This is a genomic window from Bacteroides zhangwenhongii (assembly GCF_009193325.2).
GTDB lineage: Bacteria > Bacteroidota > Bacteroidia > Bacteroidales > Bacteroidaceae > Bacteroides > Bacteroides zhangwenhongii.
This window is the reverse complement of record NZ_CP059857.1, coordinates 1-53,565: the sequence shown is the minus strand read 5'-3', so window position 1 is coordinate 53,565 and position 53,565 is coordinate 1. Positions and strand designations below refer to the sequence as shown.

66 protein-coding genes and 2 pseudogenes (1 of these 68 only partly in view) are annotated in these 53,565 nt (G+C 44.3%); 26 read left to right on the top strand and 42 right to left on the bottom strand.

Annotated elements, in window-relative coordinates; translation table 11 throughout:
- Positions 1–30 carry the 3' end of a hypothetical protein gene (locus tag GD630_RS21075; protein WP_224263218.1) on the top strand. Its footprint begins 279 nt before the window's first position, so only the last 30 of its 309 coding nucleotides appear in the window; its start codon lies beyond the left edge, outside the window; it ends in the stop codon at positions 28–30.
- Positions 31–242: 212 nt separating this feature from the next.
- Here the strand turns inward: GD630_RS21075 and GD630_RS21070 are convergent, their stop codons facing one another.
- Entirely contained in the window at positions 243–443 is a 201-nt protein-coding gene (locus GD630_RS21070; RefSeq protein ID WP_008782408.1) for a hypothetical protein, read from the bottom strand.
- A gap of 398 nt (positions 444–841) precedes the next feature.
- Between GD630_RS21070 and GD630_RS21065 the strand changes: the two genes are divergently transcribed.
- Positions 842–1,408 carry a phosphoribosyltransferase gene (locus GD630_RS21065; RefSeq protein WP_005868760.1) on the top strand — a complete coding sequence of 189 codons (567 nt, stop codon included), beginning with the start codon at positions 842–844 and terminating at the stop codon, positions 1,406–1,408.
- A gap of 1 nt (position 1,409) precedes the next feature.
- Positions 1,410–2,024, top strand: a complete 615-nt coding sequence (locus GD630_RS21060) for an SLOG family protein (protein WP_005868759.1) — start codon at positions 1,410–1,412, stop codon at positions 2,022–2,024.
- A 193-nt stretch (positions 2,025–2,217) separates the two neighbouring features.
- Here GD630_RS21060 and GD630_RS21055 read toward each other — a convergent pair whose 3' ends face one another.
- Positions 2,218–3,381, bottom strand: coding sequence for an IS4 family transposase (locus tag GD630_RS21055; RefSeq protein ID WP_005868407.1), 1,164 nt, complete (start codon positions 3,379–3,381; stop codon positions 2,218–2,220).
- 261 nt (positions 3,382–3,642) lie between these two features.
- Here GD630_RS21055 and GD630_RS21050 point away from each other — a divergent pair, with 261 nt between their 5' ends.
- From GD630_RS21050 to GD630_RS21040, 3 genes are read left to right on the top strand one after another with little or no spacing between them, the layout of a single operon-like run.
- On the top strand, positions 3,643–3,804 hold the full coding sequence (locus GD630_RS21050) for a hypothetical protein (protein WP_007564662.1): 162 nt from the start codon (positions 3,643–3,645) through the stop codon (positions 3,802–3,804).
- 13 nt (positions 3,805–3,817) lie between these two features.
- A complete protein-coding gene (locus GD630_RS21045; protein WP_005868755.1) occupies positions 3,818–4,267 on the top strand; it encodes a DUF3791 domain-containing protein in 450 nt (149 codons plus the stop codon).
- Positions 4,264–4,746: a DUF3990 domain-containing protein gene (locus GD630_RS21040; RefSeq protein WP_005868753.1), complete on the top strand. Its 483-nt coding sequence runs from the start codon at positions 4,264–4,266 to the stop codon at positions 4,744–4,746. Before GD630_RS21045 ends, GD630_RS21040 begins: the two co-directional genes overlap by 4 nt.
- Before the next feature lie 344 nt (positions 4,747–5,090).
- Here GD630_RS21040 and GD630_RS21035 read toward each other — a convergent pair whose 3' ends face one another.
- The gene (locus GD630_RS21035) at positions 5,091–5,288 is read right to left on the bottom strand and encodes a hypothetical protein (RefSeq protein WP_007564664.1); all 198 of its coding nucleotides are present in this window, start codon (positions 5,286–5,288) and stop codon (positions 5,091–5,093) included.
- 331 nt (positions 5,289–5,619) lie between these two features.
- Here GD630_RS21035 and GD630_RS21030 point away from each other — a divergent pair, with 331 nt between their 5' ends.
- The 3 genes from GD630_RS21030 (at position 5,620) to GD630_RS21020 (ending at position 7,737) form a co-directional block, all read left to right on the top strand.
- Entirely contained in the window at positions 5,620–5,955 is a 336-nt protein-coding gene (locus GD630_RS21030) for a single-stranded DNA-binding protein (RefSeq protein ID WP_005868751.1), read from the top strand.
- A gap of 169 nt (positions 5,956–6,124) precedes the next feature.
- Positions 6,125–6,463 (top strand): helix-turn-helix domain-containing protein, encoded by a 339-nt coding sequence (locus GD630_RS21025; protein WP_005868750.1) that lies wholly within the window; start codon positions 6,125–6,127, stop codon positions 6,461–6,463.
- Positions 6,460–7,737, top strand: coding sequence for a type II toxin-antitoxin system HipA family toxin (locus GD630_RS21020; RefSeq protein WP_005868749.1), 1,278 nt, complete (start codon positions 6,460–6,462; stop codon positions 7,735–7,737). The genes GD630_RS21025 and GD630_RS21020 overlap by 4 nt, the downstream gene beginning before the upstream one ends.
- Before the next feature lie 157 nt (positions 7,738–7,894).
- On the opposite strand, the gene GD630_RS21015 is transcribed toward GD630_RS21020, so the two are convergent.
- Together GD630_RS21015 and GD630_RS21010 are read right to left on the bottom strand one after the other, a co-directional pair.
- Positions 7,895–8,056 (bottom strand): hypothetical protein, encoded by a 162-nt coding sequence (locus GD630_RS21015; RefSeq protein ID WP_005868748.1) that lies wholly within the window; start codon positions 8,054–8,056, stop codon positions 7,895–7,897.
- 218 nt (positions 8,057–8,274) lie between these two features.
- Positions 8,275–8,472 carry a hypothetical protein gene (locus GD630_RS21010; RefSeq protein WP_007564676.1) on the bottom strand — a complete coding sequence of 66 codons (198 nt, stop codon included), beginning with the start codon at positions 8,470–8,472 and terminating at the stop codon, positions 8,275–8,277.
- Positions 8,473–8,803: 331 nt separating this feature from the next.
- Here GD630_RS21010 and GD630_RS21005 point away from each other — a divergent pair, with 331 nt between their 5' ends.
- The 4 genes from GD630_RS21005 (at position 8,804) to GD630_RS20990 (ending at position 11,804) form a co-directional block, all read left to right on the top strand.
- Positions 8,804–9,202, top strand: a complete 399-nt coding sequence (locus GD630_RS21005; protein ID WP_005868746.1) for a single-stranded DNA-binding protein — start codon at positions 8,804–8,806, stop codon at positions 9,200–9,202.
- 92 nt (positions 9,203–9,294) lie between these two features.
- The gene (locus GD630_RS21000; protein ID WP_165852472.1) at positions 9,295–9,606 is read left to right on the top strand and encodes a hypothetical protein; all 312 of its coding nucleotides are present in this window, start codon (positions 9,295–9,297) and stop codon (positions 9,604–9,606) included.
- Positions 9,607–10,144: 538 nt separating this feature from the next.
- The gene (locus GD630_RS20995) at positions 10,145–10,555 is read left to right on the top strand and encodes a PcfK-like family protein (RefSeq protein WP_005868911.1); all 411 of its coding nucleotides are present in this window, start codon (positions 10,145–10,147) and stop codon (positions 10,553–10,555) included.
- A 1-nt stretch (position 10,556) separates the two neighbouring features.
- Complete coding sequence (locus tag GD630_RS20990) at positions 10,557–11,804, top strand: PcfJ domain-containing protein (RefSeq protein ID WP_005868910.1); 1,248 nt, start codon at positions 10,557–10,559, stop codon at positions 11,802–11,804.
- A gap of 99 nt (positions 11,805–11,903) precedes the next feature.
- On the opposite strand, the gene GD630_RS20985 is transcribed toward GD630_RS20990, so the two are convergent.
- The 25 genes from GD630_RS20985 to GD630_RS20865 all read right to left on the bottom strand — a co-directional run bounded on the left by GD630_RS20985 (position 11,904) and on the right by GD630_RS20865 (position 32,989).
- Entirely contained in the window at positions 11,904–12,389 is a 486-nt protein-coding gene (locus GD630_RS20985) for a hypothetical protein (RefSeq protein WP_005868909.1), read from the bottom strand.
- A 53-nt stretch (positions 12,390–12,442) separates the two neighbouring features.
- Complete coding sequence (locus GD630_RS20980) at positions 12,443–13,468, bottom strand: toprim domain-containing protein (RefSeq protein ID WP_005868908.1); 1,026 nt, start codon at positions 13,466–13,468, stop codon at positions 12,443–12,445.
- Between the two features lie 135 nt (positions 13,469–13,603).
- Positions 13,604–14,023, bottom strand: coding sequence for a hypothetical protein (locus GD630_RS20975; protein ID WP_005868906.1), 420 nt, complete (start codon positions 14,021–14,023; stop codon positions 13,604–13,606).
- A 22-nt stretch (positions 14,024–14,045) separates the two neighbouring features.
- Positions 14,046–15,992 carry a type IV secretory system conjugative DNA transfer family protein gene (locus GD630_RS20970; protein WP_005868904.1) on the bottom strand — a complete coding sequence of 649 codons (1,947 nt, stop codon included), beginning with the start codon at positions 15,990–15,992 and terminating at the stop codon, positions 14,046–14,048.
- Positions 15,993–16,003: 11 nt separating this feature from the next.
- Positions 16,004–16,387, bottom strand: a complete 384-nt coding sequence (locus GD630_RS20965; RefSeq protein WP_007564694.1) for a single-stranded DNA-binding protein — start codon at positions 16,385–16,387, stop codon at positions 16,004–16,006.
- The gene (locus GD630_RS20960; protein ID WP_049703625.1) at positions 16,365–17,558 is read right to left on the bottom strand and encodes an ArdC family protein; all 1,194 of its coding nucleotides are present in this window, start codon (positions 17,556–17,558) and stop codon (positions 16,365–16,367) included. Before GD630_RS20960 ends, GD630_RS20965 begins: the two co-directional genes overlap by 23 nt.
- A gap of 3 nt (positions 17,559–17,561) precedes the next feature.
- Positions 17,562–17,747 carry a hypothetical protein gene (locus GD630_RS20955; protein ID WP_005868897.1) on the bottom strand — a complete coding sequence of 62 codons (186 nt, stop codon included), beginning with the start codon at positions 17,745–17,747 and terminating at the stop codon, positions 17,562–17,564.
- Positions 17,748–17,765: 18 nt separating this feature from the next.
- A complete protein-coding gene (locus GD630_RS20950; protein WP_049703626.1) occupies positions 17,766–19,238 on the bottom strand; it encodes a DUF3945 domain-containing protein in 1,473 nt (490 codons plus the stop codon).
- A complete protein-coding gene (locus tag GD630_RS20945; RefSeq protein ID WP_005868893.1) occupies positions 19,235–20,347 on the bottom strand; it encodes a DUF4138 domain-containing protein in 1,113 nt (370 codons plus the stop codon). Before GD630_RS20945 ends, GD630_RS20950 begins: the two co-directional genes overlap by 4 nt.
- 12 nt (positions 20,348–20,359) lie before the next feature.
- A complete protein-coding gene (locus GD630_RS20940) occupies positions 20,360–20,545 on the bottom strand; it encodes a hypothetical protein (RefSeq protein WP_007564699.1) in 186 nt (61 codons plus the stop codon).
- On the bottom strand, positions 20,542–21,825 hold the full coding sequence (gene traM / locus GD630_RS20935; protein ID WP_005868892.1) for a conjugative transposon protein TraM: 1,284 nt from the start codon (positions 21,823–21,825) through the stop codon (positions 20,542–20,544). The genes GD630_RS20940 and traM overlap by 4 nt, the downstream gene beginning before the upstream one ends.
- Positions 21,812–22,510 carry a hypothetical protein gene (locus GD630_RS20930; RefSeq protein ID WP_005868891.1) on the bottom strand — a complete coding sequence of 233 codons (699 nt, stop codon included), beginning with the start codon at positions 22,508–22,510 and terminating at the stop codon, positions 21,812–21,814. The genes traM and GD630_RS20930 overlap by 14 nt, the downstream gene beginning before the upstream one ends.
- 4 nt (positions 22,511–22,514) lie before the next feature.
- Positions 22,515–23,570 (bottom strand): hypothetical protein, encoded by a 1,056-nt coding sequence (locus GD630_RS20925; RefSeq protein WP_005868890.1) that lies wholly within the window; start codon positions 23,568–23,570, stop codon positions 22,515–22,517.
- 6 nt (positions 23,571–23,576) lie between these two features.
- The gene (locus tag GD630_RS20920; protein ID WP_005868889.1) at positions 23,577–24,173 is read right to left on the bottom strand and encodes a hypothetical protein; all 597 of its coding nucleotides are present in this window, start codon (positions 24,171–24,173) and stop codon (positions 23,577–23,579) included.
- 5 nt (positions 24,174–24,178) lie between these two features.
- Complete coding sequence (locus tag GD630_RS20915; RefSeq protein ID WP_005868888.1) at positions 24,179–24,400, bottom strand: hypothetical protein; 222 nt, start codon at positions 24,398–24,400, stop codon at positions 24,179–24,181.
- On the bottom strand, positions 24,393–26,999 hold the full coding sequence (locus tag GD630_RS20910) for a TraG family conjugative transposon ATPase (RefSeq protein ID WP_005868887.1): 2,607 nt from the start codon (positions 26,997–26,999) through the stop codon (positions 24,393–24,395). Before GD630_RS20910 ends, GD630_RS20915 begins: the two co-directional genes overlap by 8 nt.
- Positions 26,996–27,307 (bottom strand): hypothetical protein, encoded by a 312-nt coding sequence (locus GD630_RS20905; protein WP_005868885.1) that lies wholly within the window; start codon positions 27,305–27,307, stop codon positions 26,996–26,998. The genes GD630_RS20910 and GD630_RS20905 overlap by 4 nt, the downstream gene beginning before the upstream one ends.
- A gap of 12 nt (positions 27,308–27,319) precedes the next feature.
- The gene (locus GD630_RS20900) at positions 27,320–27,664 is read right to left on the bottom strand and encodes a hypothetical protein (protein WP_005868883.1); all 345 of its coding nucleotides are present in this window, start codon (positions 27,662–27,664) and stop codon (positions 27,320–27,322) included.
- An 18-nt stretch (positions 27,665–27,682) separates the two neighbouring features.
- Positions 27,683–28,027 carry a hypothetical protein gene (locus GD630_RS20895; protein WP_005868881.1) on the bottom strand — a complete coding sequence of 115 codons (345 nt, stop codon included), beginning with the start codon at positions 28,025–28,027 and terminating at the stop codon, positions 27,683–27,685.
- A complete protein-coding gene (locus GD630_RS20890) occupies positions 28,024–28,236 on the bottom strand; it encodes a hypothetical protein (protein WP_005868879.1) in 213 nt (70 codons plus the stop codon). The genes GD630_RS20895 and GD630_RS20890 overlap by 4 nt, the downstream gene beginning before the upstream one ends.
- Positions 28,237–28,254: 18 nt before the next feature.
- Positions 28,255–28,833 (bottom strand): conjugal transfer protein TraO, encoded by a 579-nt coding sequence (locus GD630_RS20885; protein WP_005868877.1) that lies wholly within the window; start codon positions 28,831–28,833, stop codon positions 28,255–28,257.
- Positions 28,834–29,142: 309 nt separating this feature from the next.
- Positions 29,143–29,736, bottom strand: coding sequence for a Crp/Fnr family transcriptional regulator (locus tag GD630_RS20880; RefSeq protein WP_005868875.1), 594 nt, complete (start codon positions 29,734–29,736; stop codon positions 29,143–29,145).
- A 244-nt stretch (positions 29,737–29,980) separates the two neighbouring features.
- A complete protein-coding gene (locus tag GD630_RS20875; protein ID WP_005868874.1) occupies positions 29,981–31,111 on the bottom strand; it encodes a hypothetical protein in 1,131 nt (376 codons plus the stop codon).
- A gap of 692 nt (positions 31,112–31,803) precedes the next feature.
- Positions 31,804–32,286, bottom strand: coding sequence for a DUF3408 domain-containing protein (locus GD630_RS20870; protein ID WP_005868873.1), 483 nt, complete (start codon positions 32,284–32,286; stop codon positions 31,804–31,806).
- 4 nt (positions 32,287–32,290) lie between these two features.
- Positions 32,291–32,989: a ParA family protein gene (locus GD630_RS20865; RefSeq protein WP_005868872.1), complete on the bottom strand. Its 699-nt coding sequence runs from the start codon at positions 32,987–32,989 to the stop codon at positions 32,291–32,293.
- A 403-nt stretch (positions 32,990–33,392) separates the two neighbouring features.
- On the opposite strand from GD630_RS20865, the gene GD630_RS20860 reads away from it, so the two are divergent.
- Genes GD630_RS20860 through GD630_RS20850 form a run of 3 tightly spaced genes read left to right on the top strand, consistent with a single transcriptional unit; the run spans position 33,393 to position 36,139 of the window.
- Positions 33,393–33,731, top strand: coding sequence for a plasmid mobilization protein (locus GD630_RS20860; RefSeq protein ID WP_008770294.1), 339 nt, complete (start codon positions 33,393–33,395; stop codon positions 33,729–33,731).
- Entirely contained in the window at positions 33,728–35,128 is a 1,401-nt protein-coding gene (locus GD630_RS20855; RefSeq protein WP_005868870.1) for a relaxase/mobilization nuclease domain-containing protein, read from the top strand. The genes GD630_RS20860 and GD630_RS20855 overlap by 4 nt, the downstream gene beginning before the upstream one ends.
- A 27-nt stretch (positions 35,129–35,155) precedes the next feature.
- Positions 35,156–36,139 carry a hypothetical protein gene (locus GD630_RS20850; RefSeq protein WP_005868869.1) on the top strand — a complete coding sequence of 328 codons (984 nt, stop codon included), beginning with the start codon at positions 35,156–35,158 and terminating at the stop codon, positions 36,137–36,139.
- Positions 36,140–36,183: 44 nt separating this feature from the next.
- Here GD630_RS20850 and tnpB read toward each other — a convergent pair whose 3' ends face one another.
- The 3 genes from tnpB to GD630_RS20835 all read right to left on the bottom strand — a co-directional run bounded on the left by tnpB (position 36,184) and on the right by GD630_RS20835 (position 37,287).
- Positions 36,184–36,486, bottom strand: a complete 303-nt coding sequence (gene tnpB, locus GD630_RS21430) for an IS66 family insertion sequence element accessory protein TnpB (protein ID WP_083444256.1) — start codon at positions 36,484–36,486, stop codon at positions 36,184–36,186.
- A 3-nt stretch (positions 36,487–36,489) separates the two neighbouring features.
- A complete protein-coding gene (tnpA, locus tag GD630_RS20840; protein WP_004319780.1) occupies positions 36,490–36,846 on the bottom strand; it encodes an IS66 family insertion sequence element accessory protein TnpA in 357 nt (118 codons plus the stop codon).
- Positions 36,847–37,092: 246 nt separating this feature from the next.
- Positions 37,093–37,287 carry a hypothetical protein gene (locus tag GD630_RS20835; protein ID WP_227191566.1) on the bottom strand — a complete coding sequence of 65 codons (195 nt, stop codon included), beginning with the start codon at positions 37,285–37,287 and terminating at the stop codon, positions 37,093–37,095.
- Positions 37,288–37,494: 207 nt separating this feature from the next.
- Between GD630_RS20835 and GD630_RS20830 the strand changes: the two genes are divergently transcribed.
- From GD630_RS20830 to GD630_RS20810, 5 genes are all read left to right on the top strand, one after another.
- Positions 37,495–37,806, top strand: a complete 312-nt coding sequence (locus GD630_RS20830; protein WP_005868826.1) for a DUF2958 domain-containing protein — start codon at positions 37,495–37,497, stop codon at positions 37,804–37,806.
- A gap of 73 nt (positions 37,807–37,879) precedes the next feature.
- Positions 37,880–38,116, top strand: a complete 237-nt coding sequence (locus tag GD630_RS20825) for a hypothetical protein (RefSeq protein WP_005868824.1) — start codon at positions 37,880–37,882, stop codon at positions 38,114–38,116.
- Between the two features lie 13 nt (positions 38,117–38,129).
- Complete coding sequence (locus GD630_RS20820; protein WP_005868823.1) at positions 38,130–38,378, top strand: hypothetical protein; 249 nt, start codon at positions 38,130–38,132, stop codon at positions 38,376–38,378.
- 43 nt (positions 38,379–38,421) lie between these two features.
- Entirely contained in the window at positions 38,422–38,859 is a 438-nt protein-coding gene (locus tag GD630_RS20815; RefSeq protein ID WP_005868821.1) for a hypothetical protein, read from the top strand.
- A gap of 267 nt (positions 38,860–39,126) precedes the next feature.
- The gene (locus tag GD630_RS20810; protein ID WP_007569216.1) at positions 39,127–39,636 is read left to right on the top strand and encodes a hypothetical protein; all 510 of its coding nucleotides are present in this window, start codon (positions 39,127–39,129) and stop codon (positions 39,634–39,636) included.
- 15 nt (positions 39,637–39,651) lie between these two features.
- Here the strand turns inward: GD630_RS20810 and GD630_RS20805 are convergent, their stop codons facing one another.
- The 5 genes from GD630_RS20805 to GD630_RS20785 form a co-directional block, all read right to left on the bottom strand.
- Positions 39,652–39,939, bottom strand: coding sequence for a hypothetical protein (locus GD630_RS20805; protein WP_007569214.1), 288 nt, complete (start codon positions 39,937–39,939; stop codon positions 39,652–39,654).
- A gap of 110 nt (positions 39,940–40,049) precedes the next feature.
- Positions 40,050–41,576 (bottom strand): type II toxin-antitoxin system HipA family toxin, encoded by a 1,527-nt coding sequence (locus GD630_RS20800; protein WP_005868817.1) that lies wholly within the window; start codon positions 41,574–41,576, stop codon positions 40,050–40,052.
- Positions 41,566–41,886, bottom strand: a complete 321-nt coding sequence (locus tag GD630_RS20795; protein WP_005868815.1) for a helix-turn-helix domain-containing protein — start codon at positions 41,884–41,886, stop codon at positions 41,566–41,568. Before GD630_RS20795 ends, GD630_RS20800 begins: the two co-directional genes overlap by 11 nt.
- 99 nt (positions 41,887–41,985) lie before the next feature.
- The gene (locus tag GD630_RS20790) at positions 41,986–43,575 is read right to left on the bottom strand and encodes a type II toxin-antitoxin system HipA family toxin (RefSeq protein ID WP_143868437.1); all 1,590 of its coding nucleotides are present in this window, start codon (positions 43,573–43,575) and stop codon (positions 41,986–41,988) included.
- Positions 43,568–43,918, bottom strand: coding sequence for a helix-turn-helix transcriptional regulator (locus GD630_RS20785; RefSeq protein ID WP_005868812.1), 351 nt, complete (start codon positions 43,916–43,918; stop codon positions 43,568–43,570). Before GD630_RS20785 ends, GD630_RS20790 begins: the two co-directional genes overlap by 8 nt.
- A 129-nt stretch (positions 43,919–44,047) precedes the next feature.
- Between GD630_RS20785 and GD630_RS21425 the strand changes: the two are divergent.
- Both GD630_RS21425 and GD630_RS20780 read left to right on the top strand, forming a co-directional pair.
- Positions 44,048–44,207: pseudogene (locus GD630_RS21425) on the top strand (helix-turn-helix domain-containing protein).
- A 126-nt stretch (positions 44,208–44,333) separates the two neighbouring features.
- Positions 44,334–45,614, top strand: a complete 1,281-nt coding sequence (locus tag GD630_RS20780; protein WP_005868811.1) for an ATP-binding protein — start codon at positions 44,334–44,336, stop codon at positions 45,612–45,614.
- A 305-nt stretch (positions 45,615–45,919) separates the two neighbouring features.
- Here the strand turns inward: GD630_RS20780 and GD630_RS20775 are convergent.
- Together GD630_RS20775 and GD630_RS20770 are read right to left on the bottom strand one after the other, a co-directional pair.
- A pseudogene (locus tag GD630_RS20775) lies at positions 45,920–46,894 on the bottom strand (LuxR family transcriptional regulator); the annotation flags it as partial.
- Between the two features lie 172 nt (positions 46,895–47,066).
- Complete coding sequence (locus GD630_RS20770; protein WP_005805709.1) at positions 47,067–48,353, bottom strand: IS1380-like element IS613 family transposase; 1,287 nt, start codon at positions 48,351–48,353, stop codon at positions 47,067–47,069.
- 538 nt (positions 48,354–48,891) lie between these two features.
- Between GD630_RS20770 and GD630_RS20765 the strand changes: the two genes are divergently transcribed.
- Genes GD630_RS20765 through GD630_RS20755 form a run of 3 tightly spaced genes read left to right on the top strand, consistent with a single transcriptional unit; the run spans position 48,892 to position 52,214 of the window.
- A complete protein-coding gene (locus GD630_RS20765) occupies positions 48,892–50,112 on the top strand; it encodes a DUF3575 domain-containing protein (protein WP_032849859.1) in 1,221 nt (406 codons plus the stop codon).
- Positions 50,109–51,029, top strand: a complete 921-nt coding sequence (locus GD630_RS20760) for a DUF5119 domain-containing protein (protein ID WP_143868433.1) — start codon at positions 50,109–50,111, stop codon at positions 51,027–51,029. The genes GD630_RS20765 and GD630_RS20760 overlap by 4 nt, the downstream gene beginning before the upstream one ends.
- Before the next feature lie 45 nt (positions 51,030–51,074).
- Complete coding sequence (locus tag GD630_RS20755; protein ID WP_143868431.1) at positions 51,075–52,214, top strand: fimbrillin family protein; 1,140 nt, start codon at positions 51,075–51,077, stop codon at positions 52,212–52,214.
- Between the two features lie 187 nt (positions 52,215–52,401).
- On the opposite strand, the gene GD630_RS20750 is transcribed toward GD630_RS20755, so the two are convergent.
- Positions 52,402–52,659, bottom strand: coding sequence for a hypothetical protein (locus GD630_RS20750; RefSeq protein WP_005648607.1), 258 nt, complete (start codon positions 52,657–52,659; stop codon positions 52,402–52,404).
- Between the two features lie 4 nt (positions 52,660–52,663).
- The gene (locus GD630_RS20745; protein ID WP_007564630.1) at positions 52,664–53,422 is read right to left on the bottom strand and encodes a ParA family protein; all 759 of its coding nucleotides are present in this window, start codon (positions 53,420–53,422) and stop codon (positions 52,664–52,666) included.
- Positions 53,423–53,565 lie beyond the last annotated feature (143 nt).

The window sequence follows — 53,565 nt, the reverse complement described above, 5'->3', positions numbered from 1 at the left end:
CAGGGAACGGAACCTATATACCTTCAATGAAGCACATTCTCCCTTCTTTTGGATTAGGGAAGGGAGGGTATTTTGCTGTCCGCTACTTTTTGGCAAGCACCCCAAAAAAGTAGCAAAAAACGCTTGGAGTTACTGGTAATCCCATTAATTTGCGTTCACGCAGTATTCTTTCCCACCCTCCCCTTCATCGGAATGACTGTTCTCATTCCCGGTTTACCCGTAATCATCCGCTATGCGGCTGATTATGGGTAAACCGGAAAAGAGAAGTTCCAAACGTGGGCGGGATTGCAATGGTCATCATCCGGAGCTTCGGCATTGCCGAAACAACCTCCTTCTTCCGTATTGCAGTCCCTTCCTTTTACCGTTTGTCCCGGCAGTCCGTTGCTAACCCGTTCCCCCCTGTCACTTGTGGCAGGGAGATAGGAGTATGGTTTTGCTTGCAAAACCGTATGGCTTGTTTTACTTTCCGTACTGCCCTTTTCCTTGTTTTCTGCCTCCCCTAATGTGCTTTTTTCATAGCTCCATCTGAGATCCTTTGTTTTTGAACGGCAAATTTATTTCGGTGGATGGATACGAAAGAGTTCCGGTCTTCGCCCTTTGTCCCGAAAAAAATAACGCCGGACGGCTTCGCTGTCCCCAACATTTTTTGTCGTCCAAAACTTTTCTTAATCCCTCCTTCCTTATTGATGCGTGCCGTAAAAAAAAGGCTCATAAACTCAGATGGGGCATGAAAGCTCAAAAAAAAAGTCGGCAGAAAGAAAAGGCCATCCCGGAAAGGGGTTTAAAAAAAGGTCTTTAAATCTAGCTGAAGCATAAGTTTAATTTTAATAGATAAAAGACTATGGCACATCAGAGTAAATATCCTAGTTTAGACAGACAATGGCATAAGATGATGTTTTCTTTCTTTGAGTATCTTCCTATGCAATATCGGCAGGCAACGGAAAGAGAATGGCAAATTCGTAAGATGATATGGAGTTTTAAGGATGGAAAAGCTTATTTGAATATAGCTTGGATGATAGCGAATAAGTTACATCAAGTTTTTGGTGATGATGTTAAGAATATTGTTTTTGCTTGTGTTCCGGCTTCTTCCGCTGATAAGAATGAACTTCGTTATAAGGGGTTTGCTTCGGCTGTGTGTAAGTTTTCAGGTGCTATCAATGCGTATGAACATATACGTGTCAGTGGAGATCGTTTGGCTATTCACGAGAAATTTGACAGCAAGTCGCTTCAAAAAGTACAAGTGATAGAATTTGACAAGGACTTTTTTCGGGGTAAGAAAATCTTGGTATTTGACGATATTTTAACAAAAGGGTTTTCGTATGCTCGTTTCGCATGTCAGTTGGAAAAAATAGGAGGTGAGGTTTTGGGAGGTTTCTTTTTAGGTAAAACAGTTGTCCGTATGTTATAAGATGAAAGAAAAAGAGAGTTATATAGAGAAGCAGAAGGATATCTTTGGAGATACTACTTGGTTCACTTATCGTTATGAGGTGAATGGAATGGTGTATGAAACTTCGGCAGGTTCGTTGGATATATGTAGAAAGGCACGTGATAAATGGATGAAAATGATGTCCGTTGCTTTTACCGGTCATAGAACGATACGAACAAATAAATATGCTTTGTCCGTATCGTTGAATGAAGAGGTACGTTTCTGCTATGAGAATGGAATCCGTTTTTTCTATATTGGTTGTGCGGTTGGATTTGACATGATGGCTGCTCATACCGTACTTGAACAAAGGAAACAATATCCCGATATGGTTTTGGTGGCGGTTGTTCCTTATGTCGGGCAAGATGTGTATTTCAACAAAGAGGACAAACAGAGGTATGCTGATATTTTGCGCCAAGCCGACAAGGTGGTAGTTCTATCCGAATATTATTATGCCCAATGCTATGCCCACCGTAATGATTACATGATTTCACACGCCTGTAGGCTGATTGCCTATTGGGATGGAAAATCTGCCGGAGGAACTTCTTATACGTTTAACAAGGCACAAAAAAAGAAATTGGTGATATACAATCTGTTTTGATTCAGATTGTATATCGTTGTTTTCCAGCGGTATGATCAAACGTGGCGATGTCATACAGTCTGGTTGCTGTAAGTGCTAATACTTCCGATGCAAAAGAGAAAGACACAATAAATATGAAAAGCAATGATAGATGAATTTTACTTAATTGTTTTACCTTTGTAAAACATTAGTGTCCCATTAAAATTGGGACGAATTAAAAATTAAATAAACTTGGCCCATTTGGTCCGAATCGTTCTTTGTCATTTTGAAATTTAGTTTTATCAAAGAGGTCTCTCAGATGAGTCTTATCAGTCAATGAGATGCTCAGTATTTGTAACACTTCATATGTACTTCTGTTCAGTTGCATATCGTGTTGAATGATTGCCACCAAACAGTAAGCGCATATAGCAGCATATATCTGTATTCGAACAGCATTCTCTGTAGTTCCCCAAAATCTTTTGATTTTAAGGTGCTGCTTGAGCCATTTGAAAAACAGCTCTACCTGCCAGCGATTTTTATAAAGTTCAGCAACTTGAAGCGCAGATATATGCATCGCATTGGTTATGAATGTAAATTCTCGTTCTTGTTCTTCATCCCAATATTTAACCAATCTAAGTGGCTCTGGATAATATTGTTTAGGATAGAATCCTGTCAGAAATACACTTGCGTCTGAAAGCACATTCTTAGGCAGCCTACGTTTCCATTGGATGGATTTGTACCCGAGATTCTTTTTTGCTCTGACAACAAAGTAGGCTTCAATTTGATGAATTTTATACAGTATTTTGAAGTTGTTATAACCGCGGTCAAAGATGTAATAAGAGCTTGGTTCATAAGGAATTTCAATCATAACTTTAGAATCGTGTACGGATGCTTCCGTGATATGAAAGAATGCAGGAATCTGTGTTTCCACATCATATAATGTATGCACTTTGATACCACCTTTCTTTTTGCGGAATTTTGCCCACCAAAAGACTGAAAGGCACAGGTCAATAGTAGTCGAATCGAAAGCATAAACGTTACCGCCAAGTTTGAAAATATGATTAGCACACTTTTGTCGTGCTTCGCTAACCAGGTAGTAAGCATATTCTTCAAAGATGTGATAGTCTCTATCTTGATTTGCTCTTGCCAGCGATGACTTTGATACATTTTTACCCATTCCTAAATGATAACATTTGGAATGATGAGCTTCAAGAGCAACTATCAAATCTCGCAGACTTTCACGATTAGAAAGTTGACCAAACATCAAAGCAAGTAGTTGATTCCAGCAGGTGAAGTGCTTCACATATTTATCACCATCATACTTGGTGACTATGCGGTTAAACTTACTTCGATTCAGAAATGAAGCCAATTGAGCGAAAACGTATTTGTCTTGGAACATATGCCATCGGATTAATCTGATGCAAAGCTACAAATTCAAGTCCGTTCGCTCGGAAAATCGCTGTAACTAACTAAATTTCAAATATTTCAAAGAACTCTTTTAGATTTTAATGGGACAACAATGTTTGTAAAAGGTAAAACAATATGCGTTTTTCAGATACAGAGAACAATATGACCTTTTGCATAGGTGTGTGTTGGTTAGGAACTCCAAATATGGAGTCGTTGCAGAAAATAATGATGAACTTGAATATTATTGATAAGGATGGAAACAATGGAAGCTAATGAACTGATGCGATATGCCTATGAATTACTGCAAGGGCATTCGAATGAAGAATGTGCCCGAATATTAAGAGAAGTGGTGGCCGAGTGTCAGGTGTGTATAAAGAACTGTGAAGAAGGTGTTTTCGAAAATATGCTAAAGTAATAACAACAAGAATATGGAAATTACTCATAAAAATCAAGGAGAACTTGACTCAACCATGCTCCCATTCGTGATGAGAGAGCTGGTAGAACTGGTCATGAAGAAAAAGGCATTGCCTTTAGGCGATGCACTGTATTATATATATTCTTCCAAGTTGTATAAATCTTTGCTGGATAAGAGTACCAAGTTATGGTATTCAAGTACATTGTCGCTTTATGAAACATTGGAGAAGGAAAAAACAGAAGAAAAACGACGGTATAACGGTGACACGAAGATCCTGCTTTTCAAGATGTTCTGCATTGAGAATTATAGGGAGGAAAAGAAACAAAGTGCGGAAGAAACCTTGTTGTTGTTTTCGGACTATGGGGTTTTTGATTTTTTGGATGAGACTTTTGAAATGCTTCATACCCAAGACCCCGAATATATATTAGATACTATAACGACTTATATCAATAAAAGAAAATGAGACTATTTCATGGATCTACAGTTACCGTGAAACGCCCTAATATACAGAAAGGACGGAAGGCTACGGACTTTGGGAAGGGATTTTATACGACAACCAACTTTGAACAAGCAAAAAAATGGGCTTTGTTGAAGAAGAACAGGGAACAGAGCGAAAAAGCAATCGTCTCTGTTTATGAAGTTCCCGATGATATTCTTGATAGGGAATATCCGGTTCTTCGGTTTATGGGTGCGACAAAAGAATGGCTGGAGTTTGTTGTCAACAACCGCAGAGGAAGAGAAAACGGTGACTATGACCTAATAATGGGGCCTGTCGCAAATGACCAGTTATATGCGACAATTCGGCTTTATGAACAGAGAGTTGTTACGGCTGAAGCCGCTATTGAGATGCTGAAAGCGCATAAGTTGTTCAATCAGCTTTCATTTCATACGGTAACAGTCGCTTTGTTGTTGAAGTTTGTTGAATCAATTGAAGTGGGGTAAAGAATATGTGAAGTGAAAATAGGGGGAAGTTTATCCCCCAATGGTAAGGTTGTTTTTTGCGTCCACTTAGTTTTTTCCCACCCACCCTTTCAGCGGAGTGACTGCCCGGCAGTCTGTTGCTTACCCATATGTCCTAGCCTTTTAGGGCTGTAGATAGGTAGTTGGATATTTCGCTGCCAAATCGGCAGTCCGCTTCAATCGTTTGCTTGCTTTTCTCCGAGTGGAGCCTTTCTGCTTTTCCGGTGGTGTAATCTTCTTTTATTGGAAACAGGTGTAGTGGCTGTATGCCTGTGTGGTTATGTTCTCCCGCAGAATCCGCAAGTCAGTTCTTCCGTTGCAGCTTTTCATTTTATCGTGCAGTCACTTTTTTCGATACGTGGAATATGATATGCTTCATTCTTCGGCTTCATTTTTTTAAAAGGAATTGCAGATGTTTCTTCCGGTGTGTCGATAGGCGGCTGACCATCTTTTCGGGATGTGCCATGCTTGCTGTCTAACCGGTTGTTTTTTGCATCCTTTCCAAACCTGTTACTGATTTTCAAGTTTTGTCTTTTTCATATCATTTTTTAGGGAAGTCAAATCATTTTCCGTTGCAAATATAGATTGTTGCTAACCCCTTTTACGGGGATAAGGGGACGATTCACAAACACCACGTTGTTATTCGTCTGAAATCTTCCTTTTTTTGCCTTGCACAAAAAGCGTATTTAACCCGAATTATTCGTTGCCATCTTCACCAATAAAAAAGTTACAAATCTTCCTTTTTCCGGCCAGCATAAAAAGAGTATTTATATCTTTTTTCATGGTGTCCCCCAAAGCCAACAATCAGTTATTGCACTGTAAAATTGATTAATTAACTTCTAAAAAATCAGAGATATGAAAAAGATTGAAAATTCATTCGCAGTAACAGGCAGGATTTGTAGGGATGCAGAAATCCATTTATTCGAAATAGTAAAGGTTGCACACTTCTCTATTGTGGTCAGTCGCATAGGCAAGATAAATGAAGAAAAAACATTTGTTTCCTCTGTTATGAAAGTTGAAGCCTGGAGTAAGATGGAAGACCGCTATGCTTTTTGGATACTGCAAAAAGATGTACTGATTACCGTTGAAGGCTACTTTAAGCCGGAAGAATGGACGGATTCTAAAAGTGGGGAGAAACGTAACCGCATTGTGATGGTAGCTACTAAGTTCTACCCGACTCCGGAAAAATAAGAACCCCCGGACTAAAAAGAAAAAGCAATCAAACGATTGAAGCGGCACAAGGTCGCTTCAATCGTTTGCTAATGCGGCAGAAGATTATAAAAAAAGTGTTTCTTAATTTGGTGATTTTCAGATTTATCGGTATTTTTGTATCAAAAATGATACCTAAATATGTTTTTCTATGAAAAGATTATATGATACATATACAATATACGAATTTTCAGATGAATGTATTGTAAAGGAAATCTGCAAGAGAGTTAAGTCTATAAGACTTAGCTGCTGTTTTTCCCAGCAAGAATTTGCGGATAAGGCAGGAGTATCTATCGTTACTATTAAGAGAATAGAATCTTGTAAAGTAAGTGATATTGCCCTAAGTACATTGCTTAAGATTTTGCGTATAAGTGGAACTCTTGAAGGCGTTGTCGGTTTGGTTCCGGAACTTCCAGACTCCCCTTTCCTAATCAATGAAAAAACAGGTAAAAGAATACAAAGAATTAACGGTAAACGTAAGATGGTATGAAGAAAGAGCCGATTATAGTGAATGTATATCTGTGGGGGACTTGCATTGGCAAATTGAATTGGGACTTTGAAAAGCATTGTTCTGTATTCCAATTTACGGATGAATATAGGAAACAAGATTATGATATATGCCCTTCCACACACCCTAAGAGAACCCCTTTGTTTGCGTCTTTCTATGGGAATAAAGATAAATTATATCAAGGGCTTCCGGAATTTCTTGCAGATGCGCTTCCTGACAAATGGGGGGCTTCCCTATTTGACCAATGGCTCACGGATAATAATATAAAGGTTACGGAATCATTGCCTCTATTGAAGCTCTCTTATATTGGCAAGAGGGCTATGGGAGCATTGGAATTTGAACCGGAATTTAATGATGATGCCATCCATGAGTCAGTAAATATGTCATCATTGGCAACTTTGGCTTCTAAAATATATAATGATCGAGATGCTGCTGTCATATCACCGGAGGATAGCCTCACGATGAAAAAGTTGATATATCTTGGAACTTCTGCCGGTGGCATGCGCCCGAAGGCAGTGATTGCCTATAATCTCGAAACGGAAGAGTTTCGTTCCGGCCAGGTGGATTTGCCTGAAAATTTTAAGCAGTATATCATCAAATTTAAAGAAGCAGATGACTCTCCTACCACAGAGATAGAAATGGTATATAGCGAAATGGCAAAGGCGGCGGGAATCAACATGATGCCATGCTTCCTGAAAGAAATTGATGGAAGAAATCATTTCGTAACGGAAAGATTTGATCGTAAGAATGGAGAAAAGCTCTTTAGTCAGACCCTTGCGGCCATTATGCCGGGTGCAGATGATTATATGAAGCTGTGTTGGATAGCAGAGACTCTGAAACTTCCCCAGGAAGACAAAGATCAGATATTTATCAGAATGGTATTTAATTATGTCGCAGGTATATCCGATGATCATAATAAGAACATATCGTTTATCATGGATAAGGCAGGGGTATGGCGTTTATCACCTGCATATGATGTAATGTTCACGGCAAATACATGGGAAAATTCTTCAGCACACATTCATTCGATGGGCGTGATGGGCAAAAGGTCTGCCTTGACTACAAGTGATTTCGTCAACTTTGCCGAGGATTTTGTAGAGGAGCCCGAAAAGAAGATATTACAGGTGTTCGATGCTGTAAGCAAATTTCAATCGTTATGCGCCACGTATGGCATAGATAAGGCTATATTTGATAAAATCCAACATGTATTGGATGGATTGGTCACTGATGATTTGGATTTGCTGCAATTAACTTAAAGAACAGTAGATGGTGATAGTTGCTCCAGTCTTTTCTGGAACGGCTTTCTTTTCTTTTGAGATCTTTATACCCCTATTTGTTATTTTGGAGAAAGTCACATGTTTCCCACCCACCCTTTCAGCGGAGTGACTGTCCCCGTTTCAGGATTTCTCATAGTCACTCGCAGGCTCCGTGATTGTGTGAAATCCAGGAATGGGGAAGGCAAAGGAGAGAGGCATATCCGGTCTGCTTTCGGAGCTTCGGCCACATCGAGACAACCTCTTTCCGGCGGCTATGCCACTCTCCTTTTATTTGCCCGGCAGTCTGTTGCTTACCCATATGCCCCAGCCTTTTAGGGCTGTATATAGGTAGTCGGATATTTCGCCGCTAAATCGGCAGTCCGCTTCAATCGTTTGCTTGCTTTTCTCCGAGTGGATGCCTTTCTGTTTTTCCGGTTGTATAATCTTCTTTTTCCGGAAACAGTTGTAGTGGCTGTATGCCTGTATGGTTATGTTCTCCCCGCAGAATCCGCAAGTCTGTTCTTCCGTTGCAGCCTTTCATTTTATCGTGCAGTCACTTTTTTCGATACGTGGAATATTGTATGCTTCATTCTTCGGCTTCATTTTTTTAAAAGGAATTGCAGAGGTTTCTTCCGGTGTGTCGATAGGCGGCTGACCATATTTTCGGAATGTGCCATGCTTGCTGTCTGACCGGTTGTTTTTTGCATCCTTTCCAAACCTGTTGCTGATTTTCAAGTTTTGTCTTTTTCATATCATTTTTTAGGGAAGTCAAATCATTTTCCGTTGCAAATATAGATTGTTGCTAACCCCTTTTACGGGGATAAGGGGACGATTCACAAACACCACGTTGTTATTCGTCTGAAATCTTCCTTTTTTTGCCTTGCATAAAAAGCGTATTTAACCCGAATTATTTGCTGCCATCTTCACCAATAAAAAAGTTACAAATCTTCCTTTTTCCGGCCAGCATAAAAAGAGTATTTATATCTTTTTTCATGGTGTCCCCCAAAGCCAACAATCAGTTATTGCACTGTAAAATTGATTAATTAACTTCTAAAAAATCAGAGATATGAAAAAGATTGAAAATTCATTCGCAGTAACAGGTTTTATCGGTAAGGATGCAGAAATCCGTAGTTTTGAAACAGCAAGCGTAGCACGCTTTTCTATCGCGGTCAGCCGTGCAGACAAGACAGGTGAAGAAACCTCTTATGTTTCCGCTTTCATGGGGATTGAAGCCTGGAGAAAGAATGAAGCACTGGATTCCTTCGATGTATTGAAAAAAGGTGAGCTGATAACCGTTGAAGGCTACTTTAAGCCGGAAGAATGGACGGATTCTAAAAGTGGGGAGAAGCGTAACCGCATTGTGATGGTAGCCACCAAGTTTTATCCGGCTCCGGAAAAAGAAGAAGAAAAACCGGATCAGCCTAAACAGAAGGCTGTCTCTAAAAAGAAAAAAGCAAGCAAATGATTGAAGCGGCCTAGTGCCGCTTTTTTTTGCTACATATCCGAGAGTGTTTTTGCGTTCACGCAGTATTCTTCCCCACCCTCCCCTTCATCGGAATGACTGTTCTCATTCCCGGTTTGCCCGTAGTCATCCGCTATGCGGCTGATTATGGGCAAACCAGAAAAGAGAAGTTCCAAACGTGGGCGGGATTGCAATGGTCATCATCCGGAGCTTCGGCATTGCCGAAACAACCTCCTTCTTCCGTATTGCAGTTCCTTCCTTTTACCGTTTGTCCCGGCAGTCCGTTGCTAACCCGTTCCCCCCCTGTCACTTGTGGCAGGGAGATAGGAATACGGTTTTGCAAGCAAAACCGTATGGTTTGTTTTACTTTCCGTACTGCCCTTTTCCTTGTTTTCTGCCTCCCCTAATGTGCTTTTTTCATAGCTCCATCTGAGATCCTTTGTTTTTGAACGGCAAATTTATTTCGGTGGATGGATACGAAAGAGTTCCGGTCTTCGCCCCTTTGTCCCGAAAAAAATAACGCCGGACGGCTTCGCTGTCCCCAACATTTTTTGTCGTCCAAAACTTTTCTTAATCCCTCCTTCCTTATTGTTGTGTGCCGTAAAAAAAAGGCTCATAAACTCAGATGGGGCATGAAAGCTCAAAAAAAAAGTCGGCAGAAAGAAAAGGCCATCCCGGAAAGGGGTTTTAAAAAAAGGTCTTTAAATCTAGCTGAAGCATAAAATTAGAAGTTTAACAAACTAAGTAGCAGAAGTATATGCAAATCATTCAATTTGTTTTTTCGGTCATCATCGCTCTTTGTGCAGTGGCTATGTTTGTCGGAGCGGTAATAACGCCAAGTCCGATAAAGGTTGTGTCGGTTACGTTGTTGGCTCTTATTTGCCTATTCTCCTTGTTTCTCGTGAAATTGGCTTATTGTGAAATGAAATCTAAAAATGATATACTATGAAAGTGTCAGAACAATTTAAAAGTACCATCAAGGCATACCTTGATAATATGGCAGCGGTGGATAGTCTGTTTGCTCCAGTCTATCAAAAACCTACAAAGAATATAGATAATTGCATTACCTATATTTTAAACCAAGTGAAGAAAAGCGGTTGCTGTGGTTTTAGTGATGATGAAATTTTTGGTATGGCGTTGCACTATTATCAGGAAGATAATATTGAGGTGGGTAGCCCATTGAAATGTAATGTAGTCGTAAATCATCATGTTGAATTGTCAGAGGAAGAAAAGAAAGCGGCTCGTGAGGCTGCTATCAAAAAATTGCAGGAGGAAGAATTGGCAAAGTTGAAGAAGCGTCAACAAGCTAAACGTGAGAACAACACCGAAGTACAAACCCAGTTAACTCTTTTTTGATATGAAACCCAAGACAAAATTACAAATGGAAATCGTGAATGGGAGCAGGAAGTTAGCTCCCGTTTCAGAGGCTCAAAAGCGTTATGCCTATAAACATTGCTTTGTGCATTATTTCAAGCGTGATGCAAAGGGGAATTGCTTTTGTTTGGATTGTGGGCATACATGGCGGGATAAGGAAGATAAGAAAAACTGTAAATGTCCTCATTGCGGTATGAACCTGAAATTGGAGAATAGCAGGAAAAGGACGGCTGTATATAAAGAATATTTTTGTGTGATTACTACATACAAGCAATATCAAGTTATCCGTTTTTTTATGGTGGACTGCCGGCTGAAAAAAGGGTCTCCGGCTAATTACTTTATAATTGAGGCGGTACAGTGTTGGATGAATAAAGAGGGCAAGACAGAAACGCTGTCTTTGCTGCGGGGCATGTCTATATTTTATTACGATGCATGGATATATGGAAGTTCTTTGGAATTGCGTAAGCGGAATGTGCATCATGACCGTATTTATGATATTTGCCCGGCAGTTATCTATCCGAGAATGAAAGTGATACCCGAACTTACGAGGAATGGATTTAAGGGTGCCTTTTATGATATTTGTCCGAGTTCCTTCTTTATGACATTATTAACTGATAATCGGATGGAGATATTATATAAGGCAGGGCAAATGAATTTGTTCTTGAGATTTTTAGAGAGAAAATACGGTATAGATAAGTATTGGACGTATGTAAAAATCTGTTTAAGACATGACTATGTGATACATGATGCGGACTTGTGGCTGGACTATGTGGATATGCTGATAGAAAATAAATTGGATGCGAGAAATCCTCATTATTTGTGTCCGTTGAATGTAGAAGAAGCGCATGATTGGGTGATGGGGAAATGTAAGAAAAAATATTCTGAAAAGGATGAAAAAGACTATATTGCTGCCAAATCACGTTTCTTTAATCTTTCGTTTGCGGATGGAAATATTATGGTTCGGGTATTGGAAAGCCTTTCGGACTTTTACAAAGAGGGAAAGTTGCTGCATCATTGTGTATTCAGCAACGCCTATTATAAGAGAGAAGATTCGTTGATAATGTCGGCAACGGTGGATGGAAGGCGCATGGAAACGGTGGAGTTTTCACTTAGCAGGATGGAGGTGTGCCAGTGTCGTGGAAAGTCTAACCAATTATCAGCCTATCATGACCGGATTCTGAATTTGGTACGGGATAATATACCGTTGATAAGGGAAAGGATGGTAGTGTAATGAATAGCCCACACATCTAAATGTGTGGGAGTTCTTTTTTGGAAGACGCCCAAAAAAGAACCCCAAAAAACGTTGTCGCTACACATCGTTACGCTCGGATTATTTGCTTGTCGGCTTTAGTTTGCCGATACATTTTTCCATGTCGGGGGACAATAGGAAAGAAGCCGTCTTTTTCTGCTGCACCCCTGAGTGTGGCTGGACGATGGCATACCTGCATTTTAATATCTTGCCGATAACTTCCGTACTGTCACGGTGCAGGTACATGGCTTTCATGGCATCCGTTGCTTTCAGGCTTTTTTCGGCTTCCATATAGGCGGAAAAGGACGGTTTGAATAAGGCACGGGGACTTTCCGCTTTCTGTATGACAGCGGATAATTGTGCGCTTTTGTTGTTCAGGTAGCACAGGCTGTCCGATACGGTGACGTCTTCTGTTTCCAACACTTCCAGTAGTTCGAACTTTAAATCCGTCCAGGTGCCGTGAGAATCTGTCTGAACCCATTCCGCAATGGCCTTCTCATAGCCGGGTTTGCTGCATGAGGAAAAGGCAATGAGCAGCATACAAAAAAATAAATGCTTGATATTCATATTGATCTGATTTTATAGGTTGTCGTATTATGTGATGGAGCAAATCTATGAGGTTACTGGCCGTCCTCCGTGGAGGAACAGATGCCACACGAGATTTTCAGATCATCGTTCCAATCCTTGTTTTCCGAAAGTTCGACGTTCTTCAGTTTCCGTACCTTGTTGCGGAGTTCATCGTTACTCAGGCTCTCGACATCAGTCGTATCGCCATGAAAGTAACGATGCAGCCATAGAGTGTACTTGTGCCCTTGTTTGTCGTTGTCAAAGATGCTCCGGAGCTCCTTTACCTGGTTCTTGTCAAGAATCAGGCGTAATAGCCTCATTTGTCCTTCCGTGAATGTCCCTTCCGTAGATACATATACAAGATTGAGGTCGTTTCCGGAATGGCGTAATTGATAGTGGGAGATACAGTCTATAAATGACTCCCCAATGTAGAGAATGTCTATCGGGCGGCTTTTGTCATGGTTGCTGGTCGCCAGACAGTCGAACTTGCCACCGATAATCCCTTTGAATGTTTCATTTCGTTGAGAAATGGCTTGCACACCGTTTTCATTGTACATCTTGATGCACACGTTGCGGTAAACACTCCCTTTGTTCTTTACCTCACGGATAAAGAAAGTGTCTTTGAAGAACCGGCTTTCAATGCTTTCTTTCAGGATACCTCTTTTCTGGAGATAATTGCCCTTGTAGGGTTGTAGCTGGCTCAAGTAGAATTGAAGTTCGTCCGCTCTCATGCTTGTGTTACCTACTTCATACCGGCTTTTTTCGGGTGTCGTGATGCGGTTGGTGTTGATGTAGTTCTGAAGGATCTCCCCCACCTCGCGCAAGGACGGCATTTTTCCGGTTGTTTCAAATAGATGTTCCTGCATCAGATCCATGATACTGCGGCCACGCACGCTGTCACTATGCACGTCCCAATAGGTGTATTGGTTCTGCGAGTTCCGCTTGATGACGATGGTATGCGTTCCGTTGCTCATTTTGGGACAGGAGTTGGAAGAGCCTTCCACGATTTTCCATCCTAGTTCCAGCAGGAAATCGGGCAGAGAAATGGTTGTTTTTATCTGATTGAAATCGACTTTCATAACGTTGACTGGATTAGTTGAATCTCATTTTATCTGAGCTTAGATTATAAATGAGAAAGATTATCTTTCATAAAGATAAGAAATATCATCTAAATATGGAAGAGAAAGTATATGTTTTTTGATTCGTCTGCATTTTTATTTCAAGGTACTGTAAACCAAATCAACAGTAGTGTCTATACCGGGAACGGCCTCCAACTGTTTGCTCTGGTTGAATACGCTTTCCCCGTCTTTTTTTATCTGCATGGTGATGATAGCACTCTCTTTTGAATAGAGAATGCCTTGCACGGTAATTTGGCTGACAGGCTTTTCCGTGCTGTATTCCGCTTTATCGGTGAAACTCTCATCTACGGAAGCTGCGGAGGTACCGGTGCGTTCGTTCCTGAATCTCACGCCGTCAAGATTATATATATGCACACTGCCTTTGGGTGAGGAACCGGTTACGGCTACGGTGATGTGATACATGCCGGCTTTGTCTGTTTCCGATTGGATTTCCTCTTTGTTGCATGAAGCGGCCAATAAGCAGGCTGCCGCTAATAATGAATGAATTTTTCTCATGGTAGGATTCTTTTGTTGAATGTTATCGGATGATTTTTTGTTCTGTCTTGTGTGTCCCGGTTGGCGGAACTGCTGACTTTTCTTTTAATTTGTCCTCTATCTTTTTGAGGATGGCGTTGACATCTTCAATGATTTTGATGTAGTTCTGCTGGATAATCTCTTCCAGGATTTCCAGTTCCATCTCTTCTTTGCCGTTGCCCAGTTTGACCGGTAAGGAGAAACGGGGTATCTCCTTCTCTTCAAAACGGCACATATCCATCTGCACGCTGAAGAATGGCGGCTTGCCTCCGGCAATCTTGCCAATGAAGTGTCCGGCTGCTTGTCCGGCAATGTCCCTTGCCTTTAAGACTTTTTCTTTTTGCAGGCTCTCCGTGACACTGTTATTGCCACCGGCTTGGTGTGAATAAGATTCTTGCGCTTCTTTCTTCTCCCCAAGCAAGTTCTCGATGTCTTTGGCGGTCTTCTCATTTCCGGTCATACCGTAAGCCTGCGTTCCGCAGGAGGCTTTCAGGATGTTGGCACTTTTCTCTCCATAGTCCCTGACCGCTTGGTTGAAGTCCTGAACGGCGAGAATGGTAGCGACATTGTGCTTCCGGGCGGTTCCGATGAAAGTGTCAATGCCTTGCAACAGGATGGTCGGAAATTCATCTACCATGAATATGCTGGTCGCTTTGCCGGGATTGTTCATCTGTGACATCAAGACGCTGCCGATGCAGGAAATAGCAGGGGAAACGGCTTCCTTGATGGTGGGCGCATTGCCTACGCATAACAGCGTTGGGTGTTCCTTGTTGGTTATATCCAAAGAGAACTCTTCTTCGGGAAGTGGCGACAACACCCAGAAGATGTATTTGTTGTTCAGGAGTACCAACGGAGTCTGTGCGGATGATACGGCTCCGGCTGTCTGCTGTTGTGCACCCAGTTTCCAGGCGGTCAGCATGGAGGACATGTTCAATGCGATTTCAGGATCTTCCGACAGCCAGTGGAATACTAGGTTGCTGTCAGAAAGGGCAAGGGCTATCACATGGGGCAGCGTACAGATACCAAGCTTCCTTTCCTTGAAACATTTATAGGCGATTGAATAGACGTAGTTGATGGCATTGTTGGCCCAAAAGTCGGTCTTTTCCTTCCAGCTTGCTTCCAGATTCTTCATCAGTGTCATGATGATATTGCGGATGAATAGCGATTCGTTTCCCTTTGACATGTATTGCGGAGAAAGTACGTTCACCCTGACCGTGCGTGACATATCCACAAAGTTGATATAGGCGAAACGGGGTGTTTCCATCCCCTTGTTCCGGAAATGTTCGATGCTTCCGTATGCGATACGTGAGAGGATGGGTGACTTGTCCTTGGTGGGATCACCCTCCCAATCGTACACGAATCCGGCATAGTTGCGCTCGGCGCACTGGTAGATGATTCCCTTGATCCAGCTCTCTGATTTACCGCTTCCCGGACCGCCGTCGATATAGACATTCTGCTGCGGCTTATGGATGACCAGCGGCCCGGAGGCGGTTTCAAAGCGGAAGTAGAAAGCCGATTCTTCCCGGCTTAACCCGAAAATGCTATCATCGGATTGGGCATGACGCCGGATGAAATAAGGCAGAGTCTTGATGACAAGCAGCGTGTACGCTACGAATAGAATGGGAAATACAAATAGGTTATACCACGCTGATAACCGGCTGAATCCGACAACCAGCATGGATGCCGTAACCAGTGTCATACTGGTGTAAACCCATTTCTTGTTTTCGTCTTTCACTTTGCCAACCGGAAAGAGAAAAGCGAGGCCTCCGATCAGGATAACGTAGAGAAACCGGAATAGGATATCCTTCTCCATCAGCCTTTCCCACATGGCCGGATTACGTAGTGGAGCGTATAATCCCGTAACGATAGCCCACTGAAACAGTACGGCTGTCCCGATGAGCGTGGATAGCAGGATCAGGATGAATGACAGGTCTTTCTTCTCTCTTTCCATGGCCGTTGCTGTTATTGGGGTTGTCCGGATGCCGTTCCGTCACCGCTCTCTTTTTTCTCTGCCTTTCCCAGTAACTCAATGCGTGAGACGGTCAGGCTGACGGATGGGATGTGGCTACCGTCATCCTTCTGGAATACATCGGCATACACATCGCCGCAGACATATACCTGTGTCCCTTTTTTCAGATACTCAAAGACTTTACTCTCGTAATTCACGAAACAGCATACCCATAGGGTCTGTTCCTCGTTGTTCACGTTCTTGTACTTGGTGGATACATGGAAGTTGAATCCTTTTCCGTTCTTGTTCTGCCGGGCATCCGCACCGACATAACCGATAATTTGTCCTGTAAACATAATGATGGTTTTTAAAAGTTTATAATCCGAGCTGTGGCTCATTCATATTTTTCATGGCTGGCTCCGCTTCCATGGAAGGCAGCGAAATGCCGAAAGTGCTGTGTAGCGTTTCAAGGTTGTCGGCTGTAGGATGGTTTGCCGCAACACTTTCCAATAACCGTGATGAAGGGGTAAAACCTTCGTTTTTCATCTGCTCCAATACCGGACGGTTGTCTTGCAGGACGGCCTGCGTGAACCGTTCCTCCGGTGTGAGGTACTGTTCCATCCGTGCGGTATGTTCCTGAATCATATTGCTGGCTTTTCCTACATCGGCAAGGATGTTGTAGATGAATTTGGGATCTTCTTTCAAGGCTCCCAGCCAGTTTTTTAGATACATGGCATTTTCTTCCCGGATATGGGTGGATATTCCCAGGCTTTGCCCGACGGTAGCGGAGGTGAGTTCGGCAACCAGTTCCTCTTTGGCATATTGCTTGTCTCCGAAAATCACGCCTTTTTCCCGGTTCAGATGCTCAGGTTCTCCAGTCGAGTGCGCTATCTCATGCAGTAGTGTGGAGTAGAAATTCTCTCCGTCCTTAAACTGCCCCTTCAGGGGTACGACGATATGGTTATCTTCTCCCCTTGCATGGTAAGCACTATTTCCTTCCTTGGAATAAATGGGGCAGATCCATTGCTGTTCCCGTACCATCGCATCAATCAGAGGCACGGTGAGCATCCCTTGCTCGTCCTTGATGGCCGGTATCTTGAATTGCTCCTTCAATGCTTCCCATTTCTCCGGTTTCGTTTCCTGAAGATTGGTCTGCTGTACGTTGAACACATTGTATGTCTTCAGAAACGGCGTGACCTTATATTCCTGCTGCTCGTTTTTATCCAGGTTCTTATATACGTCGAAAGGTATTTTCTTTCCGTTCTTGTCTCTTACTGAGAAATTCCAGTAAATGACTGGGAATGACTTTTCTCCTTTCAGTATGTTAAGGCCGTTGTCTTTGGCTTGCATGAAGGTCATATAGACCGGCAGGCTGTACTGCTCTTTTTCCGAAAGTAGAAACAACATGAAGGAATTTACTCCGTTGTAGGTTCTTCCCTCGATATTTTGCGGAAGTCCCCCACCCTTTATCCCGAACCAAGGCTTTTGCCAGTTGTCTTCCACCTGCTTTATCTTTTCGATCATCAGTTCGGCGAAACGCTGTAATGCTTTATCACTTGCTGTATCCATGATTTATTGGTATAGATTTCTGTTCTCGTAATCAAGCAGCCATTCTCTGGCCGTTTGGTTGTTTGTCTCTTGCTGCTTGGCAGCCATCTCTTCTTGATAGGCTTGTGCAAGCTCTTCCTGTGCAAGTAGAAACTCTAAGTCACTGATTTCTCCTGCAATGTTTTTCTGTACTAATTCATCGTAATCCATAATTCCTGATTTTTTAGGTTATAAGTCATTGAAAGCCCGGTTGATGGTGCTGGCTATCGGACGGGCCATTTCCTTGCTGTTGTCGGGTTTGGGTGTGCTGGCCAGTTTGACATCTCCCAGTGTCTTTGTGCTGCCTTCCATCCCGAAAATCTTTTGTACGGCTATCAGTGTGTTGGCTTGCACACCCGTTTCACGCATCCGGGTAAGGTCTTCTTGAGTGAGCCGGTACCCTTCTTTCTGTATCTCTTGGATGACATGAAAGTTGTCGGTCTGTGCGGCATCCAACAGACGTGTGGCCTGCCTTTCATGTTCGCCCTGTTCTTCCGGCTTGGTGCCGAACAGCTGGATGACTTCATGGGTTTGCCTTTCATCCAGACCGTGTTCCTTACCGATTCCTTTGATAAACTCTTCACTGGGTTTATATCCTTCCTCTTTGAGCTTCCCGATTTTTTCAAAGTCATGTTTGCCCACCGCTTCCTTAAACTCGGCTTCCATATTGCGCCCCTCTTCGTGTTTTTGCTCTTTTGCAGCTTCTATGTTGGCCGCATGGGCTTCCAGTTTGGGGGTCATGGCCTTGATCAGCTCTTGTGCCTTGCCGGGAGTGATACTCTGTATGTTCTGTATCATGACTCCTTTCCTGTCATCCGTCAGTTGGATGTCGGCAATGAAGTAGCCTTCCGGACTGTGCAGCAGCTTGTTCTCCAGTGCATGGCCGTTGGCGAGCAGGTATTTGTCGGCTTTGGTTAACTTGTAGCCGCCATATTCGCTGGTCTGCCCGATGATGTCGGGAATCTTGATTTCCTGGTTGGTGCGCAGGATGACGGAGTTCAGATCCCGGTCAACTTGCAGCAGGATGTCCTTCTTATTTACGGTGATGGGTACGATGTCACCGGCAAGCAGCTGTTCTTTCTCTTTCTTGCCCAACTTCTTTCCCAGCACCTTGTCCGGGATAACCAACGCCTCTTTGCGGTAGAATACGGAGATTCCGTCATCGTTGAAACGGAGCTTCCCCGGTTTGCCGTGTATCTCCATCAAATCAGACATGACACCCTTTTCCAGCTTGGTGCCTTTCCCGTCGAGGATGTTCCCTTGCTTGTAGGCGTATTCATAGAGCGACTGTCCGGTGTAGCATACCTTCAGGCGATGGTCGATGACGGTAAAGCCGTCCTTGTCATGTCCCTTCAGGTTCTCCCACCGCTTGATGCTGATGCCATCCTTCTCCAGCTCGGCGACATATTTAGGATCATTGGCACGTTCCTTGTCAAAAAGGGCGGATACACGTTCTTTTGATTGGTCACGAAGGCTTTCATCGTACTTTGCTCCGGCTTTTTCCCTGATTTCGCTTACGCTCATGCTCAGCTCTTCCCCGTCTTTGCGGAACCGGAAATATCCGTCCCGGTATTCGGTCTGATAGCCCAGTGATTCGGCGATGCCGCCGAACTGTCCCACGTTGTCGAACATATAGGTGTCTAATGCTTCTCTCAGTTTCATGGCTGTGGCTTGTATAAGGGTTCTGCGGAAAGGATGTATTCGTTCAACACGGCCAGCTTGATGTGCCGCCCGCCGTTTCGCTCGTAAATCTCGATCTCGAATACCTTATCATCGGGTATCGTGAATTTGTCGAAACCAAGTATCAGCCGGTTCCGGCTCTTGCCCTTGATTTTCGTATCAAAATCTTTCTGATAGATAGGTTCGATGGTCGTTTCTTGCTGGATGGCGTTCTTGCTCTTCTTTTGGTCACGCTGGAAACATTTGACAAACTCGATGTCGTAGTCGATGTATGATTTGTTTTTCAGGTCAAAGATGAAAAACATGAAGTCCTCATGCACATACAGATTGGCCATTGACAACTCAAACTTGTTCTCGATGACCCCCAGGCTGTAGATGTTGCGCTTCTTGGTGCGCAGCTCTTGGATGCATCTTTCCATTTCCTCGCTGTTCACATCCACATGGGCGGTATATTTGCGCTGGTCATCAAAATTGTAGGTGAATACGGAGGTATTGCCCCGTTTGATGGTGATGTGGTAAGTGTTCATGGCCTTATCCACCACAAACAGGTTGGAATATGCCACGGCATCTTTGGCGGTTGATACTTTCAACTGGTTGTTGTAGGCGGCCAGAGTGAAGGACACCTCGTTGCCGGGCGTTCCGTAAGCGATGTCCTCCGGAAAGAAGAACTCGGCCAGATGGAGGTCGCTGACTTCTGCCTGATAGTCATGGTGCTGCCATTTCCCGTTGTCCTCGTAAATGTTCGGGTACGAATCCGTGCCGCCTTCGGGAAGGTAGCGGATGTGATAGGTGTAAACGCTTCCGTCGATGCAGACTACGGTCAGGTTGGTCTCTTCGGTGAATCCTTCCGCTTGCGCCGAGAGCCTGACGATATGGGGCGCCTCTTCTACCCGGCTGGCCATGACAAGCTCCTGTTCGCCGATGGCGATATCAGATACTTGCACAGGAAATACCAGGTGTTTCACACAGTCGAAAGAGATAAAGATGTCTTTTTGGCTGATGGCTTGTTTCCGGGGAGTGCCGTTTTCCTGAGCGAAGAGCGGCAGACTGCACACAAAGCAGTAAAACAGTAGATAAATATATTTCTTCATGTTGTCGATATGTTAAACGGTTCTTGAAAAAAAGGCGGTGAATACGGTAATGCCCCATAGAAGAAGCAGGGTAATGCCGAAAGAAACGGTCAGCGGACGGATTTCTTTAAAGGCTCGTCCGTTCCGGCGTGATACGTAGATCCGATAGCCGAAAAAGACCGCTGACAGCGCAAGCAGGTAATTGAGAATGTCTATCATAATTTGTCTATCAATGTTTGAAGGGGATGATTTTTCTTGTTCGTTTTCTCTTGTTCCATTTGCTCATAGAGCTTCTGTAACTCCGCTTGCACGGCTTGCCTACGCAACTTCGATTCCTGACTCTCTTCTTGGATATACATTTCGTAGTTGGACTTGAGATGTACCTTCACTTGTGAGAGGCTCATGTTCAAGATTTGCTTGGCTACCTGGGTGGTGGCGTTGACTACGCTGGTCACTTCGCTGGCCATCGTGCCGATGGAAGAGAGCGGCATGTCGATGTTCTGTACAAGACCTTGTTCCATACGCTTGGCTGCACTGGCTTTCAGGTTATTGGGCAGGTTCAAACCTTCCATGGCATCATTGTCGAAGACAACCACCGATACGGGATTGAGGTTGTCTCCTACCTTCAGGTTGCTGACTACCACATCGAGGCGGTTGGCTCCCAAAGTGGCGATACCGTAAAACAGCGTGTTGGCCGGTATCTTCATGCCGGATAGGGTTACGTCCTGAAGCAACCGCATCCGTACCGTACTGCCCGTGACTACGGTCTGGTCGCCGTGGATGCAAGCCCTGAAGAGGTTGCTGTTTCCCGGTGCGGAGGTCGGTTGGCGGCGTACCCGCTTGCCGTTTTCGGCATGGTAGATCGGGCCTTTTTGCATCAGGCTGTCGGCGGATGGATGGCCGGAAGGGTTGGCAGCGGCTTTCTCCGTTTTTCCCTCTTGGTCATAATTGACAATCCGTTCATACATGCGCTTGCGGTATTTGTCGGATTCTTCCAGTTCCTTGCGGATGCGTGAGTTCTTCTTGGCTTCCCGGATAATCTCGTTGAGCGCCTGCTCGTCCTCCAGTCCGTCCAGTTGGCTTTCCAGCTGATGAGAGAAGCGTCCGTTCCGGCCACCTCCGTATTCTGCCATGACTTCGCTGTACGGATCGTTCTGCATACGGCGGATGCGCTCCAGTGTGGCACGGTCATACCGCTCCTGCTGGTTTTGCAGCTCGAAGTAAAAATCAGATCCTTTGACCTGAGACTCTTTCAGGATGCGTGCCTTCTCCTGCTCTTCCAGTTTGTCCTGCTTATAGGCTTCCATCTTGTCGTTCACCTTGTCGGCCATTTCCGACTGTGGTTCCAAAAAGGCTTGCGAGGCGGCCTGTCTGTCACTCCCTGACGGCACGTTCCCGTCCTCACGGATGAAGAATACATAAAGGAAGAGGATGCCCAGGATTACCGGGATGGCCATCAACAGCTTGTTCTTGTCTTTGATAAGTTTATTCGGTTCCATGGTCGGTTGGTTTAGAGGTTTCTGACTGGTTTTCATTCTTGCCCGGAGAAGCTGCCTGCGATGTGTTGGTGCCGTTGCTTTCCACGGGTTCGGAATAGCGGACAATCCAATCTTCTATCTTGGCTCCGTGCGCATTTTCCTCGCTGCGGGACAGCATATCATAGATGGTGAACTCCGCTTCGATATTACGTGAGATGCTTCCCCGTGCCCGGTACCCGGTCTGCGTGAAGATTATCTTTCCGGAAACGGGTATCGTTTGTGTGTTAATCTCTACATCCTTGATGCGTACCCCGTAACGGATATTCTTTTGTATGAGTGAGTTCAGCATATTCACATCGTTGTACTCGTTCAACAGCTCCTTCCCCTTGTTGCCTATGAGGTTGAGCGCAAGCGAAATGTTCTTCTCGTAGCTGCTCTCGTCAAAGGCATACCAGTGGGTTACGAAGGTCTTTACATGGTTCATGTATTCGTATTGCCGCATATCGCTGGCAGACAGGCTGCTTGCCTCATAGACTTCTCCCTGCCTGTCGATGACGAGAGCCTGGCCGTATGCTTTTTCTATTTTGTTGATAAGGAAGATGATACTGCTGGCAAAAGCGATAGTCAGAATGATGCAGTACCCGGCTGAAAGCCGGATAGTCAGCTTGACCGCATCATCTGCTCCTTTGAATTTCATCAGATTCATAGTTCTATTTTTTATTGTTGTCGTTTATGAAACTTGCCCCGATAGAGGCGGCACCGCCTACGTTGGTCAGCTTGCCGCCTGCCGCTGCGCCTCCCATCAGGGCGATGGTGGCCGCCGTGGTGACGATTGACACGGTTTTCGAAATGATTTTCCCGGCATCGCTGTGTCCTACGATTTTGGAGGATAGCCAGAAACAGCTGCAATAAGCACCAATCAGGGCGAGATCCATTCCTAAATATTGTATCTGCTGCGTAGCTGCGTCCACCATGTCGGCACTTTCCGTATAGATGGCCTTGAAGGTCTGCCATATGATTTGGTTCAGAATATTGATGACGGTGAATACCATACAGGCGGAGCAGAGCGTACCGAACCAGATACTCAACTGTTTCTGAAAGACCGGCAACATGCTTACGGCAAAGACAAACGGGCCGAGAATGACCAGTAGCTTGACAATGACCACGCCGATACCCAAGATGACTACTTGTATGATTCCTACCAATAGGGCGGAAATGCCATGAAGCACAAGGGTGGCGAGGTTGGCGGGGTTGAGCAGCTGCACAATCTTCTCCACGCTGGAGCGTACACCGGTCATTTCGTCCTCTTCCATCTTTTTATCCAGTTCGTGCTGCATGGCGCCGGTGCTGTCTTCTCCGGCTGCTACCTCCGACTGGAGGCTGTGTTTGTCGTATTCGGCAATCATCTCTCCTTGTTCGATGGCTGATTGTGCCATGAACTGGGCAAATTCCTGCGCACGCTCGGAGGTCAGCGAGGTGGCTTCGTTGATTACTTCCATCGTGCCTACGATGGTTTGGGCGATGGGGGTGTATATGCTTAGGCAGAAGAACAGTACCAGGCAACGGGCGATTTCCATCATGTCGGGAAATTTGTCCTCATTCGGGCTTAACAGCTGGCTGGCTCCGTGATAGAGATAGTTGTATGCTAGGTTGCAGATAAAGCAGATGACACCAACACCGAAGGCGATGACTGTCATTTGCGAAACGAGTTCCATCGTCAGACCGTCCGTGATCTGAAGTCCCCAGAGAAAATTATCTTGATTCATAACGCTTTAATTGGTGTGTCGTGTGAAAGCGGCCAACCGTCCCTGGTAATAGGTCTTCCGGTTATGCCCCTTCATGGATTTGTAAATGACCGTGGAACGCACGGATTCGTTAAACTCACGCATCTCTTCGGCGGCTTTTTCCACCGATTCCTTCACCTGCTCGATAAAGGACATGCGCCCTTCCGAGTTCATCGAGAAGTAACTGGTCACGGTGGCCACCTTGAACAGCAGGTCGGTACTCAGGCTCAGATTGACGGTCACACGCTGAAAGTTGAGAAATTTCAGGCAGTGGTAATTCGATCCTACGTTCAGGTAAAAGCTGTAGTCGCTGCTCAGGCAGGCTACGTCGTCCAGCAGGTCGGCAAGCTCTTTCAATGATTTGAGTTCCTTCAACTGGTCGATCTTTTGCAGGCCGAGCCGCAGTTCCTGGGCATCGATCATTTCATTGATTTGTGTAACCCATTTCTTGACATTGGCGATCCATTCCGTTGAGTTCAGCAGGGTGTGGCCGGGATCATGCACGACGAACTGGGCATGAACACTGCCGGTTCCCATCAGCCCTATCGAGGCGGCAAGTCCGAGTATGAGAATGATTCTTTTCATGACGGTTATTTGTTGGTGATGAATAATAGGGTGAATATGACACATACCAGCCAGGCTGTCAGATAGCTCTTGGCATTTTCCTTTTTCGTGGCGAGTGCCCATACCACGAAAATGAGCGCAACGCCCAAAAGTGCGGCGGCAATGCTTCCGGCAAGATTGTATGCGCTGCCGTTGAAGTCGGTTGACCAGCCTAGAAGGGCGGTCAGCCCTTGGGTGGCGTCATCCATACTTTTTCCTCCTTTCCTCCAGATAGCGGTTGATGGCCGTATAGGTCGAGCCGCTTTCGTTGAACAACTGCTTCAGTCGTACTACTGTCGCCTGGCGCGAATCGAAGGCTACGGCGGCGAAGTCGGACACCTCGTTGCGGAAGATGAAGGCATCGTTCGACATCTTGATGAAAAACTCTCTCCAGCGTTCCGTGCGCTGCAACGACTCGATCATATAGGCCTCTTCGTCCGTGATGGAAAGCACGGCTTTCACTTCCGGCAGGTTCTGCCGGTGTTCTGAATGGTCGAGGATAATCTTGGTCGCGCAGTTGATGATGATGGAGTCCTTGATACTGGACGGCATGTTTTTCAAAAACAGGATGTTCTGTGCGGCCAGCGTGATGCTTCCCTCCTTTTTACGGAAGGTTCGGTACAGGTAGGCGATGAAGTCTCCGAATTTCTCGTCTTGCAGGAAGTCGAGTGCTTCGTCGATGATTAGCTCTTTGGCAAACCCCTGGCGTTTCTTGATTTTATCCACGATCATTTGCAGGGTGATGATGGCAACGAGTGGAAAGTACTCTTTCTTAGAGGCATCTTCCATATCGAAGGCTATCAGCCGGTCATGCACGATATCCACGTTCTCGGTAGCGTTCAGCAGGAATGACAGCTCTCCGTCCGTATAGGGTTCCAGTAAAAGCAACAGCTCCTCTATCTCGAATTTCTGTTTCTCAAACTCGGTCATCCGTTTGCTGAACACTTCCTTCAGATAAGCCCGGTAAGTTATCAGCGTCGGGAAGATACGCTCATGCTTCTCTCCTATTGAAGAATTGTTCACATAGTCGTAAAATCCGATGACGGATTTCCTGAGAATGGCGTTTTCGGCAGGCAGCATGGGTTCACGTACCTTCCAAATGTAGCTGATAATGGCGACGATGGTCTTTATCTGGTCATCGGCAGACTCGGCATCCGTGGTGTCGATGTACAGGTATTTGCCGTTCTTGTCACGGTCACACAAGAAGGGGTTGAACGCAAATTTCTTCTGCTCGGTAGAGTCGAAGTATTTGCCCCGGTTCAAGGCTATCATCGAGCGGTAAGAGCCGCCGATGTCAATGATCATCACATCCCGGCCCAGCTCATAGCTTTGCAGGATGTAATTGTTCAGCCAGAAAGATTTACCGGAACCGGACGGGCCGATAACGATGCGGTTCTTGTTGTTCAGCGCCGGATAATCCCAGAGGTTTATCTTGGCGGGAGTACCGAAACGGTCATGGTAGATATGCCCTTTCTCGTCCGAAAGGTACATCCCCTCTTTTTGCAGATAGCAGATGGCCTGCTTGGTCGTGTTGACGAAGCCCCGGTAATTGGCCCTGGCATTGCCGGGTATGTTGCAGAAGAACAGGTTGCACAGCTCGGCGTTCTCCACATAGCACGAACTTTGGTTCATAAAGCTGAAGCCTTGCTGTACCAGTGCGGTTTTCCGCATGAGCGAGGTGCGGTCTGTATCGTTCAGCACGACATTGAAGGCGGTATAGGCGGTCTGGTAGTCGAACTGGGTAATCTCATCGCAGAAGGCTGCCTGCTCGCGTTGCTTCTCTGCCGCCGGAGGGTAGAAGTTGGTGATGTAGTTCAGCGCGTCTTTCTCCGCACCGATGGCCGTTACGGTGGCATCTGGATCGGTTATCTCTATCACGATGTTTACGATGTGGTTGAACGGCAGGCCAAGTCCTACGGGGTACAGCATCGAGCATTTGCTCCGTATGCTGTCCGGTATCTCTATGTTTCCCCCGTATGCCTTCGACTTGCCGGTGTGCGGCACGGCCAGTTCCTGAAGATGCTCGCCTTCGTTGGTCAGCGAAAGGATGGAAACGTGCTGCTGCCCTATTTTCATGCTTCCGCTTTCACTGACAGCCATAGGGTTGACGCTCTTCTGCGTGGCATCGTTTTCCGGTGTCTCGTAAGAGAGGTTGACGTAGTCGTAGATGGCGTTGTTCAGTTCCGTATCATCCATCTTGCGTATCTCAAACTGCTGGATGGACGACAAACCGTTCTCAAAGTTCATCAGAAAGGCTTCCATTTCTGTCAGCCGTTGCTGATATTCCTTATAAGGTTGCTTGAACGGGTAGTGCAGCTTTCGCATCAGCGAGGTGCCCGATGCGCTTTTGCGTATCTTACCGTTTCGGCTGCCGTTCGTGAACGTCACATACAGGTTGGTGTAACTGTTCAGTATCTCCTTGCCGTTGAAATGACGGTTGTTCTCCGCTATCAGGGCATTGGAAGAGTATTCTGCATGATGGTATCGCCCCGTATAGTAGAAATTCTGCTGATGGATGACCGTGCCTGCCGGAAGCAGCTTCAAAAGAGCCTCCAACCGCTCATGGATGTATTGCGCCTCGCTTTCCGACAAGGTGAACACTTCGGGCAGAAGCAGCCGGTAGCCGACGGTGATGTCACCGTTCCCGTTGATGACGGCGTTCTCCGTGATGGTCTGGATAGGCAAGACACTTTCCAGATCCACGGATTTGTCCTTCACCTCTATCTCTGTCTGCCGGATATACAGCAGAGCAATCAGCAGGCACAGCGCACAGATTAGCAGGGATATGAGTATGATGATTCCTATCATGGTTGCTGTTTTAGGATGAATTTGAAAATCTGCCGTTTGTCCGTTATCTGCCGGGGGGTGGCGTTCTTGATCCGGAGGCCGGTCAGGTAGTCCGGGTTACCGGCCTTGTGTTCCTTTTTCAAGGTTTGGAACAGCAGACCGGATAGAAACAGAATGGCGGAAATGATTCCGATGATGAGTATCGGGTGCAGCTGCTTGAATATGCTCACGATGATGATGATGGCCGTCAGCAGCATGAAGATGGCGAACTGTCCCGATGACAGACCGAAGAACTTGATCGGCTTGTTGATTTTACGCATGGTTCTCATGGCTCTTCGTTTTTAGATAATCAGGAAGGCTACCATGATGACTACCACGGCGATGATCCAGCCGAGCAGGTATTCCTTGGCATGGGGATTGTTCGTGGCAAGCGAATAGATGACAAAGACCAGAGCGATGCCGAGTACCGCCGCCAAAATGTATTTGGCTACGTCCAGAATGGTGTCCGCACCCTCTTTGGCTTTGTCTGTCACTTCGGATAGGCTGTTAATCTTCAGGCCGCTTTGTGCCTCCGCCACTTGTGCCGTTCCCAACAGCGTGAAGAATATGAGAAAGGTGAAGATAACCTTTCCATAGCGGTTAATGACTTGGTTCGCTTTTTCTCTTACATTTTCGATTGCTTTCATTTTGTTCCTATTTTTTAATTAAACATGAATCGTTTTCAGTCTCTCCCATTGCACATCCTTATACTTGATGGATATGGGCTCTTCTTTCGGCTGTTCCGGCAGTGGTTTGCCTGAGTAGTAGTAGGCTCTTCCATGCAGGTACATATCGGCTATCTCGGCAGCCAATTCCTCTTCTTCCAGCTCAGGCTGAAATACCACGCAGATGACCGGACAGGCTCTCTCCTGCCCTTCCTTGCGCACCGCCTCCCTTATCGGCTTCTCTTTCTCCTTTCCGGAAGAAAGTGCTTTCTTCTTTTTCCGAAAGTAAAAGTGAAGCGTGACACAGGCGAGTATGGCAACCAGTATCAAATCCACTACGTTCATAAGAGTTGCCAGATAATGAGCCAAGTGACCAATGCCGTGATATAGGTGATGATGGCCTCTTTGGTGCGCTCGTGGTTGCTTATCAGCTTTTTAAGTACCGCTAATCCGGCACATAGAAAGCCTACCCCTATCAGCATGGCGCCTATTTCACGGTATAAGGAGATCAGGCCGGATACATTTGTATCGGCTAACAATATGATAATAAGCATGGTGATATGATTTGTCGGTTAGTAGAGCAGTATCTTTATTCCTACGTTCCAGACAGTGTTCCACTTGTCAATGGATAGGGGATTCCAATGTTGTTGTATGCGGGCAAGCAATGCCGTTCGGGGCAGGATGAATACTTCCAGTTCCGTTTCCAGTTTCGGGCCGATGATGAAGTTGTATTCCTTATCGGGGTGGCGGACGTATTCTGTACCGATGAATCCTCCCAGGCCGATGCCCCAGTAAACGGATTTCAGGTTGCAGGCCAGGGTTCTGTAATAACCGCCGTCCACAAAAAAGTCCTTACCCTTGTCATGTATCGTTTCGGGAATCGTTTCTTCCGGGTTCAAGGTAGAGACTTGCGGTAGGTTGGCTGTATATTCGTAAGGTTTCTCAAAATAGCTAAACCCGGCTTTCCAATAGCTTGTCCGGTTGATGTATCTGGAAAAGGACAGGTTGTAATAGTTGCCTGCATTGCCGAACAGGTTAGTGCCGTAGTTCAATTCAAGTGCCGGGATGTTCTCATAATGGCGTTGCGCAAAAGCGCTTACGGTGCATAACAGCAGGCTAAGGCTGATAGCAGTCAGTCTGATGTGTTCCATGGGAATTACTCTTTAGGTTATTAATGTTATATATTTTTCTATTTGTCTCATACGGTGTTTCCAATTTACGCGGATTCCTGTCGGCAGAACCGAATCAAGGTGCTTATCGCGTTGTTTTCGCTCCAAACATATAGATTATATACGGGAGGACAAATTTTATGAAGGGCTTTTAAAGGGCCTTTCGTGTTTATTTAATGTGCATTAAAAAATACATGTGCCGTAAACCGGCAGGTGTGGAATAATTCTACAGAAAAAAGCCGGATAGGATTAGTTGTGTAAAACTGTCCTGCCCGGCTTATAGGGTTTGGTTTATATGCGCTTTCGGATGTTGCTCAATGCTTGTGGCGTGATGCCGATATAACTTGCTATGTCTTTTAAGGGTATTGAACGTAACAGCCATTTTTCATTGGCCAAAAGCGCTTTGTAACGCGCTTCGGCATCCAGTGTGTAAAACTCCTCTTCCCTTATTATTTTGCGGTTGATGGATCTTACCAAATGTATTCTGGCCAGCTTGTTGAAATTGATGGATAACTCATATAGCTGATGAAGATCTTTTTTGGGCAATCTCCAGATCTTGCATGGCTCCAATGCCTTGATATTGTAGTGGGCATGGTGTTCTTCATGTGAAAGGAAAAAATTGATGAACTCTTTGGCTTGGATAAACCGTGCTGAAATCTCTCTATTCTCTTTGTCCGGAAACCATAACCGGACGATGCCGGATTCCAGATAATAGAGGTAGCATACTTCCTCGCCCCTGGTGACGAGGTGTTCTCCCTTTTTGATATGGATAAGCTCGAAATGAGCATCAAGATACGCCTTTTCTTCGTCTGTCATCCGCACGTGAAGATGGGCGCCCATTACCATGAGCGTCTCATCTATCAGGGTGGCAATTGTTTGAACCATTGAATTTGTTTTATGTTTATATAAGGGTACGGAAACGTACCCTCTAACATGGACGTGGCGTTCCAACAACAAAGGCACGCCCCGTACCAGTTTCATACTGGTACAGGCATGCGCCTGTTGTTGTTAATTCCTTAACGATAGATGCCACTCTTTTGTTAGACAGACGGACGTATGTAAAAAGCGGGCTGCCAATTTTCTGACAATCCGCTGCAAAGATACTATTTTATGGTTTTTGTTCCAACTTTTAGGGATTTAAGTTGACGGCAAGGTCTTCTGGACGAATGCCTACTACCTTTATATAGATATCCCGGTAGATGTTCTCCTTAATCTCCTTGTCCTCTTCAGAATAAAGCCATGCGGTAAATTCATGATAATATTCGCCGGTTCCCAATTTAAAGAAATCCTTATATTGATAATGTCTGCTCACGGGAATGCCTTTCTTGTTTAACAAGAAGCATGATTTAAGCGCATCGTGATATTGCGAGGTCAGTATCGCCTTTATCTTTTCGTCGAAATATTCCAATGTTTCCTGGTCAAAGAAAAACTGTACGGTGTAGGGCCACTTCTCCCCTTTTCCTTTGATGTACTGGTATTGGAATTTGGTTCTCTCCAGCTTTTTGTTGATACCGTTTAAGATGCTGGTCACCTTCTTCTTCCGGTCATGGTTGTCCTTTACCGTTACATCAAATTCCTTGGCAAGTTGGTCAACCGTAACGGTGAAATAAGGTGCTTGTCCTTGGTCAATCTTATACTTGATCAGGTAAATCATTTTCGCCAGGTTCAGATAAAACTTGCGGTAGCCTTTGCGGTTGGGCAGGTTACGGTAGTCTTTCAGTTCCAGCAGATTGTATTCGGTAAGCAAAGTATTCATCAGATCTTTGCTCAGATGCACGTTGTAATTCCGCTTGGTGCGCTTTTTCGTGCCGAAGTTATCCTTTATCTCAAAGCGGTCCAGTATTTGAATGAACTTATATTGCGTCTTGCCGTTCATGGCGTATGCTACACTGAGGTTGGATGTCCCTAAACGGTATAACGCCGCTTCAAAGGTGTTCTCTATCGGATGCTCTATCTTTTGGCCGTTCTGTTCGGTGATATATACCGGACGTTGGTTGCTGAACAGGAAATCAAGCTGCTTCTCGGTCAGTTTTCGTTGCAACTTGGTTCGTTCATACCCCATGACCTCACAAAAATCGTTGATGGAGAACCAGCAGTCGCCGAACAGATCTTTCATTTGTGAAGATGCCACGTAAATGATAATGTCAGACATGACAGTGCCGCCTGCATCAAATAGAACTTCCAATACTTTCGTGTTGGAAGACTCGCTGAGAGTCCTGGGGACTCTGCTCAACTCTTTTTGTGTATTACTTTCCTTCATAGGCGGACACTTGTTGTTTACTGATGCAAAGATACGTTTTTTTACGGAGATAGTGAATCTAACTCCCTATAAATGAAGATTCCAAAGCATTTTTTTCGTGCTGTTTCTTGATTTAGTTGTGTAAAAGTGTCCCGACTACGGCTGTTTCCGATCCCCCAGTTGTGTAAAAGTGTCCCGAATGGCCGGTTTAGTTGTGCAGAAGTGTCCCGGATTCCTGATTTAGTTGTGTAAAAGTGTCCCGAATGCAGATTCTAGTTGTGTAAAAGTATCCCGACTTTCCTGTTCAGTTGTGCAGAAGTGTCCCGAATAGTCGGTTAGTTGTGCAGAAGTGTCCCGGTTACGAGAAGATGCCAGTAAGTGCTAACTTGCAATAATATAGTTGATTATACGGAAAACCTCCCTTATTAGTTGTGTAAAAGTGTCCCACAAATACTTAAATCCCTAAAAACCTAAATAAAACGAAGAAATGATTTTGTTACCGTATTCTTACTTTCGGAAAAAATTTTGAGGTGGAAACAAGTAGAGGTTTGAATTCTTTAACATATTGTCCAGGATAATAGGCAAAGGGATTTTTCCGCAGTTGTGTAAAAGTGTCCCGGTTCAATGCCGGCCTTCACTAAAACGGTGTGCAAAAATAACGCCTGCCCGACGGATGCAGTCGAACAGGCGTATATATTTTTCCGAAAGTAGAATCAGATGCTCATATACTTCTTCAGTATCGCTTGAATCTCCTTGTTATGGCTGGTCAATATGTCTTCAAGAATGTTGTTTGCGATGTTGTGCATTCCTAATCCAGTGGCCATAGCAATCTGCTTCAGCTTTCTGTGGGTTTCGCTGGATATCCGGATTACTTCGGTGTTCTTTAATTTTCGCTCTTCCAGATATTCCGAGAATTTTTTTCCGCAGACTTTGCTTTCTTCTGTTTTTGGAGAAGACTGCACGGAAGGTTTGGATTCCGGCTTTTCCATTTGTTCCGGCTGAGGTTCTTGGACGGTTTCTTTGACTGGAGCCGATTCTTTCACCTCTTCATGGATGGGGTGCTCAATCGCAGGTTGGGGGATAGTGCTTTCCGCAACACTTCCGATCTGCTGGATTTCCTGCTCTTTCTTACTGGCGCTTTGCAGCAAGAGTTTTCTCATGGCGGCTGATGATGTCCTTTCTTTGTTGGTTGCCATAGCTTTATTCTCCTATATGGTTACAGATTAATTCCAATACCTCTTCACAGAAAGCATCACAGGGATGATGGTACGCTTTACTCAGCGTACTTAAATTGCGTTGATAGTCAACCCTTGAATCCTTGATGTAGTTTTGCATCAACTCGAAAGGCAAGGTTTTTTTATTTTTCAAAATTTCTTTGAACTCCAGCACATTCGGAAGAACACGGTTCATAACACCACGCACGGTAGTCTTTTTACCAATCTTTCGACGGCTTTCGATAATCCCTTCATAGATGTTATAGTAAAAGGTCAATGTAGGTCTTAAATCGGTCTGGTTCGGTTCGAAGGGAATGATGATCACGTCAACGAAGTGCAGCGTTTCAACTACACCGTTTTGTTTCAGGTTACCCGGAAAATCGACAAGTATAATGTCGTAATTGTCCTGAAGGAAATCCAGTTGGTTGATGAACTCTGAGGAAGAGATATTGATAACCTCATATTCTTCTTCCTTTTTCATGATTCCGTCCTCGGCTTCGTCCTCACGTAATTTTCCGATAGTGTTCTGCATGTCGTCGATATCCACCACGGCAATGGATAAGCCCCCCTCTTCGTTTGACTGCGAATGAATATAACCTGCAAACAAAGCTGTCAGCGTAGACTTCCCTACCCCGCCCTTGGGATTCTCAAAAGCTACGACTACTCCTGGTAATATTTGTCCCATAATGTACGTTTTTAAGTATGTGCGCAAATATATAAATAATAAATTAAATAATTGCATACTTTTATAATTAATTTATTATACACTTTTTTACTTAATTGTATAAGTAATTACATATATAAATATAAATATAAATATGTACATACTTAATCTTATAATTAAGTATGTATGTTCATACTTTGTAATAATATAATTAGTAATTATGTATTTTGTAACTAATGGCTTTCCGTTCGCCTGTTACAATGTGCGTAGTTACTTTGTAACAAAGTGAGCGGTTAATCTGGATTAAGAAATCAAGACTTTTGTCTGGTTTTGTTTCACAGCTGAGTATTATTGTATATCTTTGCTAATGCAAGGTATGTTTTTGTGGGTACAAAAAACCTTGCGACAGCCGAGCTGCCGACCAATGTTCGTTACACTCACATACTCTGTATATATGAAAGAGAATCGAGATATAAGTATAAAGATCCGCTTGACGGAAGCCGAGAAAGAACAGCTTCTTCAACGTTCAAAGGAAGAGGGAAAATCCCTTTCTTCCTTTATCAGAGAGTCTGCCTTGAAAGGCAGAAGCATATCGAAAACCGATGTGCAAATGATATATGAACTTCGTAAAATAGGAGCCAATATCAACCAGCTTGCCAAACATATCAATACGCTTCCGTCCGATGAAAATATATTGTATTCATTGGATCGGATTAACCAATACCTTTCGGATGTAGAAACCATTAACCGGAAATTGTTATGATAGCCGAGATACAACCTTCTTTCTCATCCCACCTGTCCATGAGCCGGAAAATTGAATACCAGCTTTCCAAGGTCAAGGAAGGAAACGGAAAAGTGCTTTACACCTCCACTGGTGACGAACTGGCCGCCATGCCAGCCTACATGAAACTTATCTCCCAGTTGAATGACCGGGTGAAACTACCTTATGCGGAATTTATTCTGAGCCTCTATCCGGGAGAAAGCCTTTCCGATGAACAGTGGCTTTCTCTTGCCGGGGAATATATCGAGAGGATGGGGTACGGAAAGTCCTGTTATGCCGTTGTCCTAAATACCGACAAGGCACACAGCCATGTGCATGTGCTGCTGACCACAATTGATGAAGAAGGCAAAAGCATTCCTTCCGGAAATAATTACAGCCGTTCCGAAAAGATCTCAAGGGAACTGGAGCAGAAGTACGGTCTGTTGCCTTTGGAAAGGGAAGGAGGCAAGAGAACCACGTTGGGAGAGGCGCAATACCGTAACTATTATTTCGATGCGGCCTTGAAGAAAGCCATGCGTAGTTATAATTACAAGGATAAGGTATCGGCTGTCCTGGAACAATCCGATACATACCGGTCTTTGAATAAACCCTTGCAAGAAATAAAATTGGCCAATGAAGAATGGCGTGTCCTATTGGGGGATGAAAGCTATGACAACCTTTTCGCATTGCTGGAAAAAGGAGGTTTTTTCAACCCCTTGTTCAAGGATGAACTGTTACAACAGCTTGACCGCATCTACTCTTTTTCCGAAAGTACATCCGATTTCCGAAGGAACCTGGAACAAGAAGGATTGTATATGCGTCTGGTCACCAAGAAGGACAAATCCTATTATGTCTATGGCATCAAGGATTCAGGCTTTTACCTGAAGGACGTTTCACTTCCTCAGAAATATCGTTTTGGTAATATTCGTTTTGATGGCCGGGGCATGAGCGCCGATGAACAGAAGCATTATCTCTATGACCATGTGTTTAAGGCATTGAACGCTTCTTTAGGCTATGAGGATTTTAAGAAAAGGTTGGCGGAAGAATCGATCCGTGTGACGGAACATGTAAACAGCAAAGGCGCATACGGGATTTCCTTTTATATGGAAAACGTGGAAAATGCTCATGTCTTTAAAGGTGCGGATCTTTCCCGTAAGCTCACTTATCAGAATATCCAGAAGCATTTCGATGGTGTGGCTGTCGGTCTCTCGCCACATATCGATAGGGTAGGGGAGTTCCGTGAGCGGGTGGATCGTGAGGCTTTCTATATGCAGGGTGGGGGAGTTATGGCCATTCCGGAACTTGACATTACCGGCAGCGGGAAGAAGTCGCAAGAGGATGATCTCATACCGTCCAAAAAGAAACGGAAACGCAAGAGTGGTCCCGATTTCTCATTATGATGAATACTAACTTAATATATTTGCTTTATGAATTATCAGACCGTTTTACAGAATTATCATCCCACTGAACAGGGGGATTTCATGTTGAGATATGAGATAGGTGGCCGGGGATATGTCGTTTACTCACCGGAGAAGGATGCGTTGTCTTGTATTGAATTACATGGCTTTTCCGAGCTTACTCCTTGGCAATTGGCTTTTGTTCTTTCCTTGGATATGCAGCAGATGAAAGAACAGGACGAGCTTTCTCTCTTCGTATGTTGTAAGCGAGAAAAGCTCTTGTCTTATCTTTTCGATGTGGAGGAAAGCGAAACCGTCTTGAAGACAAAGCACGTGTCCGGTTGGCAGGGCTATCTGATGATGGATATCCATAAGCCGGACAGGGTACGGAACGTGTTCCAGTTCCATCCGGAAACGAAAGAAGCCCGTTTGGTCTTTGATAACCGTTTATGTGTCGCTTCCCTTCGTGAGAAAGAAAAAGGAAAGCTCATCCATCTCTGTTGGAGTCCTTCTGTCTTTGCTGCCATCGATAAGGGAGGAGAGCGTACCGCACCGGCTTATCTGTTGGCTTCTGATGCTGCCTTGTTGCATGGGTATGCCATGAAACAGATTGCGGAATGCTTTGCCGGTACACCGGTTGAAGAACGGGTTATCGGTATTCATGTAGGGGATAATGTCTATGAGGCCTTGTCTTTTGTGTGCTATTACGTCCGTAACGTGCAGGATGAATATTTGGTTATTCCTGAGCGGAAAGATGGGATGGTGATTCTTGAAACCCCGAAATGGAATCCGATACGCCAGGCTAACTTCGTGGCTTCACTGAACAAGATGGCGGTTGACCAGGCGAAGAAACGCTATCCGGAAATGGAGGTTCCGAATGAACGGCCATTCACGTGCCTCTCTTTTGCCCGGAAGTCTTTCGTCTATTTCCCGGATCTGAAGGTGTATCAGGAGGTGTTCTTGAAGATGTATTTGGGGTTGGTGAGGTTACAGGAGGTGCATTTGCTGGGGTAAGGAACAATTGCAGTGCTGCTTATAAAATAGTGGCACTACTATTGTTAGAGTACTTCTATCATTCCTTTGGTTACGGCATCGGCCAGTAGTCTTTTTACAATCCTGCCACTGGGAGGATTGGTTATCCCAAGCGTTATCTCAACCCTGTTTGATAGAGGATGATAGTGCAGGTATTGGAGGATTTTCATACAGGTACAATTCGCATTGATAAAAATGAAAGCGTCACCGTCCCGTACATTCTTTCCCATCTGGTTGGTCACGATGCCGCTAAGCGTATAAAAACTCTTACGCATGTCTGTCGGATACGGGTAAAGATAATATCTGTTGGATTCATTCAAAGAAAACATAGGCTAACGGTTTGAATTCAAAAATATCAGGGTTTGCAATACCTCCGGTGACAAAGGGCTGTTCAAGCGGACTGTAACGCCATTGGGATAGGAGATCTCACATAGCGGCTGGGGAATTGGCGACGGGCTGACCGGAGGGGCAGACAGCAGGGATTTCTCCTTATGGGGAAGACTGACCTGGCCCTTACTGTTTACCTTTACCGGGATAAAGCCGCCTTTGCGCAACAGCTTGGAACGCCACTCGTAGAAACGTTTGGGACGAATACATTCATTCGAACAAAAATCCATAACTGACAGTCCGCTCGACTTGAAACGGGAATAAATAGATTCAAAATCTTCCATGGTCCATTGATGTGACATAACAATTGAGCTTTTTTACTTTGATTACAAAAGTAATATCACATTTTTAGAATGAAAGGGGGAGTTTATCGAATGCTTACATTTTTTTGTTTAATTAATATTATATTCTCCAAAATAAATGTTTTGGCGTATTATATGTTTAATAACCAATAAATTAGATAACTGTTTGATTTTGATTATAGTTGGATTTATATTGATATGGCGAAATACTTGGCTATTATATATCAATGTGAATAATGTTGGATTTTATTCTTCTTTTATTTCCGTACTGCCCTTTTCCTTGTTTTCTGCCTCCCCTAATGTACGTTTTTTCATAGCCCCGTCTGAGAGCCTTTGTTTTTGAACGGCAAATTTATTTCGGTGGATGGATACGAAAGAGTTCCGGTCTTCGCCCTTTGTACCGAAAAAAATAACGCCGGACGGCTTCGCTGTCCCCAACATTTTTTGTCGTCCAAAACTTTTCTCAATCCCTCCTTCCTTCTTGTTGTGTGCCGTAAAAAAAAGGCTTATAAACTCAGATGGGGCATGAAAGCTCAAAAAAAAAGTCGGCAGAAAGAAAAGGTCATCCCGGAAAGGGGTTTTAAAAAAAGGTCTTTAAATCTAGCTGAAGCATAAAATTAGAAGTTTAACCCTTTAAAAATGTGACATATGATTACAGTGACGGAACAACTAAAGAATGTGTTTGAAGCCAACCCTTTGTACTCAAAAGAGGGGCAGGGGCTTAATGCGGAAGTCATCGCAAGGTTTTTCCTTCCTTTTTCTTCGGTGGTATGGTTGGTAACGGAAGCCGAACAGCAGGAAGACGGTGACTGGCTTTTTTTCGGTTATTGCCATATTCAAGAATGGGAATGGGGTTATGTGCTTCTTTCTCAAATTCAAGAGGTGAATGTTCGTGGGTTGACCGTGCAGCTGGATAAAGGACTGAAAACCGGTATAACGGTAAAAGCTTGCCTGAATTGATTAGAGAATAAACGGAGAGGGAACAACCCCTTTCCGCTTTCCAACCGGAATATTGAACTTAAAAACGGAAGTTATGGTTTACGAGACGAATTGCACGGAAATAACACAGGACAAATGGCGTGAGCTGATGAAGTACGGTAGAAAATGCTCCTATCGGCTGCTTACGGCGAGAATCAAGCGGGAATTGCCGGAATTATACCATGCGCTGGCTCTCCAGTTCTATAATCCTTATGCGGAACAGTGCAGGCAGACACCCACACATTATATATTGGTTCATTCGGCCATTGAATATTTTATCAGAAAACAATAAAGGACAAATGGTTATGAAAACAAAAAAGGTTGATAAAAAGAAAACGCTGGCTTATGCGGTGGCATTTTACTTTACGGATGTTTCCGTAAAGTTCATGATGGGGAATGCGATGTATGAGTATGTACATACCGTTTATGACAGGCGGTATGATAACGGTGGCTTTAATACGCTTGCCGTAGTCTATAATTACAAGAGGATGAAGTACGAGGTATTGGTCGTATCGGACGAGAAGGTAGGTGATAAGGAGATTCATATATTATAAGTTTCACAAACAGGGCTTTTGCCATATAAAAACGGCTTTTGAGATGAAAAAGTTATCGGCTTATACGGTTGCATCCAACTGCACCGACTTGACGGATATACGTGACGGCATCGCTGAAATACATGAAGCGATGAAGACTTGCGTTGAATCCGGGAAACATATCCCTTCATTCTATGTTTCCCGGTTGGCCAAACTGGAAACTAAAAAGAAGAAACTGGAGAAACGGACGCAGGTACACATGACCGTCACCATCCGTTTCTTTATAGATGATGATACCCTTACAATGGCAGTCAGGCATTGCCTTTTCTTCAAGCTGGAACCGACTCGGCAGAATGTGATGAAAGCCATCCGTGATGCGGTTCTTAATAACGGACGTTCCATTCTTGACTTTCCGGAAGCATGGGGAGAAGATCTTATGGATGTGTCTTTCTTTGATGTGGAGAATGCCATGAAGAAGCTGCGTTCCTCATTCGGCCTATAAACTTCATTGCATATTTTTCCGAAAGTAAAGTAACCGTTGGATTTTTGGCCAGCGGTTCTTTTTTCAAAAAAGAACCAAAAACTTTGAATACAATCTTTTTTCATCTTCTAACTTATGTATTCGGAAAAAATTCCATGGCATTCAGAAAAGGGATGATAGCGGTTTGGGGATTATAGGGTAGATTTGTGGGGTAAGCTTACAGAGACAGTTTTTATAGGCAGGTTCCGAAAAGCCTTTGAGAGAGTAGGAGAACATGAGTTATAATATATGGCTATAAGTATAAATGATAGACAATTGATTACACAATTTATTACTAATACTCAGAATTTGAATGTTAATTTACCTACAAATGGTGGAGGGTGTGCTAATTTAGTTAGAGGAATTATAGAACAGGCAACAGGAAAAAGAATTTCAGTTAATCCTTTTGGAGCTTCTTTAGAAAGTATGATACAAAAAATAAATACCTATCATGATTTAGCTAAATGTAATAATGGAGATATATTATATTTTGTGCATCTTCCTAATGCTGCTGTAAATTTACATCAAACTATTCATTATGCAATTTTTTGTAATGTTAATAATGCTGGTGTACAGAAAAATGTTATTGGGATAAATGGATTAGCAGATCTTTCTTTTTCTCCCACAGCTTATCATGGTGTTGTAGCATCTGTAATATCTCCGGGTAATTTTAATGGAGTAGGGCAGGTGATATATGATACTGTAGCATTCCCTAATATTCTTGGTGAATTGTATGTTATTGATTATGAATTGATATAGGAATAAGTTTCTTCGTTATTTTATGGCGTACAGTAGTATAGAAATAGAAAAAAACTGAAAATTGAATAGTAAATTTGTTTGCTCCATGTTACGTTTATTACCGCTTGTAATCGGGCTTTGCGCAGACTTTATGTCCTGAAGGCTTTTTAGTACCCCTTCCATTTGGAAGATTTTGACAGCAGCGATGAAGGTGGTGGAGGATATATCCGGCTGGAGGCTTTTCAGTGTGTTCTCCGATGGCTGATATCCTCTCATCTTCAGTTCCAGAATGGTATTGAAGTCATCATTTCGCATAGCCTTCATGAAAGCCTCCTCTTGTTCGTTGGCAATGTCCGGATTTGGATCGTATGCAGTTGCTTGCCGAACAAGAACAGACTTTTTATTAATGTAATAGTGTCGCTATTCGTCTGTTTTTATCTTCTAGCTAAAGGCAGTAACAACCGTTCCACAAGTTCTTTCTTGTTCTCAACGGGCATCTTGTTTCTGCCTTTGGCAATGACTTCAGCAGCCAAATCGCTTTTACGCCCGGCAATGTATTTCTGTCGCTTTCCGTTTATGAAGGCCTCGATACGGAAATCATGCCGGGTGTTTTCGATGATGTTGATTTCTGATACCAAAAAGCCATCCTCTGTCTCGTAGGGTTCGACAATGGTGGGCAGGTAGTGTTTCATGGTTTTCCCTATGATCGGAGATACCAAACCGGAAAGATGCTCTTCGATGCGGTCTTTCCAATAGTCATCGATTTGATGATTGGTGGCATAATCGTAAAAATGGCTGATGGCAAGGCTGACTTCTTCGATTATCCTTTTCGCATTCTTTATTCCGTTCTGTTTGGCAAATTGCATCAGGTCATCTTCCGTGATGTCGTTATCTTTTCCTGCAATGCTCATGGAGTGTGCGTTTTCGTATGCCGCACCGTCCAAATTGGTGGTGAATGTCATGTCGTAGGCTGGGGTGATGTGCCATGTGCCGTTTCTTTCCATCAGGAAAGAGAAATTCTTGATGTGGTCATCCACATTGCCGCCCATGATATTGAATACCGTCCTACGGTAGAGTTCGGACTGTTCGCTTGCCGGGATGTTCAGTTTTCGGCAGACTTCAAACAAATCCTCATAGCTCGTTGCATCCGGATTCATGGCAGCAAGTGTCTGTGTATGTATCTTCTCTCCGTTTATCCTATCGTAACGCTCCGTCAGGAAGTGATGTTTTCCCTCAATTTGAATGAGTCGGGAAGGCATCATCGTAATCCCGGCTTCCTTTGCCATCTCATAATATACCATTTCCATTTGCGTGAACGGAAAATCGTCCCCTTCTGCAAACTTCAATATGTAGTAGGTATAGCCCTCCGGTAAAGGGACTTGGCCGGAACGTATATCATGTGTCGTTTCATTGATGGCGATGATGGCTTTCGGGTGCTGCCCTCCGGCTGATGTACCTATCTCATAGATACTTTGCAGTTGCAGTGCTTCGTCATCTTGCACGGATATTTCCTCCCGTTCCTCAAAGATACGGCGTGCCAGTTGGTATAAACTCTCTATCTGGAGAGTGGAAGAGGATTCCAATCCAGGAGTGGCCGGGATGAACTCAAAGGCTCCCATTCCCCGTTTCCCGATGAAAGACAGTTTATCTACCGGTGTGAGTTTGCGCTTGGGGATATGGTTTTGTGCCGCCCATTGGTCGAAGACCATGTTACCCCACCGATCAGGCAATGAATCTGCCAAAAACGGTGGGAGACCTTGATAAGTCTTTTCTTTGTTTCCGAGTATGGGCATACCCTTTGCCGCCGGTCCTTTGACAGAAGCGGTCAGTGGGGCGATTTCCACTCCTTTCTTGATGAAATCCGGATGATAGTTGAAGACGGCTCTTTTGTTTCTTTCGTCCCAATAGAGCTTTCCGACTTCTTCTCCCCATAACATAACACTCACAACATTATTTTCCATGTCTTATCCTTTTCGGCTTTTTATTCATTATTCGTTCCATTGTATAGGCTGAAACAGGTATTTCCGGCATCAGATCATCCATCTGTTCCAGACAGTCCACTACTCGTAACAGGGCAAGAAAGTTGCCCATATTGATGTTATAGGCCTTCCCGTTCTCAAACTGGCGTAAGGTGATAAGGCTGACACCGGCTTTCTCGGCAGCCTCTTTTTGGGTGAGCCTATAGGTTAGCCTGTATTCCTTAAATCGTCTGCCCAGTTCCACTATGATTTCCGGATTGGCCATGGCTTGGGTGATGTGATTCGTTGTCATTTTACAAAGGTAAATATATTAATTGTTAAATCAAAATATTATATATAACAATTAATATATTTACTGTTATATTGAATTGTGCGCGATGTAGTTTGTGTGCTAATCCCCCAATTCCATGCTACGTTTATTGCCGCCTGTAATCGGGCTTTGCGCGGGTTTTATGTCCTGAAGGCTTTTTAGCATCCCTTCCATTTGGAAGATTTTGGCGGCAGCGATGAAGGTGGTGGCGGATACATCCGGCTGGAGGCTTTTCAGTGTGTTCTCCGATGGCTGATATCCTCTCATCTTCAGTTTCAGAATGGTATTGAAGTCATCATTTCGCATAGCCTTCATGAAAGCCTGCTCTTGTTCGTTGGCAATGTCCGGCATATGGATCGTATGCAGTTGCTTGCCGAACAAGAGCAGGTTTTCTCCGATAAAATCGGCGTGTTCCGGCTTGACCCCGCAATCCTTGGCAGTCTCATGCCAATGCGATACGGTTTCCTGTATCTCTTCGATAATCTGTTTGTGTTTCCGGATACCCATGTTCTCACCTACCTTTTGCAGATCTTCCATCGTGAAATTGTCTTGTTTGCCGTTGAGTGACAGCTGGTGGCGGTTCGTCCATTTGCCGCCCGGTGTGTATGAGTAGCAGAGGTCGTATGCTGGGGCCAGTTTCCACTTCCTTTGTCTATCCATCAGGAAAGATAAGTTCTTGCTATGGTCGTCATGGTTCCGGCTCATGACGTTGAACACCATTCTTCGGTATAGTTCCTCCTGCTCTGGATAAGGGAGGTTCATCTGCCGCATGATACGGAATATCTCTTCGTATGAATGGCGTTGGTCACGGTCATAGTGGGCAAGCCCGGCCAATGTCTGTACATGGATTTTCTCTCCGTCTTTCATACGGTCAAAACGGCGTGTCATAAAGTGATATGACTCTTTTTCCTGAAGTAACCGGCATTCCATCATATCGATACCGCAGGCTTTTGCCATCCGGTGATAGGCATATTCGATATTTCCTATTCCTTGTGGATTGTCCGTTATCTGCGTGTGTTCGCTGTATTTGCCGCCATCAAATTTCAACAGCCAATATCCGAATCCTTCAGGAGCTTTTACCTGTCCGGAGCGTACCTCTCCGGTAATATCGTTGTAGGCGATGATGGCCTTGGGCTTGGCACCTCCGGCAGATGTTCCCACTTTCAGTATATCCAGAATGTTTCTTCCTTCCTGGCGCAGTTGGACCTGAAAAGCCATTCTGTCCGTGAATACGGATTTGGCAAGCTCCGTCAGTTCCTCGATATGGAGCACTGATGATTCGTTCATGCCGTTGATTGGCGAGGACGGCTCAAACTCCAGTGCGCCCATGCCACGTTTGCCTACATAGCAAAGCCTGTCTAAAGGGGTAATCTCTTCTCCGGACAATCCCTTGCTGGCAAACCATTCATTGATGATCTGGTTTCCGAAAGTGTCCGGCAGTGAATCGGCAAACAGGCCGGGCAACCCCTTGAAACAGTCGGTACGGTTTTCAAGGAACCGGTAGGGGGTGTTCCTGTACTGGCTGATGGGCATGATGATGGGAGAAATGTCAAGACCGGAGCGGATGAACTTCCGTTCATAGTCGAACAAGGCGGCATTGCTTTCCTTTTCCCAATAGAGAGAGCCTACGCTTTCTCCCCATAGCTTTACATCTACTATCAAATCATTCATGGTTATCTTGTTTTAAATGGCGTACACGGTAGCGTTTCTTTCCTTGCAGTTTTTTGAGCTCTATCGGGCTGACCCGGATTTCCGGTACCAGTTGCTCCAGGTTCTCCAGCAGGCCGAGCGAGCGGAGTACGCTGATGAACAACAGCAGCGATACCGATTTGCCCTTCTCGATGTTCGCAACGGTCAAGGGGCTTACACCGGAAGCCGTTGCCAGTTCTTCCTGCGTGATATGCTGCCTGATACGTGTCTCTTTGATGCGCTGGCCGATTCTCATCAGCACAGCTGGATTGCTCATTTCATTCCACATGGTTGTTCCTTTTTTGCAAATATACAAATAATCCATGTAAATATATAGATTAACTTGAATATATGATGTTAATCTATATGAATACAATGATTATAGTTGCTTTATCGGCTGTTTTTTTCTTTGAACTAGGATGAAAACTGACTAAAATCACAATGTGTTGTGAATATGAAAGAGCTAGGAAAGATGATTAAAGAGTGCAGGAAGAGTTTGAAGGTCAATCAGCTGGAACTTCTCCGAACTGGCGGGCGTGGGCATCAATACGCTGGTGGCCATCGAGCGTGGAGAAGGCAATCCTAAATTGGCTACTGCTTTCCATTGGAGTTGATTAAAGTGCGGAAAAATGTATAAGATTGCTTCTATTATCTGTTTATTTTCTTATATTTGTGCTTTAAATAAGTGCGGATAAATGTATTATACGCTGTTTTTACATGTATAAAAATGCTGTTTGTAGATGAAAAGATTTGTTTTGCAACAACTTATAGAATGGAAAAACCGTGAGGATAGAAAACCTCTGATTTTAAATGGTGCCCGACAAGTTGGGAAAACATGGCTGCTCCATGAGTTTGCCAAACTTGAATACAAAAAAGAGGCTTATGTGGTATGCCGTAAGAATAACCTTGCACGCCAGCTTTTTTCTCAGGATTTCAATGTTGACAGAATTTTACGGGGGCTGCGTGCGATGACTTCCGTTGACATTACTCCGGGTGATACGCTTATTATCCTTGATGAGATACAAGATATCCCGGAAGCACTGGAATCTTTGAAGTATTTTAAAGAGGAGGTTCCGGAGTATCATATAGCTGTGGCAGGTTCACTTTTGGGGATATCCCTTCATCAGGATGTGTCTTATCCCGTAGGGAAGGTAAATGTCATCAATATATTTCCTATGAACTTTGAAGAGTTTCTTGTCGCCAAGGGAGAAGAAGAAGCTTGTAAATTGCTTATGAGTGGGGATTTTGAAACGATAAGCCTCCTGCATGACAAATATACGGATCTCCTTCGGCAATATTATTATGTAGGTGGTATGCCGGAAGTTGTACTCAAATATGTAGAAACGGATTCCTTGCTGGAAGTCAGAAGAATACAGTCGGAGATTTTGCAAGGCTATGATCTTGACTTCTCAAAACATGCGCCCAAAGAACAGGTTCCGCGTGTCCGAATGGTATGGAACAGCATTCCTTCCCAATTATTTAAAGAAAACAAGAAATTCATTTACGGAGCTTTGCGAAAAGGTGCCAGAGCCAATGATTTTGAGATGGCCATTCAATGGCTTGTAAATGCCGGGTTGTTGTATAAAGTGCCTCGATGTACCAAACCGGAGCTTCCGCTTGATATTTATGAAGACCTGTCGGCTTTCAAACTCTATATGGTTGATTTGGGGCTTATGGGTGCTATGGTCAAGACAGATCCGGCCCAAGTCTTGATTAAAAACGACATATTTAAGGAATACAAGGGAGGAATGACTGAACAGTATGTATTGCAGCAGATGAAAAGTAAGGGCGTGTCACCGATTTATTACCATAACACAGACAATTCGCGTCTTGAGTTGGATTTTGTTATTCAACGTAATGCCCAAATGGTGCCGATAGAAGTGAAGGCCGAAGGGAATGTCCGGGCCAATTCGTTGACAGCATTACTGGGAAAAAGACCGGAATTGCATGCGGAGAGATTTTCTATGTTGCCTTATAAAGTACAGGGTAATCTTACAAATTTTCCGCTATATGCAATATAGGTGTATCCTTTTCCCATGCCGGTCATACCGTTAGAACTGATTGATAAGTATGATGCGTATGTTGGCCGGTATGTCTATCTTTGTGGCAATGAAAACAGAGAGAGGATTGATTTACGCCTTGTTTTCCGGGACGGAAAGGAGATTGGCACGGATGATCTGAATCTGTATTATAATTGACGTGACGGCTTGGATGTCCCCCGGATGAATGTTCGGGGGATTCTTTTTCTTTTGGGCGTTCCCGTGGGACGGTCGGGCTTTACGTTTCAAGTCCTCGCCTAAAGGCTGTGGGCTTTACTCTGCAATCCCTAACGCATGGCTGAAAACTCCTCTTGCCGGTGGTGTTCTTCTTCATACAGCCTCATGCGTTCTTGTAATGCTTCTTTTAAATTGTCGCTTTTTTTCAGTCCGAGTTTGGCACGTATGTTCGCTCGTTGGCTGGTTATGTTTCCGCTACTCCGATGTAATAATTCGCATATTTGGCTGACGGTCTTGTCTTGCAGTATTAAACGGCAGATGTTTAATTCGGACGGGGATAAATTGGGATATATTCTCCTGATTGTATCAAGTTTACTTTTTTCCTTTTTCTGGTATGCGGCAAGGGCTGTAAAAAGATTTTCTTTGGATTGTTCCCCTATTATGTTTAACAGGGAGCTTGTCTTTTCTTCCGGGTTATTCTCGCTTAACAACTCGGCGAACGCGAATAGTTCTTCCTTTTTCATTTGGAGACGTTTCAAAAGCATTTCCTCTTCCTCTTTTAGCAAGTTGCTACTTTTTAGCAAGCTGCTGATATTACTGCGTAAGGATCTTCCTAATAAGGGGATCATGGTGTATATGATGATGATCAAAGGCAGATAACTGTATAGGAACGGTTCGTCGGTGATAAGTGTGCAGATTGTATAGGAAGCTATGGTAAGGGAGGACAATAGGATGGAGATATTACTCATATAGGCACAGATGGAAAGCATGGTAAATAAGAGAGAGATAGTAATGTTACTCATTATCAATGCTCTTTGATAACTATATTCATGTCCGCTACATATTGAGCAATAAATTATTTCGATAAAAATCTCGATATGTATGGCTATCAGTATAATGGAAAAGGTCGTGGTCAGATTTACTCTCTTTTTAAAATAAGCGAGAGTGCACATAATGATAAACAGGAATAATACGCTGTTAATATAATAAAACTGTTCATTGGGAAATGGAACTGAATATATGTATATGGGTGCGCATAAGACCAGCATGAGCAGGGATAGATGAAAGACTCGTTTTTGTTGATACCCTCAAATCCGCAACTAAGCTCTTCAGCGTCCTTCTTGCGTCTAAACGTCCTCTCATCACTGAATTAGCAGATAAATTGAGGCTGAAATACCCACTTCTGCCCACAATATCCCCTTGCCCCACTATGCGACTTGAGGCAATACGCAGTATCATACCCATAAGTTGTAGGCGTTATCCAAAATCAGTCTGAAAAATATCTGCGTAAGCATTATTACAGGTATAGATATTCAGCACATACCGCCTTGATGTTCTGATCCACTTGGCTGGTACAGAGACAAACCTGAAGACAAACGCTTTTATGCGACTTGTTGCATTGAGTCCGAACCTCTTTACGTCAAGTCTGTGGATAATGGCCTTGTAGAAATTACGGATAAGTGCCGTAAGAAGAAGGAACACAGTGTTCTCTGCCATGAAGGATTTGGGCAATCTGTCCCACCCGAAACCATTGTTCATATCATCGAAGATACGTTCCTTTCCTCCACGAAGGTTATAGAACTCGACAATTTCTCTTGTGGAAGATTCATAGTCGTTAGTCAGGATACAACGGTATGTGTATTCTCCTTCCCAAAGATCCAGCACACCGTCCATCCGTTTCTGTCTTTGAATCACAAGTCGGTATGCTTTACCCTTCCACTTCTCAACAAGAATAGAGTTCAATTCGAACTCAATGCCATTGATTTCCTCAGTCTTCCAGCCTCTAAGAGCAAAGATGTCATTGTAGAGCGAACTGCAGCGGTTTGCGCGGATATAGAAGGATTTGCTGTGTTTCTCTATTTCCTCCACGATTTCCTCGGAACATGATCCACAATCAGCTCTGAAACGATTGATTGTAAGTCCGTTCTGCTCAAATCTCTCAAAGAATCTCTTCAGCGTGTCCTTCTGATGAAAACGAACGTTGGTGTTACCATCGCTATTCTCAATGCCAACAATCAAGTCGTCAATAACCGCCACGCCAGGGCGATAACCAAGGAACTTCTTGTATGTAGGCTTTGCATCATACTTCTCAGTCTCTATGAACTGATGGTCGAAATCAACATCATACATCTCGCCCTCTTTCAGTTGGCCGGATGCAAACATACAATTGAGCAGTAAGGTATTGAGTGTGTCAGCCGTGTTGAAATCGTAGTTCTTACCCGTATCTGATGTGTATGAGATGTTTCCTTGCGTCAGTTCCTTTATCGCTCTGAGGATAGTATCAGAACTACAAGTACGAAGTGTCGGATGGAGCGAGAGATGGTTCATCAAATGAGTAGTGACATCCTCAATGCATGAGCCACCACAGAAGTAGATACTCATGAGGGAACGGACGATTTCACTGTACTGATAACCGAACGAGCTACACCTTAGACCGAGTGTCGAGTCGATTACAGATGACAATGTGGAGTCAAATTGCTCCATGATTGAAAATATTCCTCCAAAAGGAGTGAGCTTCTCGGATTTTATTTGTATTTTTGCCATGCCTGATGAGGTTTTGTTTGATTATTTTTTTGCAACACTAAGTTAAGTGAATCCTCTGACATGGCAAAATCCTGAGCAACTTTTTGTTGCTCAGGTACTTAAAAAAAATATTTTATAATAGTGTTGCGGAATTAAGGGATACGTTATTATCATTTCTCTTTCTTTTTTGTCGTAAGTTTGAGTTTTTATTGAACTTAGAAAAGTAGCGGCTTTTGTGCTGAATTTCATGTGTTTTATTGTTTTAAGTGTTATTAAGTATAATGTTTCCTGCAAAAATAACTGTTTTTTTTTTTTGTATGTTTAAGTACTTTTCTTTATGATGTTAAGTGTTTTTAATTGTTGTGTAAGCGTGATTGGCTGCTGTGGTAAGTGTTGTAGCTGTTGTGTGGTTGTCTTTTTAAGTATTTATAAGTTTAAAATACTTGTTTTTTGCTTTGGAGGTTGGTTTATAAGTGCATATCTTTAGCGGTTGAAATTCAGGGGGTGTAAAAGCCTGGGTTTGGATTGTCATATTAACAAATGATTAAATGACGAAAAGATGTTTTTTTATATTAAATGTGTATTGTTCGTGCTCGTGTTGAGTATAAGCGGAGAAATATCCGCTCAGGAGAAGCGTGATTCGGTAAGGATCTATTTTCATCAAGGAAAGGTAAATATAGATACATGTTTACTTGACAATGGGAACGAGATGGAGCGGTTTGCTAAAATCTGTTCCGCATTGAACGACTCCGTCCGTCTTATCAGGAAAATTCAAATAATAGGAGGAGCTTCCCCGGAAGGAGGGGGGCTGTTGAATGGAAGGCTGTCTGAAAAACGAGCAGAGGTTTTGTGGCGGTATATATCACCTTATATAAAGATTCCGGTATTGGAGAGGGATTTTCATTTTTCGGGAAGCGACTGGAACGGACTTATAACGATGGTGAGAGCGGATGTGAATGTTCCGGAGAGGGAGGATGTCCTTCGTTTGTTGGAGAAGATCGTACGTTTGGAAAACCAGGACAGCCCTTATTGGGGGGGAGAACTGAAAAGACTGAAAGGGGGGAGGCCATACTCATATTTGTATAAATTCCATTTTCCGAAACTTCGTTCGTCGATGGTGAAAATATGCTATGATAGTGATCCGATAAATCCCGTCAGAGATACGGTATATATACATACACGTGATACGTTGTGCATCCGTGATACCGTTACCGTCATAGCTCCGGTAAAGAAACGGCCGTTTTGCATGGCGGTGAAAACAAACTTGCTTTATGACGCTGTTTTGATACCTGACATCGGGGTTGAGTTCTGTTTGGGGAAGAACTGGTCTGTGGCCGGGAATTGGATGTATGCCTGGTGGAAAAGTGATCGGAAGCATAATTATTGGCGTATCTATGGGGGAGATGTGGAGTTGCGCCGCTGGTTCGGTCGGAGAGCGGTGGAAAAACCGTTTTCCGGGCATCATGTCGGATTGTACGGGCAGATCGTCACCTATGATTTCGAATTGGGTGGGAAAGGTTACTTGGGGGATAAATGGAGTTACGGGGGAGGCGTGGCTTACGGCTACTCGTTACCTGTGGGACATCGGTTCAATGTGGATTTCACGTTGGGAATCGGCTACCTTGGAGGATTGTACAAGGAGTACATCCCTTTGGACGGTCACTATGTATGGCAGACCACTAAAAAACGCTGCTGGTTCGGCCCGACCAAGGCGGGTATCTCTTTGGTGTGGTTGATCGGGCGGGGGAATTATAGCCGGAAGAAAGGAGGCAGGCAGTGATACGGATACGCTTTAGTCTGGTGTTCATATTTTTATGGATAGGACTGACGGCTTGTGAGCATAAGGATTTATGTTACGATCATCCGCACTTTGCCACGGTGCGGGTAGTATTCGACTGGACCAAGATTTCCAATCATGACAAGCCTGAAGGCATGAGGGTCGTATTTTATCCGACCGACGATGAAAGCAACACGTGGATATTTGATTTCCCCGGAGGAGAGGATGGGGAAGTGGAGCTTCCCGAGAATGATTACCGGGTAATTTGCTTCAACTACGATACCGACGGGATGGTTTGGAAAGAAAACGGCAGTTACACGCTTTTTACTGCCGATACGCGTGATGTGCAGTCGCCGGATAACCGGACAATGGCTGTCACCCCACCTTGGCTGTGTGGCGACCATATAGACGAAGTTATCCTCAAGGACATTCCGGGAGGAAGCGCGGAGATAGTACGGCTGACTCCCGTAAACATGGTATGTCACTACACGTATGAGGTGAACGGTCTTCGGGGACTGGATAGGGTGGCGGATTTGCGGGCCGCTCTTTCCGGCATGTCCGGCTCGCTTAACATGTCCGCCGACAGTTTGCCCGCCGGTCTTTCGGAGAGCCTGCTCTTTGATGGAATGGTTTCACGGAATCAGATTATAGGCGGATTCTATACGTTTGGACATTCCGCACTTGAAGGAGAGCCCAATGTTTTCCGGTTGTATCTCAAGAACCGTTCAGGCAGCATGTCTGTATTGGAACAGGACGTGAGCGGCCAAGTGCATGATGTCCCGGTAGTGGGGCATGTCGGTGATGTGCATCTGGTGTTGAATTTTGATTATGAGGTTCCATCCGAGCCGGGAAGTGACGGTGCGGGATTTGATGTGGACGTTGATGATTGGGATGATGTGAATATGGATATAGTGTTGTAATATGAGTTTATTAATTATATGTATCAATTTGATTTATTTTTATTTATGAAAAAAAGTACAGTAATGCTTTGGGCAATCTTTGGAGCTCTACTCATGGGTTGCTCAGACGAGGAGATTGCGAATGTGGAAACCTCCTCACGGAATGCGATTGGTTTTAACGTGTTAAGTAATGCGGCGGAAACGAGGGCTACCCCTACTACCCCCGACAACTTGAAGAACACCGATTTCGACGTGTTCGCTTTTACGGCGGATGGTACTGTCTTCATGGGAACGGACCACATGGTATTTGGACATGACGGAGTGAACATCGTGTACAAAGATAATAAGTGGGATTATAAAAAAGCGAGCGACCTTCGTTATTGGCCTACCGAGGCTTTGGACTTTTACGCGTTCAATCCCGGAACGGTTAGTGACGATATGATGGGGTTTTATAGTTGGGAAGTCACCAAGGATGTCCAAAAGATAAGGTATAGCTGCATCGATGAGTATGGAGCCAACAATGGTCATGAAAACTACGACGTGATGTATGCCATAGCCAAAGACCGGACAAAAGACATGAACAACGGAGTAGTGAAATTTAACTTCAAGCATATTCTGTCACAGGTCGTATTCAAAGCAAAGACCGAATACGATAACATGCAGGTGGACATCAACATGATCAAGATTTATAATGTCAAAATGGGCGGCGTCTTCACATTGCCTGCGGCAGCCGATGTAACGGGGAATTGGAGTGATCTTGATGGTTTACCAAGTGAAGCATCAGGTCTGGGCACATTTACCGTAGTGAAAGACAAATCCATCACGGTCGAAGGTAATGACCCAGTTACCGATATTACCACAACTACTCCTATGCTGAATATACCACAGACGCTGACTGCTTGGAACGTTTCCGGAACAGACACCAAAACCAAGCATGATGCCGATAATGCGAAGCAATGTTATCTGGAGATCTCCTGCAAAATCCGGCAGAACGGAGTTTATCTGTTGGGTTCAGCAAGCGAATACAAAACAATTTATGTTCCGTTCGGAGATACATGGGTAGCGGGCAAGCGTCATATCTACACGTTGATTTTCGGTGGTGGTTATAATGATCAGGGAGAGGCTGTGTTGAATCCGATCCAGTTTGATGCAGAGACAACAGACTGGGGTAATGCAGATAAAGCAGATAAAGACGTAAAAGTCTAACCTTAATCCAAACGTTTATTAATATCGTACCCGTTGGCAGGTTAAACATACGCAAGATTAATCCTGCCAACGGGTTTTTTATTGCTTTTATCATCTGTAATTTATGTGTAGGGTTGCTTTTCTGCGTACCTTTTTCCTGGAGAATTTCTTTTGTGGAGTGTTTGCCCTGTATATTCCCGATACGCTGTTATAGCAGGGAACTGTTTTTATCCAAGTAGTCAGATATAGCCTCTTGCAATACCGATTTTAGCGAATCGCCTTTGCGGATCGCGATCAGCTTTAAGTTCTGGTGATAGGTTTCGTCCATGACAAAATTACAATGCACGGTTTTCGCTTTCTTCGGCTTTTGAGCCTCTTTTTGCCCGGCCGTGGATTGGATCAGGCTGTCTAATCCCCCGGTCAGCCCGGCCGACATACTGTTTTTTAAATCGTTCTTCTTTGCCATATGGTTACTTTATTTCTGTTAGCAGTTCGTTACATACCTTTTCGTAGTCCTCTGCCCCGGCAGATTTTGGGGCATAGTGAAAAATATCCTGCCCTTGTGTCGGGGCTTCGGCCAGCGCAATGGAGTTGCGTATATGGGTGCTGAACACTTTGCCCTGGAATGTTTCCTGTACCAGTTCCGAAACGCTCTTGTTCAGGTTCTTTCTTCCGTCGTACTGGGTTATCAGAACCCCGGCTATCGAAAGATCCGAGTTCAAACGTTGCTGCACCTTGTGGACGACCTGCATAAGTTTGGCCATTCCACGCATTGCCAGGAATTGAGCCTGAACCGGGATAATCAGCCGATCCGAGGCCGTCAGTGCGTTAAGCGTGAGCAGCGACAGCGAGGGGGGACAGTCGATCAGGATATAATCGAATTTCTCCTTTTGGCCCTTGATAAGGTGGGCTAAGATAAGTTCCCGCCCGGCCTCGTTGATTAACTCCGTTTCAACGGCCGAGAGATCCAGGCAGGAGGGAACGACGCTAAGGCCGTCCTTATGCTCGTAGATCGGCAGGTCGTATTCGCCTTTCATCGCACCGTAGATCGTTTGGGGAAGCTCCGCAGAGAAGCCCAGCGATTCAGTCAGGTTGGCTTGTCCGTCAAGGTCGATCAAAAGAACCTTGTACCCTTTTTGACGTAACGCGCCGCCCAGGTTGATCGTGGTTGTAGTCTTTCCTACTCCCCCTTTGTGATTCAATACGGAGATTACTTTTGCTTTGCTCATAAATTCAGTTTTTTAAATGGTTGTCATGTCCGCAAATATAGTCAAAAACTAATATACTAAAATACTAAAAGTAGTATTTTCGTTTTTTGCGTGTTTTTTGTGCCGATCGGGGAAGCGTACCGAAATAAATCCGGTTTCCACCT

Coding starts and splice junctions, on each gene's coding strand:
- GD630_RS21065 (WP_005868760.1), top strand. CDS start 842: ATGGCACATCAGAGTAAATATCCTAGTTTAGACAGACAATGGCATAAG.
- GD630_RS21060 (WP_005868759.1), top strand. CDS start 1,410: ATGAAAGAAAAAGAGAGTTATATAGAGAAGCAGAAGGATATCTTTGGA.
- GD630_RS21055 (WP_005868407.1), bottom strand. CDS start 3,381: ATGTTCCAAGACAAATACGTTTTCGCTCAATTGGCTTCATTTCTGAAT.
- GD630_RS21050 (WP_007564662.1), top strand. CDS start 3,643: ATGGAAACAATGGAAGCTAATGAACTGATGCGATATGCCTATGAATTA.
- GD630_RS21045 (WP_005868755.1), top strand. CDS start 3,818: ATGGAAATTACTCATAAAAATCAAGGAGAACTTGACTCAACCATGCTC.
- GD630_RS21040 (WP_005868753.1), top strand. CDS start 4,264: ATGAGACTATTTCATGGATCTACAGTTACCGTGAAACGCCCTAATATA.
- GD630_RS21030 (WP_005868751.1), top strand. CDS start 5,620: ATGAAAAAGATTGAAAATTCATTCGCAGTAACAGGCAGGATTTGTAGG.
- GD630_RS21025 (WP_005868750.1), top strand. CDS start 6,125: ATGAAAAGATTATATGATACATATACAATATACGAATTTTCAGATGAA.
- GD630_RS21020 (WP_005868749.1), top strand. CDS start 6,460: ATGAAGAAAGAGCCGATTATAGTGAATGTATATCTGTGGGGGACTTGC.
- GD630_RS21015 (WP_005868748.1), bottom strand. CDS start 8,056: ATGGGTAAGCAACAGACTGCCGGGCAAATAAAAGGAGAGTGGCATAGC.
- GD630_RS21005 (WP_005868746.1), top strand. CDS start 8,804: ATGAAAAAGATTGAAAATTCATTCGCAGTAACAGGTTTTATCGGTAAG.
- GD630_RS21000 (WP_165852472.1), top strand. CDS start 9,295: ATGACTGTTCTCATTCCCGGTTTGCCCGTAGTCATCCGCTATGCGGCT.
- GD630_RS20995 (WP_005868911.1), top strand. CDS start 10,145: ATGAAAGTGTCAGAACAATTTAAAAGTACCATCAAGGCATACCTTGAT.
- GD630_RS20990 (WP_005868910.1), top strand. CDS start 10,557: ATGAAACCCAAGACAAAATTACAAATGGAAATCGTGAATGGGAGCAGG.
- GD630_RS20985 (WP_005868909.1), bottom strand. CDS start 12,389: ATGAATATCAAGCATTTATTTTTTTGTATGCTGCTCATTGCCTTTTCC.
- GD630_RS20980 (WP_005868908.1), bottom strand. CDS start 13,468: ATGAAAGTCGATTTCAATCAGATAAAAACAACCATTTCTCTGCCCGAT.
- GD630_RS20975 (WP_005868906.1), bottom strand. CDS start 14,023: ATGAGAAAAATTCATTCATTATTAGCGGCAGCCTGCTTATTGGCCGCT.
- GD630_RS20970 (WP_005868904.1), bottom strand. CDS start 15,992: ATGGAAAGAGAGAAGAAAGACCTGTCATTCATCCTGATCCTGCTATCC.
- GD630_RS20965 (WP_007564694.1), bottom strand. CDS start 16,387: ATGAGCCACAGCTCGGATTATAAACTTTTAAAAACCATCATTATGTTT.
- GD630_RS20960 (WP_049703625.1), bottom strand. CDS start 17,558: ATGGATACAGCAAGTGATAAAGCATTACAGCGTTTCGCCGAACTGATG.
- GD630_RS20955 (WP_005868897.1), bottom strand. CDS start 17,747: ATGGATTACGATGAATTAGTACAGAAAAACATTGCAGGAGAAATCAGT.
- GD630_RS20950 (WP_049703626.1), bottom strand. CDS start 19,238: ATGAAACTGAGAGAAGCATTAGACACCTATATGTTCGACAACGTGGGA.
- GD630_RS20945 (WP_005868893.1), bottom strand. CDS start 20,347: ATGAAGAAATATATTTATCTACTGTTTTACTGCTTTGTGTGCAGTCTG.
- GD630_RS20940 (WP_007564699.1), bottom strand. CDS start 20,545: ATGATAGACATTCTCAATTACCTGCTTGCGCTGTCAGCGGTCTTTTTC.
- traM (WP_005868892.1), bottom strand. CDS start 21,825: ATGGAACCGAATAAACTTATCAAAGACAAGAACAAGCTGTTGATGGCC.
- GD630_RS20930 (WP_005868891.1), bottom strand. CDS start 22,510: ATGAATCTGATGAAATTCAAAGGAGCAGATGATGCGGTCAAGCTGACT.
- GD630_RS20925 (WP_005868890.1), bottom strand. CDS start 23,570: ATGAATCAAGATAATTTTCTCTGGGGACTTCAGATCACGGACGGTCTG.
- GD630_RS20920 (WP_005868889.1), bottom strand. CDS start 24,173: ATGAAAAGAATCATTCTCATACTCGGACTTGCCGCCTCGATAGGGCTG.
- GD630_RS20915 (WP_005868888.1), bottom strand. CDS start 24,400: ATGGATGACGCCACCCAAGGGCTGACCGCCCTTCTAGGCTGGTCAACC.
- GD630_RS20910 (WP_005868887.1), bottom strand. CDS start 26,999: ATGATAGGAATCATCATACTCATATCCCTGCTAATCTGTGCGCTGTGC.
- GD630_RS20905 (WP_005868885.1), bottom strand. CDS start 27,307: ATGAGAACCATGCGTAAAATCAACAAGCCGATCAAGTTCTTCGGTCTG.
- GD630_RS20900 (WP_005868883.1), bottom strand. CDS start 27,664: ATGAAAGCAATCGAAAATGTAAGAGAAAAAGCGAACCAAGTCATTAAC.
- GD630_RS20895 (WP_005868881.1), bottom strand. CDS start 28,027: ATGAACGTAGTGGATTTGATACTGGTTGCCATACTCGCCTGTGTCACG.
- GD630_RS20890 (WP_005868879.1), bottom strand. CDS start 28,236: ATGCTTATTATCATATTGTTAGCCGATACAAATGTATCCGGCCTGATC.
- GD630_RS20885 (WP_005868877.1), bottom strand. CDS start 28,833: ATGGAACACATCAGACTGACTGCTATCAGCCTTAGCCTGCTGTTATGC.
- GD630_RS20880 (WP_005868875.1), bottom strand. CDS start 29,736: ATGGTTCAAACAATTGCCACCCTGATAGATGAGACGCTCATGGTAATG.
- GD630_RS20875 (WP_005868874.1), bottom strand. CDS start 31,111: ATGAAGGAAAGTAATACACAAAAAGAGTTGAGCAGAGTCCCCAGGACT.
- GD630_RS20870 (WP_005868873.1), bottom strand. CDS start 32,286: ATGGCAACCAACAAAGAAAGGACATCATCAGCCGCCATGAGAAAACTC.
- GD630_RS20865 (WP_005868872.1), bottom strand. CDS start 32,989: ATGGGACAAATATTACCAGGAGTAGTCGTAGCTTTTGAGAATCCCAAG.
- GD630_RS20860 (WP_008770294.1), top strand. CDS start 33,393: ATGTTCGTTACACTCACATACTCTGTATATATGAAAGAGAATCGAGAT.
- GD630_RS20855 (WP_005868870.1), top strand. CDS start 33,728: ATGATAGCCGAGATACAACCTTCTTTCTCATCCCACCTGTCCATGAGC.
- GD630_RS20850 (WP_005868869.1), top strand. CDS start 35,156: ATGAATTATCAGACCGTTTTACAGAATTATCATCCCACTGAACAGGGG.
- tnpB (WP_083444256.1), bottom strand. CDS start 36,486: ATGTTTTCTTTGAATGAATCCAACAGATATTATCTTTACCCGTATCCG.
- tnpA (WP_004319780.1), bottom strand. CDS start 36,846: ATGTCACATCAATGGACCATGGAAGATTTTGAATCTATTTATTCCCGT.
- GD630_RS20835 (WP_227191566.1), bottom strand. CDS start 37,287: ATGTTGGGGACAGCGAAGCCGTCCGGCGTTATTTTTTTCGGTACAAAG.
- GD630_RS20830 (WP_005868826.1), top strand. CDS start 37,495: ATGATTACAGTGACGGAACAACTAAAGAATGTGTTTGAAGCCAACCCT.
- GD630_RS20825 (WP_005868824.1), top strand. CDS start 37,880: ATGGTTTACGAGACGAATTGCACGGAAATAACACAGGACAAATGGCGT.
- GD630_RS20820 (WP_005868823.1), top strand. CDS start 38,130: ATGAAAACAAAAAAGGTTGATAAAAAGAAAACGCTGGCTTATGCGGTG.
- GD630_RS20815 (WP_005868821.1), top strand. CDS start 38,422: ATGAAAAAGTTATCGGCTTATACGGTTGCATCCAACTGCACCGACTTG.
- GD630_RS20810 (WP_007569216.1), top strand. CDS start 39,127: ATGGCTATAAGTATAAATGATAGACAATTGATTACACAATTTATTACT.
- GD630_RS20805 (WP_007569214.1), bottom strand. CDS start 39,939: ATGAAGGCTATGCGAAATGATGACTTCAATACCATTCTGGAACTGAAG.
- GD630_RS20800 (WP_005868817.1), bottom strand. CDS start 41,576: ATGGAAAATAATGTTGTGAGTGTTATGTTATGGGGAGAAGAAGTCGGA.
- GD630_RS20795 (WP_005868815.1), bottom strand. CDS start 41,886: ATGACAACGAATCACATCACCCAAGCCATGGCCAATCCGGAAATCATA.
- GD630_RS20790 (WP_143868437.1), bottom strand. CDS start 43,575: ATGAATGATTTGATAGTAGATGTAAAGCTATGGGGAGAAAGCGTAGGC.
- GD630_RS20785 (WP_005868812.1), bottom strand. CDS start 43,918: ATGGATTATTTGTATATTTGCAAAAAAGGAACAACCATGTGGAATGAA.
- GD630_RS20780 (WP_005868811.1), top strand. CDS start 44,334: ATGAAAAGATTTGTTTTGCAACAACTTATAGAATGGAAAAACCGTGAG.
- GD630_RS20770 (WP_005805709.1), bottom strand. CDS start 48,353: ATGGCAAAAATACAAATAAAATCCGAGAAGCTCACTCCTTTTGGAGGA.
- GD630_RS20765 (WP_032849859.1), top strand. CDS start 48,892: ATGTTTTTTTATATTAAATGTGTATTGTTCGTGCTCGTGTTGAGTATA.
- GD630_RS20755 (WP_143868431.1), top strand. CDS start 51,075: ATGAAAAAAAGTACAGTAATGCTTTGGGCAATCTTTGGAGCTCTACTC.
- GD630_RS20750 (WP_005648607.1), bottom strand. CDS start 52,659: ATGGCAAAGAAGAACGATTTAAAAAACAGTATGTCGGCCGGGCTGACC.
- GD630_RS20745 (WP_007564630.1), bottom strand. CDS start 53,422: ATGAGCAAAGCAAAAGTAATCTCCGTATTGAATCACAAAGGGGGAGTA.